The organism is Halococcus sp. PRR34 (genome assembly GCF_028617175.1).
GTDB classification, from domain to species: Archaea; Halobacteriota; Halobacteria; order Halobacteriales; family Halococcaceae; genus Halococcus; species Halococcus salifodinae.
On sequence record NZ_JAQJDA010000002.1, the window covers coordinates 55671 to 111631 of the forward strand.

The window sequence follows — 55961 nt, forward strand, 5'->3', positions numbered from 1 at the left end:
CTGCCTGCGCTCATGATCTCATCGGGTCCTGCGAAGAGTCTACCGCGGCGGGTCCCTCTCTCTCTCTCTCTGAGAGCCAGAACGGACGACGATCAGCGACGCAGCCCCCTCACCCGACGACGATCCGTTCGTCGTCGGGGTCGATGACCGCTCGGCCGCCGATCGGGAGCGCGAGGGTGGGATTGGTGTGGCCGAAATCGAGATCGAACACCACAGGAATATCTGGGTTGTACCGCTCCAGTTGGCCGGCAATCGCCTCGCGCTGGTGGTCGCGGTACGCGGCGCGTTCCTCATCGTTGGGGCGTTCACGATGATTCCTCGTGGCTGGTCGTCCGACGAGCACCGCGCCGAACCGGTCGAGCAAGCCGCGTTCGCCCATGCACATGAGAGTCCACTTCACGCGGTCGGCGCTCGGCATGTCCTCGGCGGTCTCGATCGCGAACACACAGCCATCGAGCGCATCGGGATCGGGCAGGTAGCGATCGGTCATCAGGTGCCACTCGACGATCGCGAGACAGCCGCCCCAGAGCCGTCCTTCGGCGCGCTCCTCGCCGCCCCGCCACGTCCAGCCGGTTGCGTCCTCGTACGCTGGTTCGTGGTCGGCGTACGCGTCGTCGCCCCAGTCGATCACGTCGTCGGTCCACTCGACGGCGGGTTCGAGTTCGCCGAGCGACTCCTCGAAGAACGCCCGGCGAAGGTAGCGCTCGGTAAACTCGTGGAGATGGCCAGGCGTCGCGACCTGGTTCATCAGTTGCCCGCCGTTGTACGAGACGATCCCGAGATTCCAGAGATAGAGCTGGAGATTGGTGTTGTCGCTCATCCCGTAGAATCTGGTGGGATTGTCGCGGAGCACGCCGGCATCGAGGTGAGGGAGCACCCGGAGCTGGTCGTCGCCGCCGATGGTCGCCACGATCCCCCGAACGTCGGGATCACGGAAGGCATCGTGGATGTCACGAGCGCGCTCCTCGGGATGTGTTTCGAGGTACTCGTTCCCCTTCTCGGCGGTCGGATAGACGACGGGTTCGAGATCGAACGTCTCGCGGAGTCGCTCGACACCGAGATCGAGGACGTGCGGTGCGTCCGCCGCGCCCCCACTGGAGGGGGCGACGATCGCGACGCTGTCGCCGGGATCGAGTGCGGGCGGCACCACGAACTCCGAGGGCATGATCGCGTCTCGTCGGTCGAACCGAAAAGCGCTCCGGCCGTTCACCCGGTGTCGTACTTGTACGTCGTGTTCTCGCTGTCGATCCCGAAGTCCTCGGGACTCTCCTCGGCTGCGGGTTCCTCGTCCTCGGCTCCGTCTTCGGCGGCGTGTTTGAACCGCTCGCGTAGCTGGGATGGCATGGTGAACGCCCCGACATCGACCCGCGTCGGGACGGCTTCGGGAACGCTGCCCTCTCGTTTGACGTCGAGGCGTTCGGCGATCTTGTCGGGAAGGTCGTCGGTCGCGACACGCTCGAAGCCGAACTGTTCGAGGTACTGAGCTTCGTCGGTCAGCGAGTAGACGGTCTCGAACCCCTCGTCGCCGGCGCGATCGACGAGCCGCTCGACGACGTGTGCGCCGATTCCCTGCCCTCGCCAGCCGTTGAGAACCCCGATTCCGGTGAGTTCGCAGAACTCGCCGTCGTCGGTTCGGTGGATACGGATCCGGCCGAATCCCGCTTTCTTGTTGCCGGCCTCGTCGACGGCGATGACGTAGTCTCGGGAGCGGAAGGCGGCGTCGTCGAGACTCATCGCCTCGATATGGTCCAGAAGCCAGACTTCCTCACGGTTTCTCGCGTTCCGGACGTACATACGTTCGGTTGGGTCGCCGGCCAGTAAAAGGGTTTCCGGGTATCGAGAACGAACGACGATGGGGAAACTCCTTTCATGTCGTGCGGTGTCCCCTCCGGTATGGAGTCCCTGGGCGAGTTCGACGAGGTGGTTCACGAACCGACCGAGGAGTTCGTCGAATCCACGAACGTCCACGCGTTCATGCAGGAGTACGGGATCGACGACTACGACGAACTGATCGCGCGGACCTGCGGCGACACCGGGATCGACGAGTCGGGGGTCGACTGGTTCTGGGACGAGCTCGTCGACTATCTCGGTATCGAGTTCTACGAGGGCTACGACAGCGTTCGCGACGACAGCGAGGGGCCGCAGTTCACCGACTGGTATCCCGGCGGCACGATCAACATCGCTCACAACACGCTCGATCGGTACGCCGACGGCGACACCGCCGATGACGTGGCGTGCACCTGGGAGGGTGAACCGGGCACGGTTCGGGAGGTCACGTTCGCGGAGCTCCACGAACAGTCGAACCGAGTGGCGAACTGTCTCGAAGCGCGCGGGGTCGAGACGGGCGACACCGTCGGGCTCTACATGCCGATGGTCCCCGAGGTCATCGCCATTCTCTACGGCTGCTTCAAGATCGGTGCGGTCGCGGTCCCGATCTTCTCGGGGTTCGGCGTGGATGCGACCGCCACCAGAATCGAAGACGCCGAACCCACCGTGTTGTTCACCGGCGATGGGTTCTACCGCCGGGGCGGCGAGGTCCGACTGAAGGGGGCCGCCGACGAGGCGATCGCCGAGGCGGGCCACGTCGAACACACTGTCGTCTACGATCGGCTGGGACTGACGCCCGACGAGAACGGTGGAGGGGCCGCGAGCGACGTGCCGTGGGACGACGCGCGCGACGAGCACTGGGACGATGCGGTGGGCGAGCAGTCGAGCGAGTACGAGACGAAAGAACTCGACGCCTCCCAGGAGTCGATGCTGCTGTACTCGTCGGGGACGACCGGCAAGCCGAAGGGGATCGTCCACACCCACGCCGGAATCCTGATGCAGTGTGCGAAGGAGATCCACTTCGGATTCGATCAGCAGCCCGACGACAACTTCTTCTGGGTGTCGGATATCGGCTGGATGATGGGGCCGTGGACGCTGATCGGCAACCACGCCTTCGGGGGCAACGTGGTGATGTACGAGGGCGCACCCGACCACCCCGAGCCCGATCGGTTCTGGGCAATGATCGACCGCCACGACGTCACCCAGTTCGGGATCTCGCCGACCGCGATCCGCGCGCTTCGGAAGCAAGGAGACGAATGGATCGAGGGCCACGATCTGTCGAGCCTCAGGCTCCTCGGGTCGACCGGCGAGCCGTGGGATCCCGAGTCGTGGCTCTGGTTCTACGAGAACGTTGGGGGTGGCGACACGCCGATCATCAACATCTCCGGCGGGACCGAGATCTGTGGGTGTTTCCTGATGCCGATGCCGATCCAGTCGCTGAAACCCTGTACGCTCGGCGGCCCAGGGCTAGGAATGAACATCGACATCGTGGATTCGGCGGGCGAATCGGTGGCTGACGACCACGAGCGCGGCTTTCTGGTGGCGCGTGACTCGTGTCCCTCGATGACGAAGTCGCTCTGGAGCGGCGACGAGCGCTACCTCGAGGAGTACTGGTCGAGCTTCGAGGACCCGCCGCTGTGGGACCACGGCGACTGGGCCCAGAAGGACGAAGACGGATTGTGGTTCCTCCACGGTCGGGCCGACGACGCGCTGAACGTCGCCGGGCGGAAGGTCGGCCCCGCCGAGGTCGAGGGCGCGATCATCGAACACGACGACGCGAACCAGGCCGCCGCGGTCGGCGTCCCCGACGACACCACCGGGACGGCGGTCGTGGCGTACGTCGTCCTCGAGGACCACGCCGAAGTGTCGGACGCGCTCCGCGAGGAGCTCCGCGAGCAGGTGGGCGAGGAGCTCGGCAAGCCGTTCAAACCCCGCGAGGTGCTCTTCGTCGAGCAGTTCCCGAAAACCCAGTCGGGGAAGATCATCCGCCGGGCGATCGCGTCGATATATCAGGGCGAGGAGCTCGGCGACATGGACTCGATCGAGAACCCCGCTTCGCTCGACGCTATCGAGCAAGCACGATAAGCTACTCGCCCCGCTCTTCCCACTCATCTCGGAGCAGGCCGTACTGAAACGTATCGCGGTACGCGCCGTCGATGAACCGGTCCTTCCGGGTGCGGCCCTCCTCCGTGAAGCCGAGTGACTCCAGCAGACCGCGGGAGGCATCGTTGAAATCGTAGGCTCTTGCCCCTACGGCTGGGTGGTCGTACATTCGGAAGACGTAGTCGATGACGAGCGCGACGGACTCCCTGCCGTAGCCCTCGCCGTGGACCTCGGGAACGAGCCAGTAGCCGAGCTCCGGGCGTCGCCAGTCGGCGTCCGCCACGCTCACGACGCCGATCCGCTCCACGTCGTCCCCGTCCGGCTGGCCGGGACCGGCGTCGTCGCCATCGAGACAGACGAGGAACTGGTCGGTGTCATCGTCCTCGGTCGGGAGCTCGATCTGCTCCTGGTTTCTGAGCCGCGTGCCGAGCGGGTAGCGGATGGCCGGATTGGCGGAACCGCGCTGGACGAACGGGAGATCCTCGGATTCGAGGGTCCGAAGCGTGACCCGCTCGCCGCTCGTGATTCGTGGGCCGGGCATGATTCGACAGCGATCGCACAGCGTATAGCGCTTTTCGGTGGCTGCTCATCGATTCGGGTTGGTCGTCGAGATCAGCGGATCGCGGTTGGGTCGACGATGGTTCCCTCGGGCGCACTCTCGGTCGCGATCGCGACATCGCCGACGGTCCCAGCAGCCGGAAACACGACTGTCGCACCCGTAAGCAGCGGTGCGACGATGCCGGCCGCGACGGTTCCCGGGATGGTGAGCGACGCACGCACTACCACATCGTCACCGGCTGTCAGTCCAGTACGTTCGACGACGCGCTCGGCTGTATCGAGGAGTTCGGCGTGGGAAACCGACGATCCGTCGGCGGCGAGCACCGGGTCGTCGGCCGCGACCTCTGCCGGTGCGAGCGTCGGGTTTTCGCTCCAGACGTCGCGCTCGAAGTGTGCCGTTCCGGGGTCGTCGGGTGGATCGTCGTAGGCGACGCGCGTGCCGCCGGGTGGGAGTTCGAAGTCGTCGATCCTCTCGGCAGGGGCGACGACCGCACGAGCGTCGATCGATGTCGGCGGATCGAACCGCACGATGCCGCCGAGCGACGCCGTGCCGAGGACGGTGAGCACCGCTGCGGGCTGCCGTCCGGCGATCCCGACGGTTCGTCCGCGGCGGACCCCGAGGTGGCTGAGGAAGTTGCCCGTCTTCCACGTGTTCGTGAGCAGTCGGTGGTAGTCGTAGCTGTGGTCGGAGCCGTTCGGAGCGCGGAGCGCGGGGTGGTCGCTCCGTCGATCGCGCGCGAGCAGCCCGCGCAGCGTGTCCATGCTCGTGATTCGAGTGCGTGACCCAAAACCCCGCCGGCCCGACGGCGGTGCGGCCGCGGTGCGGCTGCGGTGGCAGTGCGGCCGCGGTTGTGGTGCGGTACTGCGGTCCTCGGTGGATCGAGGGCGAAGCCGTGAGCGAAGCGAACGGCTGAGGGCTCGGGCGGTGCTGTGCGGAGGCGGTCACGGTGGCGGTTGCGGAGAGTGCCAGTGATCTCACCGCGAGCGAACGTCGTGAGCGAGCGGGAGTTTTTAGCGTAGCTTTTTGCAAGGGGTTGAGCGCGCCGAAGGCGCGCGAACCCCCGCAGTAAAAAGGTACAGGTTGCTACTGGTCGATGATCTCGCCGACCGCGAAGTTCGACTTGACTTCCGTGACTTCGACCTTGACGCGCTCGCCGATCTCCGCACCGGGCACGATGATGACGTAGCCCCGCTCGACGCGTGCGATCCCGTCGCCCTGCTTGCCGATGTCTTCGACCTCGACGTAGCGCATCTCGCCGATGTCGACCGGCGGCTGGGGCTCCGAGGACGGCCGGCTTGATCCCGAGTGCGACCCGCTCGACCCCGCACTACTCGATTCGTCGTCAGTGCGCTCGCGCGAGACGAGCGCCACGCGGTAGACGTCGCCCGCCTCGACCGAGCCGGTGTCGATCTCGCGGCGCGGTACCTCGACGGTGTAGGTGTCGTCGTCTTCCGCAGTGACCTCGGCGTTGAACAGACACAAGAGCTTGTCAGAGATTTCCATCGGTAGGCCTCTGTTTGCGCCCGTTGGTGGCGAGCGGTAAAGAACTACCGCACGAACGCTCGTCCGGCACGGCTGTCACCGATCACGGTCGATCACGACCGCCAACTCCTGCCCATCGAATCTCCGAAACCGATTACCTCGCTGTACCACTCTCGCTCACGAGCGCCCCGACCAGGCTGATCGTGGGCGTCCAGTGGAGTCATCACGCGACGAAAACCGGCCGACAGCGGCCGAATTACCCTGGTGTACCAAATCCGCTTTAGGAGGACGTCCCGTTCGTGCATTCATGGCAGCCAGCAGCGCGACGCCCGACCTCAGTCGAAAACAGCACCGGATCCTCGAGTACCTCCGCGAGAACGCCGGCACCCGGACGTACTTCAAATCCCGACTGATCGGCGACGAACTCGACCTCTCGGCGAAGGAGGTCGGCACGAACATGACCGCCATCCAGAACGGTGAGTGTTCGCTCTCGGTCGAGAAGTGGGGGTACTCCTCATCGACGACGTGGAAGGTCACCGCCTGAAAGCCCTCGGAACTGCGAGGGCAAGCCCGCGCATCCGGCCTCGCTGTGCTCGGCCGGACGCCTGACGGCGGCTCCTCGCCCTTTTCATGTCCACCGGGGGAGCAACGCTCTCCCGAGCCTTGCCTCGTGGTCCGAAAGACGCTTCGCGTCTTTCGTCATTGCAGGAAATCACCGATTTCCTGCAAGCAGTCAGATTCCGTCGGAATCTGACGACATCACGAAACGGTTTCTTGGCGCGGCTTCGCCGCGCCAACGGTTCGAGGCGCGTAGCGCCTCGCTATCGCCGTTTCGAACGACTTCGCTCTGCAGGACACCAAGCCCACATTGCGCGATCCGCGCTGTCGCGTCTGCTTACGGGCGATTTGCGCCCGTTCGCACGGGCCGAGGCGTACGCGCCTCGTGGCGGCACGCGCTGAGGCCCTGCCCTTCCCCATGTTCGCGCGCCCGGCGCTGTCGCGCCGGTCCGCGCTCACGGCCACCGCCCCGCATCCGCTTCCCGCTTGCACAGCACTACACCGCCCCGCCACCGCCCTCGCTACCGCACCGCCCCACCTCCGCCACCGCACAGCACCGCTCCCCGTGTGCCCGTCGCCACCTTATGATCGCACGACTGGAGACGGACGAGCGCGCAAGATTGATACCCTCGGCCGGAATCGGATCGTAGTATGCCCGGTCCCACATTCCTTGAAGGCGATCGCATCACGCTTCGAACGGTCGAAGAGGAGGACCTCGATTTCCTCCAGCGTGATGTCAACGATCCCGACGTCTGGCGATCGCTCGGTGCGGTATCGCCGGTGAACGCCGAACAGGAGCGCGAGTGGTTCGAGGAGCGGAGCGAGGGCGACGGCATCTCGCTACTCATCTGCGACGACGAGGAACCAGTCGGGTCGATCGGACTCTCCGGGATCAACGAGACGTGGGGCCACGCCGAGGTGGGATACTGGGTGACGCCAGACGCGTGGGGTGAGGGCTACGCGACCGCGGCTACCGAGCTCCTCGTCGGCTACGCGTTCGACCAGCGCCGACTCAACAAGCTCGTCGCCAACGCCTTCGACTTCAACGCGGGTTCGCGGCGCGTCCTCGAAAAGGCCGGATTCGCAGAAGAGGGCGTCCGCCGGGAGGAAGCGTTTATCGACGGCGAATTCGTCGATATTCACCGATACGGACTGCTGGCTCGCGAGTGGCGAGCGGACGACTGACGATCTGCTATGAATCGGAATCGTACCGTTCTGGTGGGGCTGTACCGTCCGATTTCACTGGCCAGCCCAATCGTGTCGCTACCTCGTGAAAGGATTCACCACCGACCGGTCGATCGAACGTTGGCGTGGGTAGCCGATGGCGCTGCTGAGGACGTGTTCGCTGCGATCGTAAAACGACCGGAATCGGTTCAGACGACCGCGTTCCAGACCGGAGCGACCACGAAGAAGACGCTGAGAAAGGCCGCGTACAGGAGTACGAGCACCGAGGCGGCGATGGCTCCGTTCGGTCGACTGAGGCTGCGGTCGTTGCGTGCCTCGACACGGAGTGCTTCGAGTTCGAAGAAGTCCGTGATGAACATCCCGACCACGAGGACCGAGAGGACGATGCCCGAGTGAACCTCGACCGTCGTGAGGTAAAACGACGCGAGGATCAGCAGGATCGTCGAGGCGACGTGGGCCGGGTGCTGACCGATGGCGTCCGCACCCTGCTCGCGCGCATCACTGACGTTCGATCGGTGAGCGATCGCGCGCGTGACGATGTTGACGATCACGAGGATCAAGAGAACGTACAGGATGAGCGGGTTGTCACCGCTCCCGAGGACCGCGTCGATCGGCCCGAACAGCGAGAGGGGTTGCATGATCGGCTTTCCGACGGGATCGCATTAGAGCCTTTCCCATTTCTCGCCGCTCACACACGGTGCGGGGACGCGAGCCGGAGCGTTCCGTCGAGCGTGATCCGGACCGGGCTCCCCGACCTGACACGCCCGAGCGAACACCCGTCGACGAACAGCTCCACATCGGCGTCGTCGCGCTCGACGGTGAGCGACACGCCCGCCAACGGGACCACCCAGTGATCGGGATCGGTCGCGAACGGCGAGATCGGTACCACCGCACCCACGTCGGTGCCGTCGACGACCACCGGTCCGCCTGCAGCGCGCGCGTAGCCGTGGCTCCCGACGGGCGTCGCCACCACCACGCCGTCGGCACGGAACCTCGTGAACGGTGTCCTATTTCCGTCATTCTCCGCATCGTGGCCGCGCACCTCGGTACCGGCGGCGACCGCGAACTCCGAGATGCTCGCGGGCGCGGCAGTCACCAGGGCGACATCACGTAACGCTCGCCCGTTCGTGGTCGGCGTGTCGACTGCCACCACCGGTCGTTCGCGGATCGGATACTCTCCGGCGAGGAACCGTTCGATCCCATCCGGATCGTCGCCGCTGGCGAGCGATGGGACCCTATCGACGTCGATCGGGAGGACGGGAACGCCGATGTCGGTGGCGACACACTCGCGGAGACCCCCATCGCCGACCGCAACGATCGCGTCAGGGTCGATGTCAGCGGTTTCGGTGCTGACGGTCTCGGTGGCGTCGTGGACGCCGCCGCCGGCCGTATCGACCGCGTCGACGATTGCGGTTGCGTCGGTCTCGGGGGCGACGACACCGACGCTGGTCGACTCACGACGCCTCGCCGGCTCGCCATCGCTCATCGGTTCCCGTTGCGCACGGTGGGCCAAAAGACTGCGGGGTCGACGCGATCGGCCGAACCACGGTCGGCACACCGGCGTCGACATCACACCGTTCGCCCGCGCCGATTGGCCGCTTCCCGAACACTCAAGCGAGGGACGGAACGATCGGTAGCGCATGACTAACTGGATCGGCGACGTGTTCACCAGCGATGTCGGCTGGAATCATCTCGAAACCCTCGTCGACATCGGCGATCGGATGGCCGGAAGCGACGGCGAACGCCGCGCTGCGGAAGCGACTCGCGACGCGCTGGCGAACGTCGGCGCGCGGAACGCCCGTTTAGAGGAGTTCGACATCCAGGGATGGACCCGTGGCTCCGCGGCGATCGGTGCCGGCGACAGCAGCCGCGAGACCATCGCGCTTCCGCGGAGTCCGGCGGGCGAGGTCGCGGGTGAGTTCGTGGATCTCGGCTACGGCCTCCCGAGCGACTTCGAAGAGACTGACATCGAAGGAAAGGTCGTGATGGTCGCGTCGAACGTTCCCGGCCACTACGATCGGTTCATCCACCGCCGGGAGAAGTACTACTACGCCGTCGATGGGGGTGCGGCCGCGTTCGTCTTCCGGAACCACGTCGAGGGCTGCCTCCCACCGACCGGGAGCGTCGGCACCGAGGACTCGCCGATCGGCGAGATTCCGGCGATCGGGGTGAGCAAGGAGGTCGGGTCGCGGCTCTCGCGGCGTCGGGAGGGCGAGACGATCGAGGTGTCGGTCGACGCCGACGCTCACGACGCGACCAGTCAGAACGTCCACGCCGATCTCGGTCCCGACACCGACGAGGCGGTGTTGCTGACGAGCCACGTCGATGCCCACGACATCGCCGAAGGGGCGATGGACAACGGGGCCGGCACCGCCGTGGTCGTGGAGGTGGCGAAGGCGCTCGCCGAACGCGAGGCGGAACTCGATACCCGCGTCCACCTCGTCGTCTACGGTGCCGAAGAGGTCGGTCTGGTGGGATCGGCCCACGACGCCAACGAGCGCGACCACGGTTCGATCAAAGCCATCGTCAACAACGACGGCGTCGTCCGTGGACGGACGCTCAGCGCCCACACTCACGGGTTCGACGCACTCGGCGAACTCGTTACTGGGGTGGCCAACGACTTCGATCACCCGGTCACGACGATCCCCGAACAGGGACCACACAGCGATCACTGGCCGTACGTCCAGTGGGGTGTTCCCGGCTATCACCTGATGAGCGAGACGGGCGACGAAGGGCGCGGGTGGGGACACACGTTCGCGGACACGCTCGACAAACTCGAAATCAGGAACCTCCGCGAACAGTCGATCCTTCTCACTGAACTGTGCGTTCGTCTCGCGGACGACGAGTTCGCCGTCGAGCACAAGGGGTCCGAGACGATCGCGGCGGCGCTCGAAGCCGAAGATCAGGCGGCAGGGATGAAGATCATCGGCGATTGGCCCTACGACGAGTGAGCCGATCGGCCCCCGCTCCGGCAGAGAACGAGACTTTTTAGCCCGCCGCCACCGGTCACAACCGTATGCGCGACGTGCTCGCGGCGTGGCGGCCGGTCATCGACAGGGAGATCGAGCAGTTGCTCCCCCGCGAGATCGACGCCGAGTACGTCGCCCGCGCCTTCGGCGAGCCGAGCTACGAGTACGACCCGGTCGCCATCCAGCGCGCGCTCCCCGGCCCGATCTGGGACCTGCTCGATCGGGGCGGGAAACGCTGGCGCGCGGTGGTCTGCTGTCTCCTGATCGACGGGTTCGGCGCGGACCCCCACGAGTATCTCCCCTACGCTTGCATCCCCGAAATCCTCCACAACGGGACGATCATCGTCGACGACGTCGAGGACGGCGCGACGATGCGCCGCGGCGAGTCCGCGCTCCACCGCGAGGCCGGGACCGACGTCGCGCTCAACGCGGGCAACGCGATGTACTTCCTTCCTCTGAACATCGTCGCGCACAACCCCGGCGATCTCGACGCCGAAACCCGACTCGCGATCTACGAGATGCTGATGTACGAGCTCAACCGGACGCATCTCGGCCAGGGGATGGACATCCACTGGCACAACGAGCAGGCCATCCGGATGACCGAGGCCCAGTATCTCGAGATGTGTGCGTGCAAAACTGGTTGTCTCGGCCGGATCGTCGCACGCCTCGCCGCACTCATCACGGGCCAGTCCGACGAAACCGAACGCTGCGCCGCACGCTACGCCGAACGGATGTCGATCGCGTTCCAGATCGGTGACGACATCCTCGACATCGAGAACGCCGACGAGGACGGCGGTGCGTTCGGCAAAGCCGTCGGCAACGACATCCGCGAGGGAAAGAAGACCCTGATGGCGATCCACGCCGCGAGCGAGGCCGCTCCCGAGCAGGCCGCGCGGCTCGAAGAACTCCTCTGGGCCGACGACAACTCCGACGACGAGATCCGCGAGGCGATCGACATCCTCCGCGAGACCGACAGCGTGGCGTACGCCCGCGAGCGCGCACTCGAACTCGCTGCCGAGGCGCGCGACGCCCTCCGCGAGCTCGATATCGACGACGAGATCGCCGACGATCTCGCCGAATTCACGCGGTTCGTCATCGAACGCGACGTCTGAGCGACCGGGACGAGGGCTTGGGCGGGGCGGTTGGCGGAGGCGGGGCGGTCCTGGCGGATGAAGGGCGAGGGTGCGCGAGCGAAGTGAGCGCACCCGAGGGCTTCGGCGGTGCTGTGTGGTTGTGGAGCGGTAGTCATACCGACTGTCCCGCGAGCGATCGTAGTGAGCGAGCGGGCCGAGGAACCCCTGAAAGGGGTGACGTTGGCTTTTTCCCCACGTTTTTGCAGGCGAAGGAGCGACCACAGGGAGCGACTGAGCGTAGCAAAAAGTGGATGCGTGGGACCGGATTTGAACCGGAGCCGGACGATCCGGCTCGCTGCGCTCGCCGGCTGCGACCGGCAGGGTTCAAATCACTCTGTTCGATTCCTGCTGCTCGCGGATTTGCTCGCAGCAGGAATGCGTGGGACCGGATTTGAACCGGCGGACCTCTACAGGACAGCGCCCTCAACGCTGCGCCGTTGGCCTGGCTTGGCTACCCACGCGCGGTTCGTTGATATCCCTTGATCGGGTAAAAACGCTTCCATTCGACGACCGTCTGGCCGCGACTCACACGCAATGGCTACCAGCCCCGTCTCGCTGTTCGATGCTGTTGCTCGTCGCTTGTCGGTCACGGGACCGTCGAGAGTGAGATTCTTCACTAGTGGATAGTCTCGATCGAATCGCCGTGGTTGTCGCCACGCGATCGTATCTCTGCTATATGAGTACGTTCGAATATTTCCGGGGAGTGAGAATCATACGAGAATTGCACTACTAGATAACCTATTCTAGGAAACAGGCTTTATTATGATGATGTACTAATTTTCAGAATTATCTTTAGACACAAATCTAAGTGGGGTGGCAACGACACCATGTCTCGTATGGAATCGAAGGGCGCAGCAAAAACGGTCGGAGTAGCACTTGTCGTCTGTTTGTTCGTCGTACTCGGAGCGACGGGGGCCGCACTCGCGGTCGGGCACGATACTACCGGGCCGGACAGCACGACACTACAGGATGGAGAGGGGCAACAATCACCCCATCTGAGTAGTCAGTACAGCCTGGCAGCGAACTGTAGCGATACATGCTGTACGGGCGAAAAGGACAGCGATGTCGTCGATATCGACGGCGATCGTAATCAGGTACGGGTCAACGCCGACGCGGCGGGTGTCGGTGGAGCTACCGGCGACTGTACGACGAACGCTGACAACGATATCGTCGATATCGAAGGCGATGGCAACGCCGTTCGCGTCGATATCGATTCGCCAGATACCAACGACGCGGATGAAGCGAGTGACGGGGCGAGCGATACGACTGGCAGCGACGGTAGCGGTACTGACGGTAGCGCCGATAACGGGGCCGATACCGCTGGCGGAGCGGATGGTGCAGACGGAACCGACGGTGCGGACGGAACTGATGGAGCGGATGGTGCGGACGGAGCAGATGGAACGAATGGCGCGGATGGTGCTGACGGAGCAGATGGTGCGGATGGAGCTGACGGAACGGATGGTTCCGATGGAGCAGATGGTGCGGATGGAGCTGACGGAACGGATGGTTCCGACGGAGCAGATGGCGCGGACGGGGCGGATGGTGCTGACGGAGCAGATGGAACGGATGATGCAGACGGAACGGATGGTTCCGACGGAGCAGATGGTGCGGATGGAGCTGACGGAACGGATGGGAGCGACGGTGCGGATGGGGCGGACGGGAGTGATGGGGGCGACGGTGGGGATGGGGCGGACGGAACGGATGGCGATGACAGTGGAGACGGAACGGACGGTGCGGATGGGGACGACGGGTCGGACGGTGACGACGGTGAACGAACCATTGTCGTTGAGGGCAGCGAAATCACCGTCGACAACGACATCAGCGACGAACGAGTGCAGGAGATCATCACTCAGATCCAAAACAACGTCGATACCGACACGACGGTCACCACCGAGACGATCAATCGGATCATCAACGAGAACAACATCAACAACACCGATATCAACAACATCGATCTCAGTGATCTGATCGATATCATCAACGATCCCGACGACGAGACACCCGACGATGGGAACGAAACACCGGGCGACGGGAACGAAACACCGGGCGACGGCAACGAGACGCCTGGCGACGGGAACGAAACACCGGGCGACGGCAACGAAACGCCCGACACCGCCGATATCAGCGTCACGAAAAGCGCGAGCATGGACGAAGTCGAGCTGAGTCTTCTGGAGGGTGGCGGGATCCTTCAGGCGAACGAGCCCGTGACGTTCACGGTGACCGTGACCAACGAAGGGCCCGCCACGGCGACGGACGTGATCGTCGACGACGAGGACGTCATCGCGGACATCGACGAACTCACCGACACGACGGCGTTCCTCGTCACCGGTTCGAGCGCGAGTCAGGGTGACTTCAACGCCGTCACCGGTGAGTACGACGTGGGATCGCTCGATCCGAACGAGTCCGCGACGCTCACCTTCGACGCGCTCGCGGTGTCAACCGACGCCACGCTCCTCGCCGATCCGCTCGCGGAGCTCAACGCGACCAACGTGGCCGAACTGGCTACGGTCTCCCCTGACGATCCGAACGCCGACAACGACGTCGGCAGCACGGAGGTCACGCTGGTGAGCGTCCTCGACGGCGGGCCTGGCGGCCCCGGTGACGGCAACGAAACCGGAGCAATCAACGTCAGCGATTGCCGTGACGCGCTCGTGACGGGCAACCTCACCGACGCAACCGTCGAGTTGGATCTCCTCAACGTGGGCACGGGCAACGACGAAACCGTCACGATCGGCCCGATCAACGGAAGCGAGAACGTCTCCGTCAGTGGTCTCGACGAGGTAGCGAGCATCGACCTCAGCACGGCAGTCATCGAGGAAGCACGACTGCTCGATGCCGACGGTACCGTGGTCGACACCGACACGACCGCCGATCTCGGCGTGTGTGTCGACGTGCTCGGGATCGAACTCGTCGATCTCGACACGGGACTGCTCCTCGATGCCGACGTGCTCGATGATCTCGACGACCCCAACGCGGCGACGCTCGCCGATCTCGTCGCCGAACTCGACGACACCGAGATCGAACTGCTGAACGAGGCGGTCGACACCGGCGAGATCACGAACCGAGAGATCATCGACCTCGCACGGGCGTTCGAGAACGACGAAATCACGCCGACGGAGCTCAACGACCTTCTCAACAACACCGTCGACCAGCTCGGGGATGCTCTCGATTCGCTGCTCGGCGGCATCCTCCCGCTGGACGCGAAACAAACAGCGTCGACGAACGCAACCACCACGACCGGCGGCGAGAACGCATCAGCGACGAACACCACGGCCAGCGAGGTCGGAGCCACGACGAACGCCAGCACGACGACCACCGGTGGCAACGGATCGAGTAGCCTCGGTGACGCCGTCGGGGCGTTCGGTATCGCTGCAGTCGGCCTGACCGCCAGCGGGATGCTGCTACGGAAGCAGCGACGGGAGTAACGGTCGAGTCGACTCGACCCTCTCGTTTCGCGGTTTCACTCGTCCGAGGAGTCGTTTTTCAGCCAATTGCGAGAGACCGAGTGGTACGTGTGAGTGTGGCTGAGTATGTGGCCACTTCGAGACTTCAGAACTCCCGACGTCTCGTCGTCCGAACTCAGAAACGAACAGCAGTCGATCAGTCGTCGGCGCTCGCGCGGTTGCCGTCGATCGTGGGGCGAGAAACCTCACGATCGGTCGCCTCGCCCGCGATGTCGTAGGGGTACTCGCCGGTGACACAGCCCATACAGAGGTCCTCTCTGGGGGTGTCGAGCGCGTCGGCGATCGCCTCGTGGGAGATGTAGGCGAGGCTGTCGGCACCGATCGTCTCGCGAACCTCCTCCGTCGATCGGTCGGCGGCCAGCAGCTCCTCGCGGCTCGCCATATCGATCCCCATGTAACAGGGTGCGACGATCGCCGGCGAACCGATCCGGAGGTGGACCTCCGCCGCGCCGGTATCGCGGAGCAGTTCGACGAGCTGTGTCGAGGTCGTCCCCCGAACGATCGAGTCGTCGATCAGGGTCACGGTTTTGCCCTCGACGGTGCTCTTGATCGGGTTGAGCTTCAGCCGGACCGCGCGCTCGCGCTCGTCCTGGGTCGGCATGATGAACGTCCGGCCCACGTATCGATTCTTCATCAGCCCCTCCGCGAACTCCACGCTGCCGTCGCCCTCGTTCGCGGCCTCCGCGTAGCCCGAGGCGAACGCGCGCCCGGAGTCGGGCACCGGCATCACGACGTCGGTGTCGATGCCGCTCTCGGCCCACAGCTGTCGGCCGAGTTCGCGCCGGGCCTCGTAGACCAGCTCGCCGTCGATCGTCGAATCCGGCCGCGCGAAGTAGACGTGTTCGAAGAAACACCGCGCGGTGTGATCGGGCTCGACGAGTCGATGGCTCTCGTAGCCCGCGCCGTCGGGTTCGAGTACCACGAGTTCGCCAGGTTTGACGTCCCTGATGAGTTCCCCGTCGAGCGCGTCGATCGCCGCGCTCTCGCTCGCGAGCACGTAGCCGTCCTCCAGCTCGCCGAGACACAGTGGCCGATTGCCTTGTGGATCGCGGAGCCCGAGCACCCGGTCGTCGTGCATCACGGCGAGCGAGTACGACCCATGTATTTTGCCCATCGTGCGCTCGACCGCCGCGACGAGATCGTCGTCGAGGAGGTTCCGCGCGAGATCGTGGGCGATCACCTCGGTATCGCCGTCGGAGGTGAACGCGTGGCCCAGTCCGGCGAGTTCATCCCGCAGTGCGCTCGCATTGACGAGGTTACCGTTGTGGCTCAACCCCAACGACCCGCTCTTGAACGAGACCGAAAAGGGTTGCGCGCACGACGAGTCGACGCTGCCCGCGGTCGGGTAGCGGACGTGACCGATCCCGTTCGGCCCGTTGAGCTCCGCGATGTCGTCCTCGGAGAACGCATCGCCCACCAACCCCATCTCGACGTGGGAATGCTGTTGGAACCCGTCGTGGGTGACGATCCCGGCCGACTCCTGGCCGCGGTGCTGGAGGGCGTAGAGTGCGTAGTAAATCGGCTGCGCGGCGGCGCGGTCGTCGAGCGAGACGCCGACGACCCCGCACTTCTCGTCCATTTACTCGCCGGCCTTCTCCTGCCAGGCGTAGTCGCGTCGCTTCGCGGATTTCCCGAACCCACACGACGCACAGACTTTCTTCGTCTTGTGGTAGGAGGCTTCACCACAGCGGCGGCATTTGACGTGAACGGTCTTGTTCTTCTTCCCCTGGCTCGGCGTTCCGGATCCGGTCATGGTGTTATCGTGACGACGTTGTCGCCGCGGATAATCGTTGTGCTCTCGACCGTCTCGACGCCGACTTCACCGGGAGTCGGCGGTTCAGCGTCGTTGCTGGCGGGTTCGAGCACCACGTTCATGTGCTGGTCGTAGCCCGCGAGCGAACCCGTGTAGATCTCGCCGTCTTTCAGCCGCACGGCCACGCTCTCGCCGAGCGTCGCTTCGAGTACGTCGAGCGGACGTCCTTCGGTCATACTGCGTCCTCGTTCGGTTCGACCCTTAAGCGTACCGTCACGCGGTCGCGCCGAGCGAACGCTCCGCCGACGAACTCGGACCTCGACCGCGAACACACACCGCAACCGCGGGTCAGATCTCGACGGCGAACGAGTCGTCGACATCGATACGCTCGGCGAACGTCCCCAGCAACGCCGCGAGCCCATCGAGATCGTCCGTATCGATCATCTCGACGGGCGTGTGCATGTATCGGTTCGGGAGCCCGAGGTTCAGCGACGGGATGCCGCCGCGCTGGGTGAAGATAGCGTCGGCGTCGGTCCCTGTTCGCGAGCCGGTCGCCTGAAGCTGGATCGGCGTCTCGTCGGCGTCGGCTGCCTCGCGCATCGCGTCGACCAGAACGGGATGGCTCGCGCCGCCGCGGGTCACGACCGGCCCCTCGCCGAGTTCGATCCCGTTGCTGCGCGTGCCCGGCGTCGCGGGCTCGTCGGTGGCGTGGGTCACGTCGACGACGATTGCGGCGTCGGGCGCGAGGTCGAATCCGACCATCTGAGCGCCCTGGAGACCGACTTCCTCCTGGACGGTGCTGACGGCGTACACCGTGGCGTCGACGTCTGCCTCGCTTGCTCGACGAAGTCCCTCCGCGGCGGCCCACGTCCCGATCCGGTTGTCCATCCCGCGGGCCGCGAGCCGTGTTCCGTGGAGTTCCTCGACTGTGGTCGCGATCGTGATCGGGTCGCCGACTTCGACGAGTTCGCACGCCTCGTCGCCGTCCGCGGCTCCGATGTCGACGTGCTGCTCGGCGATATCGGCGATCTCGTGGTCGTCGCGCAGGTGGATCGCGGCCTGACCGATGACGCCGGACACCGGCCCGTCGTCGGTGTGGATCGAGACGTGCTGGCCGCGCGAGACGGTCTTGTCCGCGCCGCCGATCGAGCCGAGGCGAACGAACCCCTCGTCGTCGATGTCGCGGACCACGAACCCGATCTCGTCGGCGTGGCCGGTGAGTGCGATGCTCGGCGCTTCGGGATCGCCCTCGTGAACCGCGATCGCGTTGCCGTAGTCGTCGGTCCGGACGTCGTCGGCGAACTCCGCGACGTACTCGGTCCAGACGCGCTGACCGCGCGTTTCGTACCCGGACGGGCTCGGCGTTTCGAGCAGGTCGTCGAGGAACGTACGCTGGTTCTCGTTCACAGCCACCGTATCGACGCCCCGGGTATGAACCGTTCGGAACCGGGGATGGAGTCCGAAACGAGCGCACGAGGACCCGGCACTGAAAGCCCAAACGAATAAGCCACCGGACCCCGAACGATCGCGGCATGGCAGACAAGCTAACCCTGCTCGAACTCCACCTGCACAGCGAGGACAACGAGTTCACGAGCGACGTCCAGCTCAGCTCCGACGTCGGCGAGCTGCTGCGTGATCGCCTCGGCTTCGGGGCCGGGAACTCGGAATCGGACACCGAGTTCTCGACCGACACCGACGACACCTCGTTCGGCACCGAAACCGACGACGACACAGAGACGTCGTTCGAGAGCGAGCCTGACGCCGGCGTCGACCCGCTCGGTGCGGACGGCGGCAGCGATGGTGCGGTTCAGGCGACCGACGACGAGGAAACGGGCGACACGGTCGTCGAGATCGACGAGGACGTGGCCGACGAGGACGAGGAGGAATCGTCGGGCAGCGCGCTGCGAAAACTGTTCGTCCTCGGGCTGCTCGTCGGGCTCGCGCTCGTCGCGAAGTGGTATCTCGGCGGCGACGATCTCGAAGACGAGTTCGCGATGGACGACGACGAGTTCGGCGTCGACGACTCCGAGAACGAGTTCGAGGAGCTGTAGAGGCGAAACCCTTTGCCCGGTCGGCGACATTCTTCGGTATGAACCTCCTGCGCAGCGTCAGAGCGGTGACCGAGGCCTCCGGCGATGGACTGATCGACTGGGCCGCCGTCACCGAGGCCGCACGGGCCGCCACCAACCCGGGCGATCTCACGCTCACCGCCGACGAGCGCGCGGGCTATGCGGCCGACGTTCGCGACGCCCGAACCCGGGTCCGGGAGGTCGGCGGCGTCTCCTTCGACCTTCCCGACACCATCGAGGTCCAGCACCGCCACCACTGGATCGACGCGAACATCGCGACGTTCGAGCGCATCATGGGGGCCCTCGACATCGAGGGACGGACGCTCGCCCCCGGGATCGCGCGGGTGGCGAACACCGGTTCGATGACCGTTGCGCTCGCGTTCCTCGCCAACAACGTGCTCGGTCAGTACGACCCACTCCTCCTCGCCGAGGGCGACGATCGGGACGGGGCGGGCGAGGGCGCGGCAAGCGGGGCCGACGACCACGCGCTCTACTTCGTCCATCCGAACATCCAGCGGGTCGCCGAGGAGCTCGACGTCTCACACGCACGGTTCCGACGGTGGATCGCCTTTCACGAAGTGACCCACGCCGCGGAGTTCGGCGCGGCTCCGTGGCTCTCCGACCACCTCGAAGCCCGGATGGAGCGGGCGGTCGACGCGCTCGGCGAGGGGGGCCTCGACCGCGAGGCGTTCCGCGAACTCGACGCCGCGATGACCGCGGTCGAGGGGTACGCCGAACTCCTGATGGATCGTGCGTTCGACGACGAGTACGCCGATCTTCGCGAGAAAGTCGAGGCACGACGACGGGGCCGTGGTCCGGTCTCCCAGCTCGTTCGGCGACTCCTCGGGCTGGGAATGAAGCGACGCCAGTACGAGCGCGGGAAAGCCTTCTTTGAGACCGTCGCCGACGCCCGCGGCGTGGAGGGGGCGAGCGTCGTCTGGGAGCAACCGGAAAACCTGCCGACGAACGCTGAGCTCGACACGCCTGAGCAGTGGCTCGACCGCGTGGCTTGAGCGGTGGGCGCGGTCGGCGTCGCCGTCGAAGCCGGCTTCGTCAGCTCCGAAAGCCGAGGCCACGGGGGAAGGCGAGCCAGACCACGACAGTCCCGACGACGAGTCCGGCGCACACCGCGAGCGCGAAGGTGAGAATCGAGGGCTCGCCCTGGAGCGTGATGAGGCCCGCCGAGAGCCCAACGAGAACGATGAATCCGATCTTGATGCGGCGCGACGCAGTGAGTCGTTCCTCCTGCGATACCGGACCGACCATCACCGCTCACCGGTCCCGTTGGTGGCGGTCGAGTCGTCCGTCGTGTCGGCGTCGGCGGTGCTCACGTGCATTCCGACGAACGCCCACTCGTCGTCACGGCGTTCGAGGGTGCCGCTCCACCGCGTCTCGTGTTCGCGGTATGCGCCGTCCTCGGTGTGTCGCCACGCCATCACCACGCTGTCGCTGAACCACGCACACGAGTCGCGTTCGGTCACTCGGAGCTGCTGGCTCTCGACGGTCCAGTCGTCGGTCATGTCGGTCTGTTCGTGGAGGCCCGCCTCGATCGCCTCGTAGCCCGCGAGTCGCTCGGTGATGCCGAACTTGACGATCGATTCCGACTCGGCGAAGAAGGGAGATAGCGGGTTGCCCGCACGGAGAGCGTCGTAGTACGCCTCGATTGTGGCTTCGGCGGTCATACTGGCTCGATGCGACGGTGGGATTTACGCCTACTGGAACCCGTGGTTGGTTTCGTTCTCGTCGACCAGGTCCTCGAGTTCGGCGTCGAGCAGGTCTTCGGCCTCCTCGAACTCGTTGGCGAAGTCGTCCAGCCCATCGGGGCGGTCGTACTGGTCGTACTCCATCGGGCCGTAGGCGGGGCTGTCGAGCGCGCCCATCACGTCCTCGAACAGTGCGTCGGGGGTCGTCGGCGCGTCGGCGTGGGTTTCGAGCACGCTTTCGAGTTCCGTTGCTGCCTGCTTGGCCTCGTCCTCGTCGGCCATCGGGGACTGGACGCCGAAGCGGCCCGCATCGCCTTCGGGAAAGAGGGGGTCGAGATCGTCGTCGATCCGCCGGGCGAGTTGGGTGCCGACGCCCTGGACCTCGAAGGGGTTCTTCGCGTAGGTCTTGAGCTGAAAAACGCCTGCCGAGGGGTGGCCGAGATACATGTCCTCGCCGATCCCCTGGTCACGATCGCCTGCGACCGCCCGCCAGCCGCCGGGGTCGGCCCCGGAATCGACCACGTCCTCCAAGATGTCCTGCCAGTCGCGAACGCGCATATCACTCCTACCGGCGTGGTGCGTATCAACCCACCGCTCGCGTTTCGGTACCGGAGTCTCGGCCACCGCGGCGGTGCGGTGACGGCGGCGGTGCGGTGACGGCGGCGGTGCTGTGGCGGTGCGGGCCTCGGTGGATCGAGGGCGAAGCCGTGAGCGCAGCGAACGGCTGAGGGCTCGGGCGGTACTGTGCGGTTGCGGGAAGCGCCAGCAGTTGTACCGGGAGCGAACGAAGTGAGCGAGCGGGTGTTTTTGACCCAGGTTTTTGCAAGGGGGGTCGCGTGAGCGAAGCGAGCGCGATCCCCCCGCAGTAAAAAAGTGGGTTCTAGTAACTGCGGACCTTCGGCTCGTACTCCTTGTCCTCGCCTTCGAGGATGACCGGTTTGTAGTAGAGGTCTGTCGCACCGCCGTCCCACGCGAGCATCGAGTGTTTGATCCACTCCTCGTCGTTGCGGTCCTGATACCCCTCGCGCCAGTGTGCGCCCCGGAACTCGGTGCGGGCGAGCGCCGAGAGGGTGATGGCCTCGGCGAGGTCGATCAGGTTTCTGGTCTCGATGGTGTGCTGGAGATCGGTGTTGAACGTGCGCGAGGGGTCGTCGACGTAGACGTCGTCGTAGGCCTCCCGCGCCGCGCGGATGTCTCGGAGGGCCTGTTTCAGGCCTTCTTCGTTCCGGAAGACGTTGACGTTCTCGGTCATCGCCTCCTGGAGATCGGCACGGATCGCGGCGTGCTGGCGACCCTCGTCTTTCTCCATCAGGTGCTCGATGCGTGCTTGCTCGGCTTCCAGCGCACGCTCGACGGTCTCGTCGATCCCGACCAGCGCCGCGCCGCCGTCGGTCGCGGTCGACTCTCCGCCGTCCGACGCTCGACCGCCGTCGGCAGCGACGTCGTCGGGTGAATCGAGCGCACCGGGCGACACCGGGCTGTCGTACTCGGCGCGCTCGATGCTCGCGGAGGGGCCGGTCTCGATCTCGGCGGGCTCCATCTCCTTGCCCGCGGCGTGGCGACCCGCGCGTGCGCCGAAGATGATGAGTTCGGGGAGTGCGTTCCCGCCCAGCCGGTTCGAGCCGTGGACCGAGACGCACGCGCACTCGCCGGCGGCGTAGAGACCCGTGATGCAGGTTTCGCCGTTCTCCGAGACCTCGATCCCACCCATCTCGTAGTGCTGGCCGGGTTTGACCGGCATCGGGTCGTCGAGAGGGTTGACGCCCTCGAAATCCTCCGCGAGGTGGATGATGTTTTCGAGCCGGTCGGTGATGCGCTCCTCGCCGAGGTGGCGCATGTCGAGCATCACGTGATCGTCGTCGAACCCGCGGCCCTCGTTGATCTCGGTGAGTTCGGCGCGGGCCACGACGTCCCGCGAGGCGAGCTCCCCGTCGTTGTTCGCGTACCCACTCTCGAACATGAACCGCTCGCCTTCCTCGTTGTAGAGGATGCCACCCTCGCCACGGACGCCCTCGGTGATCAGGACCCCGGTGGAGGGCAGCGTGGTGGGGTGGAACTGGACGAACTCCATGTCTTCGAGGGGGACGCCCGCTCGGTAGGCCATCGCCTGGCCGTCGCCGGTGTTCGCGACCGCGTTGGTGGTGTGGTCGTAGACCTGGCCCGGCCCGCCGGTCGCGAGGATCACGCCGTTCCGAGCTTTGAACCCCTCGACTTCCCCAGTTTGAACGTCGTAGGCGATCGCGCCGTGGCAGTTTCGGTCCTCGGGGTCGTCGTGGTCGGTGACGGCGAGCTGGGTGACGTACCACTCGTCGTAGACCTGAATACCTCGTTTGACGACCTGCTCGTACATCGTGTGGAGCAGGTGATGGCCCGTCTCCGCGCCGGCGTAGGTCGTCCGGGGGAACGAAAGCCCGCCGAACGGACGCTGGCTCATCCGGCCGTCGTCCTCGCGCGAAAAGGCCATCCCCCAGTGTTCGAGCTGGATGACCTCGCTCGGGCTCTGCTGGCAGAGGGTCTCGATCGCCGGGGCGTCCCCGAGGTAGTCCGAGCCCTTCATCGTGTCGTAGGCGTGGTCCTCCCACGAGTCGCCGTCCCGAAGCGCAGCATTGATCCCGCCTTCGGCGGCCCCGGTGTGGCTCCGCACGGGGTGGAGTTTCGAGACGAGCGCGACGTCCGCGCCCTCCTCGTGTGCCGCGATCGCCGCGCGAAGGCCGGCACCGCCCGCGCCGACCACGATGACATCGTGTTCGTGCATCTCTTGGTCGCGGTTCGACCTACCGAGACTTGAGGCTGTTCATGCCCGGCGTAGGGTTCCGGGTTTTCGACGGACGCCTTCAGGCCGAATACGGATTTGTGTTGGTGTTCAGCCGTTGCACGCCATCGATGCTATCGAATCCATCGTCAAACGAGTAGATGTACGAAATGTCGGTTTCACGTGCGTACGCGACGAGTATCGCATCCACGAGTGAGAGATGAGCGTACCCTTCATACACGCCGAGACCTGTGGTCCAGACCTCGTTGGTCGATCGTCGGATCTCGAATCCGGTGCTCTCACGAACCATCGAGAGGGCCTCGGTCGTCTCCTCGTGAGCGAGTTCCTGCGTGAGCGAGTTCCTGCGTGAGCGCGTTCCTGCGTGAGCGAGTTCCTGCGTGAGCGCGTTCCTGCGTGAGCGCGTTCATCGTCTCCGCGAGCACGAAATCGAGCACGACGCAAACCGGGAGATCGCGAGCGTCCGCTGCTGTCACGATCGAGAGGCCCTCGTCGTGGAACTGGTCGCGTTGCTGAAACGCGCCATAGAGCACGTTGGTATCCACGAGCGCGTGCTGGGCCACGCTACGACTCGTCGCCGGCGTCGTACTCGCCAGCGGGATCGAGGCCTGTGCGGTCGTGATCGAGCGTTTCGCTTTCGCCGTCGAACCCCTCGAACTCCGCGAACACGCCCGCCCGCTGCCGGACGACTTCGACCGAAAGTTCGCCGTCGCGCCACCGCCAGCGGACCCTGTCGCCGTCCTCGATGTCGGCCCGCTCGCGGATCGTCGCCGGGATCGACGCCTGATTGCCCGAGATCGCCCCTTCCTCGATCAACTCTGTCGCCTCGCTGGATTCGCTCATACTCGAACTATCGTCTCTGACTTCATAAAACCACACTACGAGCGACACTACACAACTGTGCCCCACGCCGATGGATCGCATTCGTACTCGACGACTCGCATCGGGTGCGCGACCTGCGCGAGCTGATCGACGACTACTTCGAGTTGGTGCTGGCGAAGCACGACGAATTGAGCGGTAGTGCGGTAGGTGAGTGACAGCAGTTGTACCGCGAGCGACCGTAGGGAGCGAGCGGGTGTTTTTGGTGCAGATTTTTACGAGTAGAGAGGTTCCAAAGGAACCTCTTACAGCCGGCGCTTCGCGCCGGCGATAGCGAGGGACGCGGAGCGTCCCTCGTACCGTGCGAACGGGCGGCGAAGCCGCCCGTGAGTAGAGAGCGGTGCGCGAGCGAAGCGAGCGCACCCGACGACGTAAAAAGGTGCTACCAGAACTTCAGGTTGTCCTTCACGGCCTCGCGCTTCATCTCTTGGATGTGCTCGGTCAGCGGGATGTCCTTCGGACAGACGTCGGTGCACGAGAACTGGGTCTGACACCGCCAGACGCCGTGCTCCTGTTCGAGGATGTCCATCCGGTGTTGTTTCATCTCCTCTTCCTCGCGCTCGTCCATCGCGAAGCGGTAGGCCTTGTTGATCGCCGCCGGGCCGAGATACTGGTTGTCGCCCGCCGCGATGTTACACGAAGACTGACACGCGCCACACCAGATACACCGCGTGCTCATCTTGATCTTCTCGCGGTTCTCCCGACTCTGGCGCTGTTCCTCGCCATCCGGGGTGTCGCCCTGGAAGTACGGCTCGACTGCCTCCATCTGGTCGTAGAAGTGCTCCATGTCGACCACGAGGTCCTTTTCGACCTCTTGGTGGGGCAATGGCTCGACCCGCACCGGAGTGTCGAGGTCCCCGACCTGGGTCTGACATCCCAGTCGCTGTGAGCCGTTGATGAACAGGGCGTCCGAACCACAGACTGCCTGGCGACACGAGTGCCGGAAGGTGAGCGAGGAGTCGTAGTGATCGCGCGCGTACATCAGCGCGTCGAGCACCGTCATCCCCTGCTCGAAGGGGATCTGGAAGTCGTCGAACCGGGGCTCTCGTTTGGCCTCGACCTCCGGATCGTACCGGAACACCTTGAGGGTTATTCGATCCTCGTCTTCGCCCGCGGCCGCCTCGGCACGCTCCTGACGCTCGGCCTCGTCGGCGCGTTTGCGTTCGAGCCGCCGATCCTGGGCGGTCTCCTCGGTGGGTTCGGTTTCGGGCTCGGTCTCGCTCTCGGTCTCTTGTTGCGGGATTTGCGTGCTCATTGTGGGTTAGAAACTCACGTCCATGCCGGTCATCGCCAGCGCGACACGGATGCCTTGGACGACGAGGAGGACACTCGCGGTGACGAGCACCGCCGCCACGGCCTTTTTCTGGGTGCCGCCGAGGCCCTGGTTCACGAGGGCGTTGTAGACGCCGTTGACGCCGTGGAACGTTGCGGTCACGAGGAAGAGCACCATCGTGGCGAAGTAGCCGACCTGGCTCATCCGCGCGGTCGTCCCGGCGAGGGTGATCTCGTAGGCGTGGTTCACGAAGTGCAGCAGCATGAAGTGGAAGGCGAGCACCACGATCAGGAACGCCGCGGTCACGCGCTGGGCGAACCACCGCCAGCCGCGCCGGTCGAACGAGGAGTAGCGTTCGGCCATCTAAAAGGCCCCCGTGAGGAACGTCGGAACGCTTGCGATGGCGATCGCGCCAGTGATGACGAGCGATGCGTAGAAGCTCTTGTCCTGGGATTCGAGGCCCACACCGAGATCGACGAACAGCAGCCGGATCCCGTTGAGGATGTGAAAGACCGCGACCGCGAGCAGACCGACTTCGAGAATGCGAACGAGCAGGAGTGCTTCGAGTCCCCCGAGCGTCTGGTTGTACACCGATGCGCCCGAAATCGCCGTGCTCAGGACTGCGATGTGGGTGAACAGGTAGCCGATCAGCACCCAGCCGGTGAACTTGTGAAAGATCCACGCCCACATCCCGGCCGAGAACTCCCGCCACCGACCGAAGTCCTCGACGAGACCCCGCTCGTACGACTGACTCATGTATCGGAGCGTAGGACCGATCCGGTATAGTCGTTACGTACCCGGACGCACGTGCCGTCGTCGGATCGACGCTTCTCTCTGCTGGGTGGACTGTTCGGGCCGTCAGCCGGCGCGGTTCTCCTGACTCGACTGCTCGCGTTCGAGCGCGCGCCGAGTCGAAGCGTCGAGTTCGACGAGATGACACACCGGGTTGCCTGGATACACGAGCGGGTTCTCGAGCACGCCGACCAGCAGTCCCGTGAACGGCGCTGTCACGGTTTCGCTTGCGGTCTTGAACGGATCGGTGATCGTACAGACCGATTCGCCCTCCCGGACGAGGTCGCCGCCGTCGTAGTGCATATCGACGAGCCCCCCGACGTCGGCCCGGAGCCACGTCTTTTCGGACGCGCCGTCGATGACGGTGCGCCAACCGGGCCACCGGACCGCGTCCGTCCGCCGCAGCCCGAACTCCGCGAACACACTCTCGACGCCCGCGAGCGCGCGGTCGATCAGCTCGCGCTGGAACCGGTGGGCCTCACCCATCTCGATCGTGACCGTGGACGTCCCCCGCTCGGACGCCTCGCGTCGCAGGGTCCCTTCCGGACCAGCCCCATCGATCACGACGTTCGAACCGAACGATTTCGCCACCCGCTCGACGCCTTCCGTTTCGGTGTCGGCCCGGACGTGGAGCATGTTGGTCCGGCCCCGGGTCGAGGTGTGGAAATCCAGCCCGAAATCGCCCGGTTCGATGAAGTTCCCGAAGATCCGATTCGCCATCCGGCGGGCGCTGGTCCCGGTCTCGTTTCCGGGAAAGGATCGATTGAGATCGCGGTCGTAGATCGGGAGATACCGCTGCTGGGCGAGGAAGCCAGGGACGTTCAACACCGGGAGACAGATCAACGTCCCGTGGAGATCGGTGTGATCCCACTCGTGGGCCACGGTTCTGACGACCTCGATGCCGTTGAGCTCGTCGCCGTGGGCCGCCGCAGTGAGGACCGCGGTCGGTCCCGGCTCCGCCCCGTTGACCACGGTGACCGGAATCCGGACCGGATCGCCCATGTAGGTCTCGCTGATACCGTATCTGATGTTCTGGGTTTCGCCAGGCGCGACCTTCCCGCCGTCGTACGTGAAGGCCCCCTCGTGACTCATCACCCCCGTTCGGCAAGCCGAGAATAAAACCCTCGCGTCCCCGCCGGGGATTCGCGAGTCGTTCGTCATATACAAGCGCCACAGCTTTGTCCCGAGCCATCGACCGAACGCCATGACGAACGCCGACGACCCAGTCCGGGTGGGAGTGTTGAGCCTCCACAACAGCAAGGAGACGAAGGCCATCCTGAACGCGGTCGAGGACCTCGGACACACGCCGGTGTGGCTCCGGCGGGAGAACACCGCGGTTTCGATCCGCGACAGTGAGGTCGGCGTCGAGCCCGAAGTCGACGTGGTCGCGAACCGACTCCTGCTCTCGAACACCGAGGAGCCCGCCGAGGGCTTAGGATTGGCGGCGACGTTCGAACGCATCCGCCCGATGCTCAACCGTCCGGGACCGACCCTCACCGCGATCCACAAGTTCGCGACCGCCGCACGACTCGCCGACTGGAACGTGAGAGTGCCGGACGCGCTGCTCGCGCTCTCGAACGATCGGCTAAATCGTGGCCGCGAGCAGTTCGGCGACGTCGGGGTGTACAAGACCGCGATCGGCACCCACGGCGGCGGGACGTGGAAAGTCGATCTCGACGAGCCCGTGAACCCCAAAGTCGGTAATCGTCAGGCGTTCCTTCAGGAACTCATCGAGCGCGACGCGACCGAACACCGCGACCTCCGGGTGTACGTCGTCAACGACCGGATGATCGGCGCGATGCACCGGTACGCACCCGAGGGCGACTGGCGGACCAACGTCGCGCTCGGCGGGGCGGTCGAGAACGTCACCGACGAAATTCCCGACGAGGCCAGAGAGACCGCGCTCTACGCCGCCGACGTGATGGATCTCGACTACGTGGGCGTCGACCTCATCGAGGGAACGGATGGCTGGCACGTCCTCGAAATGAACCCGACGGCGGGATTCAAGGGGCTCTACGAGGCCACGGGGAAGAGTCCCGCACCCTACATCGCGAAGCTCGCTATCGAGCGGGTCGGCGGAGAGGTCGACGACGACCGTGTGGCGGAGATCTCGACGACGCTCGACGACTCCACACCGTCCAGTATGCCCCGTCCCGAGCGGCCCGCACCCGGCCAGACCCCGCTGATCGGCTACATCGAGGACGTGGTGGTGAGCGGCACCAGCGGCTCGCGGTCGACGCTCGCCAAATCCGACACCGGTGCGACCCGGACCAGTATCGATACCTCGCTCGCGGCCGAGATCGGTGCTGGCCCGATCAAGAGCATGACCCGCGTCAGGTCGGGAAGTTCGAAATCCGGGAAGGCACGGCCGGTCGTCGACCTCGTGGTGGGGATCGGCGGCACCCAGCACACCGTGACCGCAAGCGTCGAGGATCGGAGCCACATGAGCTACCCGCTCCTGCTGGGTCGGGACATCCTCCAACACTACCAGGTCGACGTCAGGCGGCGCGCCGACAGCGACGACGACCCAAGAGAGGAGGCGGAGCGTCTCGAAGAGTAGTGCCACCGCTCCTTCCGATGAAGCTGACGTCAGCAACTGGCGAGACTGTGTCGAAGCAATGGGATCGTCGAGGGTCGCTGTACCGCAGAAAGCGACGCAAACGCAGGAGGGGACGGACAGACGATCATCGCACCTCCCACGTCCCGACTGGGTGGTGGCGGGTCAGCCGGGATGTGTTCGTTTGATTGTCGGAGTAAAAAACCTATCGGCCGATCAGGATTCGTAGTGTGCCCAGAGGTAGCGAGTGGCGATCGATCGGTACGGTCGCCACCGTTCGGCGAGTTCGTGCATCTCCTCGCGGGTCATCTCACCGTACAGGGATTCGATTCCGCGGCGCACCGCGAGATCGCCGATCGGGAACACGTCCTCTCGGCCGAGGACGAAGATCAGATACATCCGGCCGGTCCACGCCCCGATACCACGGATTTCGGTGAGGTGGTCGATCACCGCCTCGTCGCTCTCGTCCGCGAGGCCCGCTCGGGTGAGATCGCGTTCCTGAAACGCCCGCGCCGCGTTTCTGACGTACTCGGTCTTCGCCTCGCCGAGACCGGCGTCTCGGAGGGCTTCTTCGTCGGCTCCCAGCACCGTTTCGGGGGTGACCTCCTCCAGCAGATCGAACACGCGCTCGCGTACGGCGGCCGCCGAGGCCGTCGAGATCGATTGGTTGATGATGGTGACCACGAGTCGCCGGAACTCGTTGTCGGCGGGTTCGAGTTCGAGCGATCCGTGCTCGTCGATCAACTCGGCCATCACCGGATCCTCCCTGAGTTCGTCCATACCGATCCCTCGTCCGCGGTGCGTTTGACGATGGCGTTGTTCGTCGATCTGGGTCTGTCCCGAGCGGCGTCGGCCAACGAAACAGCGCCGGGCGCACTCGTGTGCGCCTCGCTCACCGTCGCAGTTTTCCGTTCGTCACCTCACAGCAGTCCGGCAACGACGAGCAGCGCGAGCGAGACGACGCTCGCGACGAGAAACCACGGCCGCGCCGCCGTCGCCGCGGTCGCGGTCGACGACCCGGAGGACGGATTGAGCCGACGAAATCCGACGACCAGTACGATCGCGAGGACGAGCCACAGCCCCACCATCGACAGGACGAGATGGCCACGCCCTGTCGACGTGAGCGACTCGGCGGTGTACAGCGTGCCGGCGAGGTGCCCACCCGAGAACAGCAAGAGGAGCACCGAGGCGATCGTGAGATACCCGAATCGCCGGGTGATGAGCGAGACTGCCTTCTCGCCGAGCAGCTCCCGGCGCGCTGCGGGGACCACCATCCCGGCGATCACGAGCGTACCACCGGTCCAGAGGGCAGCAAAGACGGTGTGGACGGTCATGACTGCATCGAGCACCGTCGTCATCGGCGACCGCCCGTCTCGGACTGTACTTCCGTCACATCACCGCCGATCGCCCGACGTGACGTCGTGGCATCGGTTCCGACGGCGGTCGCGGCCCGTTCTCGTGGTTCGTCCCGAGCACCTCCGTGTCTCATCGCCGGTGGGTTGGAGGCTGGCACGTAAACACCGATCGAGTAGCGACGAGTACACCCGCGACGAGGGACGGTGGGGTTAGAACCCTTTGCCGAGGAGTTCGCGCGCGATCACGTTCTTCTGGATCTCGCTCGTACCCTCGTAGATCTGGGTGATCTTGGCGTCCCGGTAGAACCGTTCGACATCGAAGTCGTCGACGTAGCCCGACCCACCGTGAATCTGGACGGCCTCGTCGGCGACGTCGACCGCGACCTTCGAGGCGAACTCCTTCGCCATCGAGGCGAGCGTGGTGAGCTGCTCGTCGGTGTTTTCGACGCTCCACGCCGACTTGTAGGTGAGCTGGCGGGCGGCCTCGGTCGTGGTGTGCATGTCGGCGAGCTTGTGCTGAATCGCCTGGAAATCGCCGATCGGCCGGCCGAACTGCTCGCGCTCCTGGGCATAATCGAGTGCCCGCTCCAGTGCGCCCTTGGCGATGCCGACGCCCTGGGCGGCCACCCCGGTCCGGGTCTCGTCGAAGAACTGCATCTGCTGGAGGAAGCCCGCGCCGCGAGTACCCAGAAGGTTCTCTTCGGGGACGCGAACCCCGTCGAGGAGGAGTTCGGCGGTGTCCGATGCCCGAATCCCGAGCTTGCCGGTGATCTTCTCGGCGGTGAACCCCTCTCTATCAGCCTCGACGATGATCTGGCTGAAACCATTATAACGGCCCTCGGCGTCGGGATCGGTCTTACAGAGCACGACGAAGAAATCGCCGACCGAGCCGTTGGTGATCCACATCTTGTTGCCGTCGATCACCCACTCGTCGCCCTCCTTCTCCGCGCGGGTCGAGACCGAGGAGACGTCCGAGCCGGTGTCGGGTTCGGAGATCGCCGCGCCCATGATCGCCTCGCCGTTCGCGAGCGGCCGCAGGTACTCCTCTTTCTGCTCGTCGGTGCCGAACTCCCGGATCGCCTCGCTGCCGAACCCGGTGCTCGACACACAGAGGCCGATCCCTGGATCGACCGCGAACAGCTCCTCGATGACGAGAGCGGTTTCGAGGGTGGAGTAGCCCGCGCCGCCGTACTCGACCGGGATGCTCGCGCCGAGCATCCCCATCTCGGCGGCGGTCTCGATCAGGTCGTGGGGATACTTCTCCTCGCGGTCGTACTCACCCGCGATCGGCGCGATCTCGTTTTCGGCGAACCGTCGGACCTCGTCGCGGATCTGTCGTTGCTCCTCGGAAAGCGCATAGTCCATGATCGGTCATTACAGACCCCGGTGACAAGTAGCTTCGTACCCAGAAATAAACTCACGAGGAGTTTCTAAACTCATCGATCGGGGCGGCGATCGACGGTGTCGTTCCACGGCGAAGCTACGGGAGGGAAACGTTGAAACCACGCGGGCGAGACCGACTAGTGAGTCATGAACGCCGAGGACATCGAAACCATCGCGGTGCTGGGCGCGGGGAACATGGGACACGGCATCGCCGAGGTCGCGGCGCTCGCGGGCTACGAAGTCAGGCTGCGTGACATCAACGAGGAGTTGGTTGAAAGCGGCTACGACGACATCGAGTGGAGCCTCGGCAAGCTCGAAGAGCGCGACCAGCTGAGCGAGGAGGAGGCCGACGCCGCGCTCGATCGCGTGACGCCGGTGGTCGAGCTCGGAGATGCGGTCTCCGAGGTGGACTTCGTGATCGAGGTCGTGCCCGAGAAGATGGACATCAAACAGGACGTCTATCGGGAAGTCGAGGAGCACGCCCCCGACGAGGCGCTGTTCGTCACGAACACTTCCTCGCTCTCGATCACCGACCTCGCGGAGGTCACCGACCGACCCGAGCGGTTCTGCGGGATGCACTTCTTCAATCCTCCTGTGAGAATGCAGCTCGTCGAGGTGATCGCCGGGGCCGAAACCGCCGACGAGACCCTCGACACCGTCGAGGCGCTCGCTGAGGGGTTCGGCAAGACACCCGTGCGCGTCCGGAAGGACAGTCCGGGGTTCATCGTCAACAGAGTTCTCGTGCCGCTGATGAACGAGGCCGCGTGGCTGGTCGAGGAGGACGTCGCCACGATCGCCGAAGTCGACAGCGCGACCAAGTTCGATATGGGCCTCCCGATGGGGAGCTTCGAACTCGCTGACCAAGTCGGGATCGACGTCGGCTACCACGTTCTCGAGTACATGCACGAGACGCTGGGCGGGGCCTACGAGCCGAGTCCGTTGCTCGCCGAGAAGGTCGAGAACGACGAACTCGGCAAGAAAACCGGAACCGGATTCTACGACTACGAAGACGGTGAAGGGGCCGATATTCCGACCGATGCCGGCAGCGAGACGATCGAATCCCGACTCCTGGCGGTGATGGCGAACGAGGTCGCGAAGCTCATCGGTGGCGACGTCGCGCCGGCAAGTGACATCGACGAGGCCGTAATGCTCGGCGCGGGTTTCCCGAGCGGGCCGGCGAAGCTCGCGGACGAACGCGGGCTCGAGGATCTCCACGCCACGCTCGACGACCTCCACGGCGAGACCGGCGCAGCGCGGTACGAACCCGCCGACTACCTCGCCGAGGCCGCCGAATCGGGCGGGTTCTACGACCGCAACGGTGACGGCGACACGGGGGAGGTCGCCTTCGAGAACATCGAGGTCAGCTACCCCGGCGAGCAGGTCGGGAGGATCGCGCTCGATCGGACTCACCGGATGAACACGATCAACCTCGACCTGCTCGACGAGCTCGGGACCGCGATCGATCAGTTAGAAGCCGACGACGACGTGCGCGCACTCCTGATCGTCGGCGCGGGCGATCAGGCCTTTTCGGCGGGCGCGGACGTCCAGTCGATGGCCGCGAGCGCTGCCCCGCTCGACGCGATCGAACTCTCACGAAAGGGCCAGCAGACGTTCGGCAAGCTCCAAGAGTGCGACATGCCGGTCGTGGCGGGGATCGACGGCTACTGTCTCGGCGGCGGGATGGAGCTCGCGACGTGTGCCGACCTCCGGATCGCGACCGAGCGCACGGAGTTCGGTCAGCCCGAACTCGACCTCGGGCTCCTCCCGGGCTGGGGCGGTACGCAGCGCCTCCAGCAGATCGTGGGGATGGGCCGCGCGAAGGAGATCATTCTGACCGCCGAGCGCTACGAGGCGAGCGAGATGGCGGAGTTCGGGTTCGTAAACGAGGTCGTCGACGGGGACCTCGAATCCGCGGCGTTCGAGCAGGCCGCGGACCTCGCTGCCGGTCCGCCGATCGCCCAGAAGTTCACGAAACGCGCCATGCTTCGTGGCTGGGAGGACACCGACGCAGGCCTCGAAATCGAGTCGCAGGCGTTCGGCCACCTCGTCAACACCGACGACCTCATGGAAGGCGTCACGGCGTTCATGGGTGACGGCGAGCCCGAGTTCGAAGGGAAGTAGATCCGGAACGGAACGCTTAAACTCGGGTATCGGAAACGAAAGACCGTAGCTAGCTCCGTTGGTGTAGTCCGGCCAATCATGCGGGCCTTTCGAGCCCACGACCTGGGTTCAAATCCCAGACGGAGCGTTCTTCGGCCGAATTTTGCCGGAGACTGTTCTATAACTGGTCCGGAAAGCGGTCGCTACTGTCGACTAGCCGACGGTCAACGCACGAGGCTCTTCGATAGAGAATGAGTCTGGAGGTCCATGATATCGCCCCTCGCGGAACGCTTATTACCGAACGGGGGTTGTGTCTATTTGCAATGGCAACAGGTACGGTCGACTTCTTCAACGACACTGGCGGCTACGGTTTCATCGACTCTGAGGACTCCGAGGAGGACGTCTTCTTCCACATGGAAGATATCGGCGGCCCGGATCTCGAAGAGGACACCGAAGTCGAATTCGACATCGAACAGGCAGACAAAGGACCCCGAGCGACCAACCTCACCCGACAGTAAGTCGGCCGGCGGTCGCACGAACGACGAAACGACTTACATCCGTTTTCACGAAGCTCACCACGGTAGTCACGACCATCTCGAACGACTGTCCGTGGCCACGAGCGTAACGATCAGAACGTCCGATTCTCGCGAACCGACATGTTCCGAAACCCTTACTTGACTGACTGGCCAGTTAGCAGCAACGAACAATGACCGACGAACTCATTCGTGCGACCTACGCCGCGCTCTGCAAACATGGCTATGCGGATCTCACGATGCAGGACATCGCGGACGAGTCGAGCAAAAGCAAGGCCGCGCTTCACTACCACTACGACACCAAGCAGGACCTCCTGCTCGCCTTTCTCGCCGCACTCTACGAGGACTTCACCGACCGACTCCGGGCTCCGGATGACGACGATCCCGCGGCGCGGCTCGTGGCGTTCATCGATAGAGCGCTGACGCCGCCGGAGCGCGACGACCAGCGCGCGTTCCAGACCGCGATCCTCGCGATCAAGGCCCAGGTCCCCTACGACGACGCGTTCGGCGAGCGGATCGCGGAGTTCGACGCGTTCGTCCACGACCAGTGCCGGGCAATCGTGACCGAGGGGATCGAGCAGGGCGTCTTCCGCGACGTCGATCCTGACCGGGTCGCGACCTTCCTCGTGACGCTGTTCAATGGCGCGCACGTCCGCTGGGTGACCGAGGGACAGTCGGCCGACGTCACCCAGGAGCTGTTCGTCGAGTACGTCCGGAGTCAGTTACTCGCTAACGGCTGGGAGGTCGCCGCCGAATGAGGATTCGGGAACGGCTCGCCAGCGTGTTCAAGTCGCGCGAGGAGTTCGATCTCACGTCCGGCGGCATCGCGAAACCCCTCTTTTACCTCTCGCTGCCGCTCGTGATCACGAACCTGCTCCAGACCGCCTACAACCTCGCTGATACGTTCTGGCTCGGCCAGTACAGCACGGACGCGCTCGCGGCGATCAGCTTCGCGTTCCCGATGGTCTTCTTTCTCATCTCGCTCGCGCTCGGGCTCTCGGTCGCCGGCAGCGTTCTCGTTGCCCAGCATACCGGCGCTGGCAACGAGGAGCGCGCCGCCTACGCCGCCTCCCAGACGGTCTCGATCGCGATCATCGGCTCGATCGTGCTGGGGCTGCTCAGCTACCCGTTCGTCGACGAGTTCGTCCGGCTGCTCGGTGCGTCGCCCGCCGTCGCGGTGCTCGTGACCGAGTACATGCGGGTCTACGCGTTGGGGCTCGTGTTCGTGTTCGGCTTCTTCATGTTCGTCTCGCTGATGAGAGGCTACGGCGACACGATCACGCCGATGCTCGTGATGGCCGGGACGGTCGTGCTCAACGTCGCGATCGATCCGATCTTGATCCTCGGCTGGGGGCCGGTCCCCGAGCTCGGCGTCGAGGGCGCGGCGATCGCGACGGTGTTCTCACGCGCGATCGCGTTCGTCGTCGGGTTCGCGATCATGGTCCGTGGCTCGCGCGGCGTGACGATCAATCTCCGCGATATGGTTCCCGATCCGGAGTTCGCCAAGACGCTCTTCCGGATCGGTATCCCGGCGTCGATCGAGGGGACCGGCCGGGCGATCTCGATCAACCTGATGCTGGTGATCATCGCGACGTTCTCGACGTCGGTGGTCGCCGCGTACGGCATCGGGACACGGGTGTTCTCGGTCGTGTTCCTGCCCGCGATCGCGCTCTCGCAGGGCGTCGAGACGATGACGGGCCAGAACGTGGGTGCTGGCAAGCCGGACCGCGCTGCACAGACCAACCGCCTCGCAGCGAAAGCGATGTTCGTCGGTCTCACCGTTCTCGGGATCGTCTCGTGGATCGCGGCCGACCCGATCGTGGCGGTGTTCACGTCCGACGCGGCAGTGATCGACATCGGCGCGCGATTCCTCCGCTACGTCGCGCCGACGTTCGGGTTCATCGGGATCATGTACGCCTACACCGGAGGCTTCCGCGGCACCGGTCAGACTACCGTCGCCGCCGCGATCTCGATCCTGATGCTCGGGGTGATCCGAGTCCCGTTCGCGTGGCTCGTCGCCGACCCGCTCGGCACGCCGGGCATCTGGCTCTCGTTTGCGATCTCGAACGTCGCCGGCGCGGCGATCGCGTACCTGTGGTTCCGGCGCGGCGGGTGGCGCTCGACCGACCTCACCGGACAGCACGGGCGGACGGGCACGCCGGACGCTCCGGACGCGGACGCCGCAGTCGACGACTGACGGGCCGCCAGCCGCGCTCGCAAAACGGAATCAGCCGTCCAGCCGGTCGTACACCGCTTCAACGCTGATCATCGGCTCCGGGTAGTCCTCGCCGAGCTGGACGCCGTACATTTCTTGTTGGACCGACGAAAGTTTCCAGGGTTCGTGACAGGCGTCGGCAGGGAGCGCGTCGAGTTCGGGCAACCAGTGTCTGATGTACGCCGCATTCGAGTCGTAGCGCTCGCCCTGGCCGAGCACGTCGAAGTAGCCGTCGCGCGAGTCGTTGCCGACGCCCGCCTGGTACGCCCAGTTCCCCCAGTTCGAGCACACGTCGTAGTCGACGAGTCGCGACTCGAAGTACGCCGCCCCTTTTCGCCAGTCGATCCCGAGCGCGTCGGCGAGGAAGCTCGCGACGTTCTGGCGGCCACGGTTCGACATGAACCCTGTCTCGTTGAGTTCGCGCATGTTGGCGTCGACGAACGGAACCCCTGTGTCGCCGGCTGCCCACCGCTCGAAGGCCGTCTCGTCGTGTCGCCACTCCTTCGTGACGTCCCGAATCCCCGTCGGCGTGAAGAAATCGGCACCGTGCTTTTCGAACTGGAACGTCATGAAATCGCGCCAGAGGAGTTCGAAAACGAGCCAGTACGTCGAGTCGTTGGCAACTCGTTCGCGCTCGTACCGCTCGACGTGCTCGTGGATCAGCCTGGGCGAGAGACAGCCGACCGCGAGCCACGCCGAGAACTTCGAGGAGTAGTCAGCACCCAGGAGTCCGTTCCGGGTCTCTTTGTACTCGCGCAGGTGATCGCCCTCCCAGACGTACTCCGTCAGCCGCCGGAGCCCAGCCGACTCGCCGCCGACGAACTCGATCGCCGCCCGATCGTCCGGTTCGCGTTCCTCGATCCCAAGGTCACCTGGCGTCGGGATCGTGCCCGGTTCGTCGCCAGCGCTCTTTGGAAGGACGATCGACGTGGGGGCATCGAGGGGATCGCGCACCGTCGCACCGTCCTCGACGGTCTGTCGCCACGGCGTGAACGTGTCGTCGATCCGTTCGACGCGAGTCGGGAGGTCCTCGACGTGATACAGCGTCTTGCCCCAGAAGTCACGACTATCGATTCCGTGCTCGTCGAGCCCGTCGGTCACACCGTTCTCGATGGCGCGCTCCTCGGTCGCTGGCGTCGTGTGGTAGTGGACGATGTCGGCCCCGTGTTCGGCAGCGAGTTGCGGAACGACGTTCTCGGTCTTTCTCTGTCGAACGAGGAGGTCGCCGCCCGCCTGGCGCAGCGATCCTCGGAGGTCACGGACGCTATCGACGAGGAATCGCGCTCGGTAGGGACCGGTCTTCGGGAGATCGAACATCGTCTCGTCGAACTCGCGCGGGTCGAAGCAGTACACCGGGAGCACAGTATCATACTCGTCGACGGCGCGGACGAGTGCCTCGTTGTCGTGGGTCCGGAGATCGGTCCGGAACCAGACAACGGCGGTGTCGGTCATCGCCTTCTGGTACGCGATGGAGCCACAAGACCCTCCGTCTTCAGGCGAGCCATTCGTCGGGTTTCGTGTCGTAGTCGACGTCCGTCGCCGCGATCTCCTCGACCGCCTCCCACGCCAGGTCCTCGGTGGTGAAGCTCTCGCCGTCGTAGCGGATGAGCTTCCCGCGCTCCTCGGGGTCGGGTTCGCGCTCGCGGCGCTTCGCCACTTCGAGGTCGTGTTCGTCGATCTCCTTCACGACGGTCTTCAGGTTCACGGGCCGTCCCCAGAGGTCGTAGACGCGTTCGAGGGTCTGTTTCGCCTGTTCGACGTCGAGCATCACGCCGTTGTAGTGGTGGGCGAGGAGGAGTTCGTTGCGGTTGTTGTAGTTGCCGTCGTGAACGGTGATCGTGGGTTTGCCGAAGTTGGTGAACTGGAGCAGGAGCTTCTTCTTGACGTCCTCGTAGTCGGTCGAGGTCGCCCGGAAGTCCCGGGTCGCCTGGGTGTACTCGTAGGTGAAGTAGTCGTTGTCGTCGACGAACTCCTGGGTGAGGAACTCGTCGATGAAGGTGACGTCGTTGTGGCTCTCGCGGATCTCGAACATTCGGTTCCATCCCGCCGACCGATCGATCTCGGCGAGCGCGTCGTCGACGCTCTCGTAGCGCTCCCCGTCGAACAGGTAGCGCGAGACGCGTTCGAGCTCCTCGCGACTCGTCCGCCGGACGAATCCGCGATTCCGGGGTTTCGCGAGCGAGTAGTGGCGCTCGGCCATCCCCGCCTCGGTCAACACCTTCCAGGGATAGCTCTCAACGTCGATCTCGCCTGCCCGTGCGCGTTCGAGGGATTCGCCGTCGATCCGCGGATCGTCGGGATCGAGCGCATCGAGTCGCTCCCGCGAAATCACGTCGACGGTCGGATCGGGCGCGAGCTGTTCTTGAACGGTCTCGAAGTCGATCACGTCGTGGAAGTTCCGCCATGTGATCCCCTCGACCCGGAGTAGACGTTCGATGACCTCGCGGCGATTCACGGAGTTCTCGATGTACTCCCAGAGTTCCTTGCCGAGCTTGTAGGGGTTGAGTCCGGGCGAGCCGAGCACGCGTGCCTGATGGTCGGCGTAGTTCAGGAACTCGTCGGCCCCCGCGAACGTCTCCTCGCCCATCATCATCGACTCCCAGTACGCCGCCCACCCCTCGTTCATCACCTTCGTCATCCGCTGGGCCGCGAAGTAGTACGCCTCGCGTCGAAGGATTTCGAGGACGTCGCGCTGCCATTCGGTCATCTCGACCGCCTTGCCCGCCTCCTCGTCGTACGCCATCCCGTGTCGCCAGAAGAAGGCGAGCAGGTCCTGTTCGGGCTCTTTCGGGATCGTGGCGGTCTCCTCGTCGTCGCGCTGGGATTCGAGCCACTCCTCGTCGAACACCTCGTCGACCACGTCCGCCCCGAGATCGAGGTCGTCGAGCTGGTCGGCGATGTCGTCGAGTTCGACGGTTTCACCCTCCTCTTCGGTCGCGCTCGAAAACGCCTGGTGGCGATCGATGTTGGTGTCGAGACACTGGATCGTGTCGATCCACTTCTCGACGTCCTCGCGGTCGATCTCGGGATCGCTCATGTACTCGTCGATCGTGTCGGCGTGGCGCGCGAGCATCGTCGCGGCGTTCGGGGTCTCGCCCCCCGTGAACAGCCCGAACCACTGGTTGTGTGCGAAGAAGTCGGCGTGGGCCTCGACGTGGGTGATGACCGCCTTCTGGTCGGCCAACGAGTTCGATTCCTGGAGGAAGGCGTGAGCGGGATCGTCGTTGTTGACGATCTCGAAGGCCTTCCCGCCGAGGAACTGGGTCTGTTTCTGCTGGCGGTCGTACTTCATCCCCCACCGCCAGTGGGGGTACCGCGTCTGGAACCCATCGTAGGCGATCAGCTGGTTCATCTCGTCGTGATCGACGATCCAGTAGTTCACCGGGTAGGGATCGAGCCCCAGTTTCCGGGCGAGGTTCGCGGCCTCCGTGACCGGTGCTTCGAGTTCGCGCGCGATCCGTTGGGCGGTGATGCGGTCACTCATCGTTGTCCTCCGTGTTGAGCACGCGGTAGATCGCGTCGACCACATCGTCGGGCGAGGTGACGTACGCCACCACGACGTCGCCCGCGTCGGCGAAGCTCCGCTCTATCTCCTCGGCGTGGGTCGCGTTGATCGCGTTGCCCGAGGGCTGGGTCTCGACGTACGCGTGGAGGTTCGCCGGAATCTCCTCCATCAGCGGGACGACGCGCTCTTCAGTGTCGTTGCTCGAATTTTCGGAGTCGCCCGCCGCGAACACGTACCGGTTCCAGTCGCTCCACGGGTACTCTTCCTCCAAGACCTCCTTCGCGAGTTCGTACGCCGAGGAGATTTTCGTCCCGCCGCCGGAACGGATGCCGAAGAAGTCGTCGCGGTCGACCCGCCACGCGTCGGCGTCGTGGGCGATGTAGACGAACTCCGCGTGGTCGTACTTCCCGGTGAGATACCAATCGAGCGGCGTAAAGGTTCGCTCGACCAGTTCGCGTTTACCCTCGCGCATCGACCCCGAGACGTCCCGGATATTCACGACGACGACGTTTTTCTCGTACTCCTCGATGATCTCGGGGTAGCGGTAGCGTTCGTCCTCTCGGCGGAACGGGACGTGATCGATCCCCTCTCGGCGAATCCGGGTCGCGGTGTCGGTCTGTTCGACGTTCGCCTCCATCGCCTCGATGCTTTCCCACCTCGTGCGCTCGGCCGCCGGGAGGCTCGCGTAGGCGTCGTCGATCCACGCTCGGGAGACCGGGAGGTGGTTCGCGCGCGCCCACTCGAAGACTGCCTGTGGCCCCATCCCGTCCACCCGGAGCGCCTCGCGAACGTACTCCTCGTCGAAGTCCATCGCGAGCTTCCGTTTCAGCCCCGTCTTGAACAGCCGCTCGAAGTCGAGCGTGGAGTCCGGACCTGTATTGGTGATGTCGGTGTAATCGCCCTCGACCTCCTCGGCGACCTGCTTGCCTTTGGGTTCGAGGTCAAGCCCGAGGCGCTCGTCGAGTTCTTGAGCGAACTCCTCGGGATCCATCTCGTAGTACTCGTGCTCGCCACCCTCCTCGCCCGGCTCGCCGTCCTCGTCGCCGTCGTCCGGCTGTGGCTCCCCCACCGGCTGGCCCGGCTCGGGCGTGTCGCCGTCGCCCTGGCCCACCCCGCCCTGATCGCGCTGGTCGTACTCGAACCCCGGGAGATCGACGATCTTGATCGGGATGCGGACCGAGTCCGGACGGCTCCCGCCGAGGTCGCCGTACTGAATGAACTCTGCGAGGTCCTCGCGGCGCTCCTCGCCGACTTCCCGGTAGCGTTCGAGGTCGTCCTGGAGTCCCATCTCAGCCCCTCCGCGACCACTGGTAGCTCATCTGGCTCATGACGTGCCGACTCGTCAGCTCCGCCGACGCCGCGGTGTAGCCGAACAGGTCGATCATGTTGTCGATCGTCTCCTCCTTGCAGCGGGCGGTCTCGGTCCCGCTCGGCGGGTCGTCCCACTGGCGGGGGTCGAAGTCCTCGAACGTGCGGCGCACGTCGTCCCAGTCGTAGCTTCCGAGCACCGAGTCGATCACGGGGATCTCGGTGAGCGCGACGTCGCTCGCTCGGAACTCCTCGTCGCGGTTGTGCCACGCGTGGCGATTCAGCGCGGTGATGATGTTCTCCGTGCGGAACTCTCTGACTGCCGGCGAGGGCTCGTTGCCGTCGTAGCTCTCGGGGTCGAACCGGCCGAGATGCTCGGTCTCGAACACTTTCATCTTCAGCGGGTCGGGATCGACGCGCTCGCCACGGTCGTTTGCGACGTGCTCGTCGGTCGCCCACGCGTAGACGTGCTCGACGTACTCCGCGACGGTGTCCTCGTCGACGCGCTTGTCTCGCATCATCGATTCGAGCACGTCGTCCTCCTGGCGGTCGAACACCTCGTTTTTCACCGTCACGACCCGGCTCTCGAACTCGCCGCGCTCGTCAGCCGAGAACACTGGTGCGTCCGCGAGCCCTTCGGCCATCGCGTCGAGCACGTCCTGGGGCAGAACGACGTTCTCCACGGCGAGATCGGGATGGTGGCGGTCGCGTTCGGCGTAGAACAGGTCCGCGAGTATGTCGCGGGTGTACGTGACCGGGATCCCGGACTCGCCGTCCGCGCCGTCCTCGAACTCGAACTCGTCGCCGTCGACGCGCTCGTCGCCGCGCTGGAGGTAGCCCTGATCGAAGAGTAGCGCCTTGTCGACGAGATCGAGTCCTGCGGGAAGGTCGTCGTCGAGCCGCGTCACGACGCTGTACAGCGCCGCCGCCGCGACCGTGTGCGGCGCGAGCTCCACCGTTTTGACCCGGTGTTCGTCGCGCACGTCGACGGTGAGCGGCTCGCGGATCTTCGTCGCCAGCTCGCTGTACGACTCGGCCTGCCAGATTTCGGTTTCGTTCGTGAGTTCGCGCCGGATCAGCTCGGCTTCGAGCGAGAGGTTGGTGAGATACCGGAACTCCCGACGGTCGAGCCGGCGCTTGAGCGCCTTCAGCGGGTCCTGATCGTTGCGTTCGGCGTGCTGGTTCAGCTGGGCTTCGAGGTCGGGGTTCGAGATGATCATCAGCTGGGTGTCAACGTCCATCCCGATCCCCTTGTCCAGCTTCACGCTCCTCTCGTCGGGCACGTTCAGTAGTTTTCGGAGGAGGTCTGCGTGCTGGGCCGCGTCCTCCACGATCGTGAGGAGGCCGTTGCCCTGGGAAAGCACGCCGTCGTAGCTGAACGCTTGGGGGTTCTTCCGTCCCCTTGATTCGAGTTCGCGCACCATCCCTGCCATCCACGACCCCACGAGGCGTTCCTTGGGACTTCCCGAATCCTCCGAGTGGAGTACACCGATCCCCCGACCGACATCGACGACGTAGTTCTTGACCCGGAGATGGCTCGGGTTCGTGATCGCCGAGAACCGATCCTCGACACCCTCGCGGCGGTACCGGTCTTCGAGATACTCGTACGCCTCCCGGCAGAAGGGATCGAGCCGGCTCTCGGCCACGATCGGGATCTCGTCGTCGCGGCGGTCGTTGATCGCGGCCACGATCTCCGCACGCACCTCGGGCGGGAACACCGAGAGCGGATGGGATTGGACCGGGCTCGCGTACCAGTCGTCCTCGTCGTCCTGATATTCGTCGCCGTAGGTCAGCCCCGGTCCGTCGCCCGCCCCCGCGACGTTCCACTCGACGGTGTACCGCCGGCCAGCGTCGGTCTTCGAGTATTCGCGCAGGCCGTTGATCAGACACCGCTTGAGCTCCGATTTCCCGGTCGCGGTCGGCCCCGCGAACCAGATGATCTTCTCCTCTTTTCCGCGGCGGGCCGCGATCGACCGGAGGTCGTCGACGAACCCGTTCAGGAGTTCGGTGTTGCCGAGGATCGCGTGCTCGCCGTCGTTGTGCGGGTCGTCGAAAAACCGGTAGCGCTCCTTCTCTTCGCCCTCCTCGATCACCGTTCGAGTACTCATCGACTCGATCGCGCTCACGAGGTACTTCGCGGCGTGGGCGGCGATCGCGGGTTCTTCGAGCGCTCTGTCCACGTACTCGGCGAGGCTCATCGGCTCCTCGTAGGTCGCCCGGAGCGCGCGGTCGGCGGCCGTGACGTAGTCCTTGCCCGCCGCTCCGTCCATCACGGTGGGTTCCTCGTCGGTCGGCACGGACTCGTCGTGAGTCCGGTCGTGGTCGGTCATCACTCCTCCATCTCGGCTTTGGCGACCTCCGCGCCGGCGAACTCGAGCACCTCCTTGGCTCCCCCGCGGGAGTAGCCCTGCTCGCGCAGCGCGTCGATCCACGCGCTCCGCTCGTCGTCGTCCATCTCGCCGGACGAAACCAGCGCCGAGAAGTTGATGTTGTGTTTCTTGTCCTCCCAAAGCTTCCGTTCGAGGGCGCGTCGGAGTCGGTCGTTGTCCTGGGGGCTGAACGTGTCGCCCTCGCGCGCTCGCCGCGAGACCCAGTTCGAGACCTCCTGGCGGAAGTCGTCCTTCCGGTCTTCGGGCACGTCGAGTTTTTCCTCCACGGAGCGAAGGAACGTCTCGTCGGGGCCCTGTTCGCGCCCGGTGAGCTCGTCCTCCACGGTGTCGTCGTCGATGTACGCCATCACGTGGTCCATGTACTTCTCGCCCTGGCGCTGGATCTCGTCCAAGTCATAGGCCAGCGCGTGCCGGACGTCCTCGATCGCGCGCTCTCTGTACTCCTCGCGAACGAGTTCGAGGTAGCGATAGTAGGTGTCGAAGAGGTCCTCGGCGATCGAACCGTGGTTCTCGAGGTTCGATTCGAGGTGGTTGAACGTGGTCAGCGGCGAGAGGAAGCTTCGCTCTCGGTGCATCGAATCCATGATCGCCTCCGCGATCTCGTCGCCGATGAACCGTGGCGAGACGCCTTCCATCCCCTCGCCGATCTCGGCGGTCTCGGTCGCCTCCTCTCGCAGTTTCTTCACGTCGACGTCCTCGGCCTCGTCGATTTCTCCATTATATGCTTTCGCCTTCTGGAGGAGGTCCACGGTGCCCGAGTCGGGTTCCTCGATTCGGGTGAGCACGCCGAAGAGGCCCGCCATCTCCAAGGTATGGGGTTCGACGTTGACGTCGGGCACGTCGGCGTTCTTCAACATTTTCTGGTAGATGTTGGCCTCCTCGCCGTACTGGAGGACGTAGGGGAAATCGATTCTCTTGGTGCGGTCGTTGAACGCCTCCATCTTCTCGTCGCCCTTTTTTTCCTTGTACTCGGGCATGTTCGTCCGGCCGACGATCACCTGATCGATGTCCATCCGGGGGTTGTTCTTCGGCTTGATCGTCATCTCCTGGGTCGCATGCAGGAAGTCATAGAGGAACTCCCGCTGAAGCTTGAGGAGTTCCTCGCCCGAGAAGATACCCCGATTCGCGTTACAGAACGCCCCCGAATAGTCGAACGCGCGGGGATCGCTTTCCCCATAGACCGCGATCTTCGAGTAGTTGACGTCCCCCGTCAGCTCGGTCTCGTCCTGGTTTTTCTTGTCCTTCGGCTCGAACGTCTCGATCCCGCGGCGCTTGTTCTCGTCGATCACCAGTCGGACGACCTCGACGTGGTTTTCGAGCACCTGCTGGAGGTCGTCGTCGTAGTAATCGAGCAGCCGATCCATGTAGAACTCCGAGGCGGGATCGAGCGCCTGTTCGTTCCGGATGGAGTACGGTGCGTCGAGGCGGTCGTTCAACGTTTCGACCACGCGGGTCCGCTGATCGAGCGGCAAGAGGACGAGCGGGTCCTGGTTCATCGGCGACCGGACGACGTCGTCTGCGGGGTCCTGATCGGCGATCACGTCACACAGGTTGGTCCACCGAAAGGTGTACAGTCGCCCGTCCTCGCGCGTGGTGTAGTCCTCGAAGTACCGACGGACCTGGCGATCGAAATCGGATTTGCCCGATCCGACGGGACCGAGGAGCAGTTTGATCCGGCGCTCGGGACCGAGCCCGCGCGCACCGGATTTGACCTTGTTGACGAACTCGTGGATCGCCTCGTGGATCTCCCGGCCGTAGAAGGTGTTCTCACCGTCGAAAAGGGGATCCTCGCTCGCGAGGTGGTACTCGACGACGCCGTCCTCCTCGTCGTACTCGGTACCGTAGAAATCGAACATGTCCGCGACGCGCTGGTGGGCGTTGCGGGCGATCCGTGGCTCGTCGTGGACCTCGTCGAGATACCACTGGAACGGCCGGGTCGTGCGGAGGTCCGTCGGAATCGATGCCCGGTACTCCTCGCTGAGGCTTTCGAGTGTTTCGGTATCGCCTGACATTGTGTCACCTCGTCGCCCCGCTCACACGGGGACTGGCTACCGACCGCGCGTTCGCACCGGTGGGGGCCGGCGCGCGCCGTTGTCGTGCCATGTGTTCACGGGTAGCGCTCTCGTCGGGAAACGACGCGATCGACGATCGGTGTCGGGACAGCTGATCCGCGGAGCGCATCGGGGCGGTATAGCATGGTAGGGCTTCCCACCAATACTATAATATAGGAGGGGTCGGATGCGTAAAACCGTTGTCCCTACTCTCGCCAGAGATTCCATCTCGACGGACTGTCGTCCGACCACGAACGCTTTGAGGGACGGCCGCGGATGATGGTTTGTGAGCGATTTCGACGCGCTTCCGGCCGGCTGGAACGTCTGGAACGAGTCGGCCGAGCGGTGCGTGTTGGTCTACCGGCCGGACGTGTTCGACAGTCACGAGTTCCCGGCTCCGTGTCTCCCGACGATCTACCTCACCCACGGCCGGCGGTCGCGCCGTCCGGGGGCCGACCGCTCTACCACCGGCGACTCGTGGTACGTCACGCTGTATCTCGAACCCGACGTCGACCGCGACGCCGATCGGTTCGAGGACCACGAAGCGGCCGTCGCAGGAGCGATCGATCTCGCGGAGCGCTTCGCCGCCGGTGAGGTCGACTACCGAGGGCTCTATCAGGTCCCTCGCGAGGAATACTTCGAACAACTCGACGAGCTGACCGGACACGAATAGCGGTCGGTCGCGGCGATCCTCCCGAGATTCCAGCCGGAACCCAGCGTGGACGCCACTCGGCGTCGGCACCGCTCGAACGGCCGGCTCGGACGCTCTCGGCTGCGGCCGTGAGGACGTCTCACTGCGGACGGCGTCTCACTCCGTCGTCACTCGGCGCGGGAGCACCTGTCCCCAGACGTGTTTGTCGAGGAGGCCGACCGTCAGCGGTTCTTCGACCTCGATACAGCACGAGAGCCGTGGATACCCGAACCGGACGGCTGCGGCGTCGTGCCAGTGGGTCGGCTCTGGGGCGGGATCGATTTCTACTGTGCACGTCGCACACAGCCCCCGACCGCCGCAGTTGGCGTACTGCGAGAGCGTGCCGTAGACCGGAAAGCCGTGTTCGAGCAGTGCATCCCGCAGGGTGTCACCCCGTTCGACGTCGATGGTCGTCTCCTCGTCCACGACGATCGTCACGGGGATTCGATCGCTCATGCGGCTCCGTACGGGGCCGTCCCACGTGATCCCATCGGTGGATCGGCGAATCGCACCTCGTGCGTGGAATCATACTGGCCTCACCATCGAAGCCGTGTTCTTATTCGGGTTCGTGGCGTAGTTCGAGGCATGTCACAGATCACACTTGTCGGGACGCGGCTCGCGGAGGTCGGCACCGAGTTCGTCTACCAGGGCGAGGCGAGCGCGTGTGAGGGCTGTCCCTATCGCGATCAGTGTCTCAACCTGCGCGAGGGGGTGAAGTACCGCATTACCGGGGTTCGGGAGAACACTCAGACGCTCGAATGTGGTGTCCACGATACCGGTGTTCGGGCGGTCGACATCGAACCCGCACCCATGATGGCGAACGTCTCCCCCAAGAGCGCGTACGCCGGCAGCAAAGCGAGGTTGGAAGGCCCGTGCCCGCACACCGAGTGTCCGAGCCACGAGCACTGCGAACCCGCCGGAGCCGACTTCGACGCCGAGTACCGAATCCAGGAGGTGATCGGTGATCCACCACACGACTACTGTCATCTCGACCGGGAACTGACGCTCGTCGAGTTCGCCCCGCCCGATACCTGAACCACCCCGCGAGCGGCGGCGCCGCGCGTCGGTGCGAATCCGATGCTACCCACCCACACGGGAAGCGAAAGCGTGTCCGGGTTCGAGGATCGTCCGGAGTGGTAGATAGCGTACGTGGGTAGCAGTCGTTTCACTCGGAGAACTGGTGTGAACGACCCGCTTCGAGCGAGGAACTTTGCACGGATTCGGCGGACCTGTGTGGGAAACCAGGATCGATGTTCTCGGTTCGCACGATCCCGTCCAATCCACCAGCGGCGCCGATAGCTTTTTTGTCTGATGGGAACAAGTGACATGAGAATGTCACTCACAAAGACGAATGCCGGAGCGGTCACGTTCGGTTGGTGTGCCGATGTGTAGCCGCTTGGTCTATCTCGGGTCCGAGGGCCGTGTACTGACCGCTCGATCGATGGATTGGGTGCGAGAAATCGGCTCCAATATCTGGGTGCTGCCTCGTGGCGTCGAGCGCAACAGCGAGACCGATTTCCCCTACGAGAGTTGGACGGCCGAGTACGGCAGTGTGGTCACTACCGCCTACGACGTCTGTACTACCGATGGCATGAACGAGTCGGGGCTGATGGCTAACCTGCTGTGGCTGCCCGAGTCGGAGTACCCCGACTGGGACGGCGAAGCGTCCGCTCTGCCGATCTCGATGTGGGCACAGTACATGCTCGACAGTTTCGCTACCGTGGCCGAAGCCGTCGAGGCGATCCGGAATGAGGATTTCGTCATAGTAACCCAACAGGTGCCGGACGAGGATCGCTTTGCGGCGTTACATCTGTCGTTGTCGGATCCCACCGGGGACAGCGCCATCATGGAGTTCATCGATGGCGAGCTCGTCGTTCACCACGACCGCGACTACCAGGTCATGACCAACTCGCCGACGTTCGACAAGCAGCTCGCGTTGGCCGAGTACTGGGATCAGATCGGCGGCACCGTCATGCTCCCCGGAACGAACCGGCCAGCAGACCGGTTCGTGCGTGCTCGCTTTTATATCAACGCCATCCCGCAGGTCGAGGATCGCCGCACCGCGACCGCGAGCGTGTTCAGCGTGCTCCGCAACGTGTCCGTCCCCTACGGTATCGGCACACCCGACGAGCCACACATCTCATCAACGCGATGGCGAACGGTCGCGGATCACAAAGACCGGATCTACTACTTCGAATCGGCGTTCACGCCGAACGTGTTCTGGCTGGAACTCGACGGTATCGACTTCTCGTCCAATGCCGATGCCAAGACCCTACAGCTGGGGTCACAACAGTCCAACACGTTCTCCGGCGAAGCATCCGATGACCTGGTCACCGCCGATCCGTTCACGTTCTTGCGGCCACACGATGGGGAGCCCGCCACCTCGCCGTGAACCGTCCCAACGCGTTCGTCGCGGTTCGGCGTCGGCTGACCGTCGTCTACCGGATTCCACGACCAACTACCGCTATCGTAGCTCGTCGGCGGATTCGGTCTCGGCAGTCGTTTCCTCGCCCGTGAAAACGCGGAGCGTGGCGACGCCGAGCCCGGCGGCGAACGCGAGGACGGCGGTGACGGCGATCCAGACGAAGTTTGGATGGTCGAGGCCGAGGTGAAGGAGTGCGTTCATCTCGTTCGATCCGATGGACGATCCCATCATAAGGGGTGCGATAGGCGCTCATCCGCCGTCTCGATGCAGGGACGGATGGTCACACCCGTCTCTCTGCCGGCCTCACACCCGATGAACGATCAAGCGGGTCACGACTCGGTTGCGCCCGATGGTCGCTGTTCGGGATCGGGTTGCGTCGGCTCACCGCCGAATTTGCCGGCGAGTTCGGCGGCGTAGCCGAACTCGTCTTCGTAGCCATACGGCGACATCAGCACGGGATAGAAGGGTTTCTCGGCGACGAGCGTCTCGTCGCCGGCGGCCGCGTAGGCCTCCCCGGCCGCGACGCGCTCGAAGTTGGTGACGAAGACCTCGTAGCCCGACGCCGGCCCCTTCGGGATGAGGTGTTGCAGCCGGTAGAGTGGGACGTCGCTGGCGCGTGGCTCGCCGCCGGGGAGCGCGCCGACCGCGGCGAGGAACTCCCGACAGATGGCGACGGCGTTCGTCGCGGCCTCTTCGGAGCCCTGGTAGCCACACTCGACTTCGACCACGTCGGCGTACCCCACGAGCCGTCCCTCGGTGAACGCGCCCGCGTCGATCACCGCGTCGAGTGTGAGATACGGACAGACCGACTCCGCGACGGCGAGTCCGTCGCCGCCGACGACGGCGAACGCGTCCGCATACGACTGTGTCGAGTGCATCGAGAGGACCCGACAGCCTCGGAGCTCCGCGAGGAGTCGGCTGGCGAGGCGTCGCTCGTGCGACGCGCTGTCGGGATCGCCGGGGAACACTCGGTTGAGATCGTCGTCGACGTACCGTGTTTCCCGATCCAGCGCCTCCTCGTTCGCTACGATACACTTCACCGGGCGTTCGACGTCCGGCTGGGTGTCGATGAGGTGTTCGACCGCACGCACGCCGCACGGCTCGTCGCCATGAATCCCGCCGACGACAGCGATTTCGGGCTCGCCGTCGCCCAGCTGCTCGATTCGCATCTACGATCCCTAACGACCCCGCCTTTTTGAGTGGTCCGGTACTGGCACGGAACGTACCGTGATCACGAACCGTTCTTCTTGGAAACTGCCGCATGACTGACTGCGACGGCCGATACGCCGTGAACGCCGAGGCCGCGATCTACCGCGACGGCGAGTACCTACTCGTCGAGCGCGCGGCCGCCGAGGACCACGCCGCCGGTGCGCTCGCGCTCGTCGGCGGGACGGTCGAGGCGAGCGAGACCGGGGACGTCCTCGAAGACACGCTCCGGCGCGAGGTCCGCGAGGAGGTCGCCATCGCGATAACGGACCCGCAGTACGTCCAGAGCAACGCGTTCACGGCCGACGACGGCACGCCCTGCGTGAACGTCGTGTTTCTGTGTCGGCACGACGACGGCGAGGCACGGATCGCCGCCCCGGACGAAGTCGCCGCCGTGGAGTGGCTGTCGATCGACGCGGCGCTGGATCGGCCGGCGCTGTCGCCGTGGACCGCCGAGTTCATCGCAATGGCCGACGAGCGCCGGGCGGCACTCGGCTGGTAGCTCAGTCGAGCGTTGCAGCGTACTCGACGTCCTCTGGGCGCGCTTCGGGCGACTCGTCATCGAGTCGGATCGTCCAGCCGTGCAGCGCCGTCGGATCGTCGAGCGCGTTCGTCAGGGTGGTCCGAACGTTGAGCAGATCCACGCCGTAGAAATCCCGAGGGACGCCACGGAAGTAGTCGAGTGCGGTTCGAAAGAGCGAGCGCATCCCCGTGTCGTCCTCGAAATCGTGGTGTTTGTACGCGCCCGCCGCGACCTGGACCATTCCGTGGCAGAACTTCGATTCCGTGTTCCCGCGGCCGTAGTTGTACCATTCGTCCTCGAAGCAGTCGTGTGAGGCGTGATACTCCCCGGCGTTGTAGAGCCTGACGCCGTGGACGACCGCCCGGCGGAGGGTCGCGTGCTCCCACTGACTGTCCGCCCGCCAGCCCGTCGGGTTCCCGCGAGGCGGTCCCACCGACGGATCGCGGGTGTGGTCGTCCATATTCTGAGTACCGACTCCAGTCGCTTGAAGCCGACGCCCGAAGACCCAGCCATGACCGGCGTCCGCAACGCTTTAGCGCTCGGCCGGGCGAGAGGCGAGCGCGTGCGAGGGTAGCCAAGTCTGGAAACGGCGGCGGATTCAAGCTCCGCTCCTGTAGAGGTCCACGGGTTCAAATCCTGTCCCTCGCACTGCGTGTCGCCTTGTGCGGCACGAAAGTGCGGGCAAGATGGAGCGTCTTGCCCTCGCAACACTACTGCCGAACTCATCCTGCCAAGCTGTGCGTCCGCGACGCGCGCAACCGGAACCGTGAAACCGCCGGCGGAACCGCCTCAGGTATGGCAGCGATAGCGGACCGTGTCGATCCCGTCCGGGGGTGGCTCACGGCGGCGGTCGCGGCGGTGATCGTCGTCGCGGGGAGCGCGGTCGCGTTCCCACGGCAGGTGTATTCGGAGTTCCTCTGGCAGTACTTCTGGGGACCGATCGATGCCGACGCGCACAACGCCGTCTGTTCGGCTCGTGTCGACGGTGTCGTCAGCCGGTTCGGCGAGGCGGACGCCTGTCAGGCCGCCGCGGCGCAGGGAGCCGTCGTCGCCGAGCCGGGGTACACGATCATCTCCGAGATCGGGTACGCGCTCACGCTCCTGTTCATGCTGATCGGCGTGCTCCTGCTCATCAAACGCCTCGGCGTCGGGACCGACCGCCGGCTGCTGTACGCCCTGTTGCCGTTCACCCTGTTCGGTGGTGCGCTCCGCGTGGTCGAGGACGCGAACGACGCCGTCCCGGCGGACGCGACTGCCGCGATCGCCTACCCCGCGAACACCCTGATCATCAGTCCGATCATCTACCTGACGGTGTTTCTCGTCACGCTCGTCGCGCTGCTTGCGGCGCTCCAGCTCTCACGTCGGGAGATCGTCGAGGAGTATTACGGTGCGCTCGCGGCCTTCGGGACGCTCGCACTCGTGGCCACCCTCGGCTATCTGACGTTCCTCGCCATCAGTACCGAGTTCGTTGGGTTCTACCCACAGATGCTCGTCCTCACGCTCGGCCTTGCAGCCCTGATCGCTGGTGGCGTCTATCTCGTCATCGAACGGGTCGAACCCGCGATCAACGCCGGGACCGGGTTCGTCGGTCTCGCCGTGCTCTGGGCTCAGGCGGTCGACGGCGTGGCGAACGTCCTCGCCTCCGACTGGTGGGACGCCATCGGGCTGCCCTTCCGGTATACCGCCAAACACCCGGTCAACGCGATCATCGTCGGCTTCACCGAGACGGTGTTTCCCGCATCGTTCATCGATGCGGTCGGCGACTCGTGGCCGTTCCTCGTCGTGAAGGTCGCGCTCGCGGTCGGCATTCTCTGGCTGTTCGACGATCAGATCATCGAGGAGAGCCCGCGCTACTCGCTGCTCCTCCTGCTCGCGGTCATCGTCGTCGGGCTCGGCCCCGGAACGCGTGACATGCTCCGGGCGACCTTTGGGATCTAGAGCCCACTTTTTACACGAAAGTGGTTCGAGACGGCTTCGGTCTCGTCATCACGAAAGGTGCTTCGCGCCTTTCGAAAACCTGGACTAAAAACACCCGCTCGTTCGCGTGGCCCGAAAATCGTTCCGTGATTTTCGGCATCACGAAACGGCGAAGCCGTTTCGGACGACTTCGCGCTCACCCGCGGTAGAGTCGCTGGCACTCTCCGCAACCGCACCGCAGACCCCGCACCGCCGAAGCCCTCGGACGCTCGCTTGGCGGCCCTCGCTGCACTCGCGCCGCCCACCGCTCGCGCCCTCGCCCTTCATCCGCCAGGCCCGCAGCCGCCACCGCTCCGCGACCGCCACTCGGCTCAAAAATACGGGCAAAACTCGTGTCCCGTCCACACGCTCGCCCGTTCGCGTCGCTTCAGGGATACGGATGGAACTCGCGGTCGAGTCGTGGCTCGAACCCCGATTCCTGCGGCACCCGCTCCGCACGCTCGCCGAAGTACGGTTCGTCGGTGAACAGCGGCTGGGCCTCGGGGACGAGCACGCGAACCGCCTCGAAGCCGAGTTGTTCGACGTCCGGCGGAGTGAGCCGTGCAGCGTAGGGATCGAGGCCAGCGTCAGTGACGCGCTCCGTGAGCGCTTCGAGTTCGTCGACCCCGGTGGGGATCGGATCGGGGCCGACGCTCGCGGCCGGAACGCCGGCGTCGCTCCCGAAGAAGGCGGCTGCATCGCCTGGCGTCTCGGCGTACTCCCCGATCGCGCCCTCGGCGGCCGCTGCGGCATCAGGCCCCATCGCACGCAGCTCCATCCAGTTCTGGAGCGCCTCAGCGAGTGCCGACCGGGCGGCCGCGGCGGGATCGAGGTCCGCGGCGGAGCCGACCGCAAAGTGCGGCCATTCACCGCGCTCGACCGCGACCGCGATCACTGGCACGTCGACGTCCTGAGTCAGCAGAACCGGCTGCACGTTCAGCCCCTCCGAGCGCGCCCGCGCGGCGAGCGTCGTGAACTCCTCGTCGTCGACCGCGAGACCGAGCGGATCGAACGTCGAGTACCACGACACCATCGCGGCATCGCGCTCGATCACCTCGTACAGCCCCGAGCACAGCGCCGCGGCTCCCGAGCTTCCGAGTCCCAGCCCGGTGGTGATCGGCGGTCCGTGACGGCGTTCGGGCGGCGGGAACTGGACGAACTCCGCCGGCAGGTGGACCGACGCGCCGCTTTGCACTTCCTCGCCCTGAACCCACGGGATCGTCGGCTCCTCGCTTTCGTCGTCGGGGGCCGCCTCGGCGCTTTCGGGCAAAACGAACGCGCTTGGTGAAACCGCGCTGTCGAGGTCGTTCGCGGCCGCGTGCGTGAACATCTCGTCGCGGTAGATCCCGGCGCTGTAGCGTTCGAGCGCCTCGCCGAGCGCTTTCATGAATGCTCGATCCCAGTCGCCCGCGACGCCAGCGGCCTCGCTCGCAGCACTCGCGTCGCTGAATCCTGCGGTGTCGCCGGTCCGTGCGAGGTAGTACGGTGCAGGATACGACGCAGCTTCGCCGACCTCGTGGACGATTCCCACTCGATCGTCGAGCGCCAGTTCGGCCCGGCCGAGCGCGTCGTCGAGGGCGCGATCCTCGAAATCGCGTGCGAGCGCACGGTCTTGATCCTTCCCGGCGCTCGCACACCCGCAGTTCGGTACCGGGAGCACGCGGCGCTCGGTGTGGGGAAGTTCGATCACGCCGCCGAGCACCCGCGAGGGCTCGCCCGCGCACAGCCGGCGCACCTCGGTGCCCGCGAGCGCGCCCGCGAGCCACGCCGTCGTGGCGTCGAGCCCGGACTCGTTCGCCTCGCTTTCGCCGAGATCGTCTTCGGACGGTTCGTCGTCTGCGTTCGCCGCGACACGCCGACGGAGACACTCGTAGCACGCCGTTTCGGGGCCGAACCCGGCGACGGACGCCTCGCAGACGGCCCGGCCGCCAACGCCGCCGCGCTCGATCGCGAGCCACGGAGTTTCGCTCTCGCGGGCGTGATCGTTCGCGCGCTCGAAAACAGCGGCTCCCACCTCGTCGATCACGACCCCGAGGTCGGTCGTGCCGATCGCAGCGGGCTCGATCGCTTCGACCGTGGCGTCAGCGTCGGCGAGCGCCGCTCGAACCGCGTCCGCAGCGGGCCCGTTCCCGACGATACCGACGTTCATGCCCGGTCCAGCGGCCCCTGGCGCAAAAGACTCCCTATTCTCTGGGTCGGACGCGCGCCTCCGGATGCTGATCTGCGTCCTCGACGAGATCGCCAGCCTTCCGGCCGCTCTCCACTCGCGCTTTCGCGGTCTCGCGGTCGGTCCGGCCGACCACGCTCACGACGTCGAGCAGTTCGTCCTCGGGGATGCCTCGACCCGCCCCGCCCGATTCGAGGTCGTCGAGGTAGCCATCGGTCTCCTCAAGCAGAAAGACGACGAACTCGCGGACGTCCGTCGAGCCACCGAGCGCGTCGTGCCATCTCGCGGGGTACCGACTCACCCGGTCGTCTTCGGGTGCGTAGAGCGCGTCGGTTCCCTGCCACGTCTCGGTGTCGGCGAGGCGGGCGTCGACCTCGTCGAGGAACGCGTCGCGGTCGAAATCGAACGACGTCCCGTCGTCGTCGGGACCTCCGTCCCGACTGCTCGATGAGCTTCGCTCATCGGTGTCGAGACCGTCGGCATACCGGGTCACGATGTCGCGCTCGATGCCCGGACGGTCGTGGGGATGGTGGCGTTCGATCAGCGCGACGAGCTCCTCGGTCAGCAGAGTTCGTCCCCGCTGTCGTGCCGCTGCGAAGACGTCCTCGTTCAGTTCGGCCATCGAGAGACGTACGATCGCAGCCCGAATAAGTCGCTGGATAGCGGCGACGTGGCGGGGTTCGTCCGTCTCGGCGTGACCCCGAATCGTCGATAAAACCGCGAAGGGTACCGAATCATTTTCGAGTGCGGGACGGTCGGAAGCAGCTGAATCTTGTTCTCTTCGACAGTATATTGACCCTGGGGGTGAGAGTGCGGTCATGGACTACGACCGTGTTCGGGAGGTCGATCCGTCGGTCGCCGACGCGCTCGACGGCGAACTCGACCGCCAGCGCGAGACGCTGATGATGATCGCGAGCGAGAACCACGTCAGCCAGGCAGTGATGGAGGCCCAGAGCAGCGAACTCACCAACAAGTACGCCGAGGGGTATCCCGACGAGCGCTACTACGGCGGCTGTGAGTACGCCGACGACGTCGAGCAGCTCGCCATCGACCGCGCGAAGGAGCTCTGGGGGGCCG

General features: G+C 65.2%; 56 protein-coding genes and 3 tRNA genes (1 of these 59 only partly in view). 21 read left to right on the forward strand and 38 right to left on the reverse strand.

Features of this window, described 5'->3' with window-relative positions:
• Window positions 1-109: 109 nt before the first annotated feature.
• Both PHA81_RS03595 and PHA81_RS03600 read right to left on the reverse strand, forming a co-directional pair.
• Complete coding sequence (locus tag PHA81_RS03595) at window positions 110-1165, reverse strand: S66 peptidase family protein (RefSeq protein WP_273835269.1); 1056 nt, start codon at window positions 1163-1165, stop codon at window positions 110-112.
• Between the two features lie 41 nt (window positions 1166-1206).
• Window positions 1207-1794: a GNAT family N-acetyltransferase gene (locus tag PHA81_RS03600; protein ID WP_005044401.1), complete on the reverse strand. Its 588-nt coding sequence runs from the start codon at window positions 1792-1794 to the stop codon at window positions 1207-1209.
• Window positions 1795-1893: 99 nt separating this feature from the next.
• Between PHA81_RS03600 and PHA81_RS03605 the strand changes: the two genes are divergently transcribed.
• Window positions 1894-3912: an AMP-binding protein gene (locus PHA81_RS03605; protein WP_273835271.1), complete on the forward strand. Its 2019-nt coding sequence runs from the start codon at window positions 1894-1896 to the stop codon at window positions 3910-3912.
• A 1-nt stretch (window position 3913) separates the two neighbouring features.
• Here PHA81_RS03605 and PHA81_RS03610 read toward each other — a convergent pair whose 3' ends face one another.
• The 3 genes from PHA81_RS03610 to PHA81_RS03620 form a co-directional block, all read right to left on the reverse strand.
• Entirely contained in the window at window positions 3914-4471 is a 558-nt protein-coding gene (locus PHA81_RS03610; protein ID WP_273835273.1) for a GNAT family protein, read from the reverse strand.
• Window positions 4472-4542: 71 nt separating this feature from the next.
• Window positions 4543-5250: a hypothetical protein gene (locus PHA81_RS03615; RefSeq protein WP_273835274.1), complete on the reverse strand. Its 708-nt coding sequence runs from the start codon at window positions 5248-5250 to the stop codon at window positions 4543-4545.
• 322 nt (window positions 5251-5572) lie between these two features.
• Complete coding sequence (locus PHA81_RS03620; protein ID WP_005044408.1) at window positions 5573-5992, reverse strand: TRAM domain-containing protein; 420 nt, start codon at window positions 5990-5992, stop codon at window positions 5573-5575.
• Window positions 5993-6278: 286 nt separating this feature from the next.
• Between PHA81_RS03620 and PHA81_RS03625 the strand changes: the two genes are divergently transcribed.
• Complete coding sequence (locus PHA81_RS03625) at window positions 6279-6515, forward strand: hypothetical protein (RefSeq protein ID WP_005044409.1); 237 nt, start codon at window positions 6279-6281, stop codon at window positions 6513-6515.
• A gap of 665 nt (window positions 6516-7180) precedes the next feature.
• A complete protein-coding gene (locus PHA81_RS03630; RefSeq protein ID WP_005044411.1) occupies window positions 7181-7714 on the forward strand; it encodes a GNAT family protein in 534 nt (177 codons plus the stop codon).
• Window positions 7715-7902: 188 nt separating this feature from the next.
• Here the strand turns inward: PHA81_RS03630 and PHA81_RS03635 are convergent, their stop codons facing one another.
• A complete protein-coding gene (locus tag PHA81_RS03635) occupies window positions 7903-8352 on the reverse strand; it encodes a hypothetical protein (RefSeq protein WP_273835278.1) in 450 nt (149 codons plus the stop codon).
• A gap of 50 nt (window positions 8353-8402) precedes the next feature.
• Window positions 8403-9200 (reverse strand): hypothetical protein, encoded by a 798-nt coding sequence (locus PHA81_RS03640; protein WP_273835280.1) that lies wholly within the window; start codon window positions 9198-9200, stop codon window positions 8403-8405.
• Window positions 9201-9354: 154 nt separating this feature from the next.
• On the opposite strand from PHA81_RS03640, the gene PHA81_RS03645 reads away from it, so the two are divergent.
• Entirely contained in the window at window positions 9355-10665 is a 1311-nt protein-coding gene (locus PHA81_RS03645) for a M28 family peptidase (protein ID WP_273835282.1), read from the forward strand.
• Window positions 10666-10730: 65 nt separating this feature from the next.
• Window positions 10731-11795 carry a polyprenyl synthetase family protein gene (locus PHA81_RS03650; RefSeq protein WP_005044419.1) on the forward strand — a complete coding sequence of 355 codons (1065 nt, stop codon included), beginning with the start codon at window positions 10731-10733 and terminating at the stop codon, window positions 11793-11795.
• A 397-nt stretch (window positions 11796-12192) separates the two neighbouring features.
• On the opposite strand, the gene PHA81_RS03655 is transcribed toward PHA81_RS03650, so the two are convergent.
• Window positions 12193-12277: transfer RNA gene (locus tag PHA81_RS03655), tRNA-Leu, on the reverse strand.
• 375 nt (window positions 12278-12652) lie between these two features.
• Between PHA81_RS03655 and PHA81_RS03660 the strand changes: the two genes are divergently transcribed.
• Window positions 12653-15241 carry a DUF11 domain-containing protein gene (locus PHA81_RS03660; protein WP_273835285.1) on the forward strand — a complete coding sequence of 863 codons (2589 nt, stop codon included), beginning with the start codon at window positions 12653-12655 and terminating at the stop codon, window positions 15239-15241.
• A gap of 175 nt (window positions 15242-15416) precedes the next feature.
• Here the strand turns inward: PHA81_RS03660 and purF are convergent, their stop codons facing one another.
• From purF to PHA81_RS03680, 4 genes are all read right to left on the reverse strand, one after another.
• Window positions 15417-16859 carry an amidophosphoribosyltransferase gene (gene purF, locus PHA81_RS03665; protein WP_273835287.1) on the reverse strand — a complete coding sequence of 481 codons (1443 nt, stop codon included), beginning with the start codon at window positions 16857-16859 and terminating at the stop codon, window positions 15417-15419.
• Complete coding sequence (locus PHA81_RS03670) at window positions 16860-17033, reverse strand: 50S ribosomal protein L37e (protein ID WP_005044428.1); 174 nt, start codon at window positions 17031-17033, stop codon at window positions 16860-16862.
• Window positions 17030-17269 carry an LSM domain-containing protein gene (locus PHA81_RS03675; RefSeq protein ID WP_005044431.1) on the reverse strand — a complete coding sequence of 80 codons (240 nt, stop codon included), beginning with the start codon at window positions 17267-17269 and terminating at the stop codon, window positions 17030-17032. Before PHA81_RS03675 ends, PHA81_RS03670 begins: the two co-directional genes overlap by 4 nt.
• 112 nt (window positions 17270-17381) lie before the next feature.
• On the reverse strand, window positions 17382-18440 hold the full coding sequence (locus PHA81_RS03680) for a M20/M25/M40 family metallo-hydrolase (protein WP_273835294.1): 1059 nt from the start codon (window positions 18438-18440) through the stop codon (window positions 17382-17384).
• A 125-nt stretch (window positions 18441-18565) separates the two neighbouring features.
• Here PHA81_RS03680 and PHA81_RS03685 point away from each other — a divergent pair, with 125 nt between their 5' ends.
• Both PHA81_RS03685 and PHA81_RS03690 read left to right on the forward strand, forming a co-directional pair.
• Window positions 18566-19084: a hypothetical protein gene (locus PHA81_RS03685; protein WP_005044435.1), complete on the forward strand. Its 519-nt coding sequence runs from the start codon at window positions 18566-18568 to the stop codon at window positions 19082-19084.
• Window positions 19085-19122: 38 nt separating this feature from the next.
• A complete protein-coding gene (locus PHA81_RS03690) occupies window positions 19123-20115 on the forward strand; it encodes a zinc-dependent metalloprotease (protein ID WP_273835297.1) in 993 nt (330 codons plus the stop codon).
• A 40-nt stretch (window positions 20116-20155) separates the two neighbouring features.
• On the opposite strand, the gene PHA81_RS03695 is transcribed toward PHA81_RS03690, so the two are convergent.
• The 11 genes from PHA81_RS03695 to PHA81_RS03745 form a co-directional block, all read right to left on the reverse strand.
• On the reverse strand, window positions 20156-20368 hold the full coding sequence (locus PHA81_RS03695; RefSeq protein WP_273835299.1) for a hypothetical protein: 213 nt from the start codon (window positions 20366-20368) through the stop codon (window positions 20156-20158).
• A complete protein-coding gene (locus PHA81_RS03700; protein ID WP_273835301.1) occupies window positions 20368-20784 on the reverse strand; it encodes a nuclear transport factor 2 family protein in 417 nt (138 codons plus the stop codon). The genes PHA81_RS03695 and PHA81_RS03700 overlap by 1 nt, the downstream gene beginning before the upstream one ends.
• A 30-nt stretch (window positions 20785-20814) precedes the next feature.
• On the reverse strand, window positions 20815-21363 hold the full coding sequence (locus tag PHA81_RS03705) for a hypothetical protein (protein ID WP_273835303.1): 549 nt from the start codon (window positions 21361-21363) through the stop codon (window positions 20815-20817).
• Between the two features lie 322 nt (window positions 21364-21685).
• Entirely contained in the window at window positions 21686-23560 is a 1875-nt protein-coding gene (locus PHA81_RS03710; protein ID WP_273835305.1) for an FAD-binding protein, read from the reverse strand.
• 79 nt (window positions 23561-23639) lie between these two features.
• The gene (locus tag PHA81_RS03715) at window positions 23640-23867 is read right to left on the reverse strand and encodes a PIN domain-containing protein (RefSeq protein ID WP_273835307.1); all 228 of its coding nucleotides are present in this window, start codon (window positions 23865-23867) and stop codon (window positions 23640-23642) included.
• Window positions 23857-24138, reverse strand: a complete 282-nt coding sequence (locus tag PHA81_RS03720) for a hypothetical protein (RefSeq protein ID WP_273835309.1) — start codon at window positions 24136-24138, stop codon at window positions 23857-23859. The genes PHA81_RS03715 and PHA81_RS03720 overlap by 11 nt, the downstream gene beginning before the upstream one ends.
• A gap of 1 nt (window position 24139) precedes the next feature.
• Entirely contained in the window at window positions 24140-24418 is a 279-nt protein-coding gene (locus PHA81_RS03725) for an AbrB/MazE/SpoVT family DNA-binding domain-containing protein (protein WP_273835310.1), read from the reverse strand.
• Between the two features lie 418 nt (window positions 24419-24836).
• The gene (locus tag PHA81_RS03730) at window positions 24837-25709 is read right to left on the reverse strand and encodes a succinate dehydrogenase/fumarate reductase iron-sulfur subunit (protein ID WP_005044452.1); all 873 of its coding nucleotides are present in this window, start codon (window positions 25707-25709) and stop codon (window positions 24837-24839) included.
• Between the two features lie 6 nt (window positions 25710-25715).
• On the reverse strand, window positions 25716-26090 hold the full coding sequence (locus PHA81_RS03735) for a succinate dehydrogenase hydrophobic membrane anchor subunit (protein WP_005044453.1): 375 nt from the start codon (window positions 26088-26090) through the stop codon (window positions 25716-25718).
• A complete protein-coding gene (sdhC, locus tag PHA81_RS03740) occupies window positions 26091-26483 on the reverse strand; it encodes a succinate dehydrogenase, cytochrome b556 subunit (RefSeq protein WP_005044455.1) in 393 nt (130 codons plus the stop codon).
• Between the two features lie 102 nt (window positions 26484-26585).
• Window positions 26586-27611 carry a succinylglutamate desuccinylase/aspartoacylase family protein gene (locus tag PHA81_RS03745; protein ID WP_273835318.1) on the reverse strand — a complete coding sequence of 342 codons (1026 nt, stop codon included), beginning with the start codon at window positions 27609-27611 and terminating at the stop codon, window positions 26586-26588.
• 112 nt (window positions 27612-27723) lie between these two features.
• Between PHA81_RS03745 and PHA81_RS03750 the strand changes: the two genes are divergently transcribed.
• Window positions 27724-29079, forward strand: a complete 1356-nt coding sequence (locus PHA81_RS03750; protein ID WP_273835320.1) for a RimK/LysX family protein — start codon at window positions 27724-27726, stop codon at window positions 29077-29079.
• Between the two features lie 213 nt (window positions 29080-29292).
• Here the strand turns inward: PHA81_RS03750 and PHA81_RS03755 are convergent, their stop codons facing one another.
• From PHA81_RS03755 to PHA81_RS03765, 3 genes are all read right to left on the reverse strand, one after another.
• Window positions 29293-29856, reverse strand: a complete 564-nt coding sequence (locus PHA81_RS03755) for a DNA-3-methyladenine glycosylase 2 family protein (protein WP_273835321.1) — start codon at window positions 29854-29856, stop codon at window positions 29293-29295.
• Between the two features lie 140 nt (window positions 29857-29996).
• Window positions 29997-30434, reverse strand: a complete 438-nt coding sequence (locus PHA81_RS03760; protein WP_273835323.1) for a CopD family protein — start codon at window positions 30432-30434, stop codon at window positions 29997-29999.
• A gap of 207 nt (window positions 30435-30641) precedes the next feature.
• Complete coding sequence (locus PHA81_RS03765; RefSeq protein WP_273835325.1) at window positions 30642-31796, reverse strand: acyl-CoA dehydrogenase family protein; 1155 nt, start codon at window positions 31794-31796, stop codon at window positions 30642-30644.
• A gap of 165 nt (window positions 31797-31961) precedes the next feature.
• Between PHA81_RS03765 and PHA81_RS03770 the strand changes: the two genes are divergently transcribed.
• From PHA81_RS03770 to PHA81_RS03790, 5 genes are all read left to right on the forward strand, one after another.
• The gene (locus PHA81_RS03770; protein ID WP_273835328.1) at window positions 31962-33935 is read left to right on the forward strand and encodes a 3-hydroxyacyl-CoA dehydrogenase/enoyl-CoA hydratase family protein; all 1974 of its coding nucleotides are present in this window, start codon (window positions 31962-31964) and stop codon (window positions 33933-33935) included.
• Between the two features lie 52 nt (window positions 33936-33987).
• Window positions 33988-34062: transfer RNA gene (locus PHA81_RS03775), tRNA-Glu, on the forward strand.
• 175 nt (window positions 34063-34237) lie between these two features.
• Window positions 34238-34432 (forward strand): cold shock domain-containing protein, encoded by a 195-nt coding sequence (locus tag PHA81_RS03780; RefSeq protein WP_005044468.1) that lies wholly within the window; start codon window positions 34238-34240, stop codon window positions 34430-34432.
• A gap of 188 nt (window positions 34433-34620) precedes the next feature.
• Window positions 34621-35205: a TetR/AcrR family transcriptional regulator gene (locus tag PHA81_RS03785; protein WP_005044469.1), complete on the forward strand. Its 585-nt coding sequence runs from the start codon at window positions 34621-34623 to the stop codon at window positions 35203-35205.
• Entirely contained in the window at window positions 35202-36644 is a 1443-nt protein-coding gene (locus tag PHA81_RS03790; RefSeq protein WP_005044470.1) for an MATE family efflux transporter, read from the forward strand. The genes PHA81_RS03785 and PHA81_RS03790 overlap by 4 nt, the downstream gene beginning before the upstream one ends.
• Before the next feature lie 30 nt (window positions 36645-36674).
• On the opposite strand, the gene PHA81_RS03795 is transcribed toward PHA81_RS03790, so the two are convergent.
• The 5 genes from PHA81_RS03795 to PHA81_RS03815 are packed head-to-tail and all read right to left on the reverse strand — an operon-like array spanning window position 36675 to window position 45877.
• Complete coding sequence (locus PHA81_RS03795) at window positions 36675-38114, reverse strand: DASH family cryptochrome (protein ID WP_273835330.1); 1440 nt, start codon at window positions 38112-38114, stop codon at window positions 36675-36677.
• Window positions 38115-38154: 40 nt separating this feature from the next.
• On the reverse strand, window positions 38155-40146 hold the full coding sequence (locus PHA81_RS03800) for a SpoVR family protein (protein ID WP_273835332.1): 1992 nt from the start codon (window positions 40144-40146) through the stop codon (window positions 38155-38157).
• A complete protein-coding gene (locus PHA81_RS03805; protein WP_005044474.1) occupies window positions 40139-41455 on the reverse strand; it encodes a YeaH/YhbH family protein in 1317 nt (438 codons plus the stop codon). The genes PHA81_RS03800 and PHA81_RS03805 overlap by 8 nt, the downstream gene beginning before the upstream one ends.
• A gap of 1 nt (window position 41456) precedes the next feature.
• On the reverse strand, window positions 41457-43745 hold the full coding sequence (locus tag PHA81_RS03810) for a kinase anchor protein (protein ID WP_273835547.1): 2289 nt from the start codon (window positions 43743-43745) through the stop codon (window positions 41457-41459).
• Between the two features lie 59 nt (window positions 43746-43804).
• The gene (locus tag PHA81_RS03815; protein WP_273835334.1) at window positions 43805-45877 is read right to left on the reverse strand and encodes a serine protein kinase PrkA; all 2073 of its coding nucleotides are present in this window, start codon (window positions 45875-45877) and stop codon (window positions 43805-43807) included.
• Window positions 45878-46202: 325 nt separating this feature from the next.
• Between PHA81_RS03815 and PHA81_RS03820 the strand changes: the two genes are divergently transcribed.
• A complete protein-coding gene (locus tag PHA81_RS03820; RefSeq protein ID WP_005044476.1) occupies window positions 46203-46589 on the forward strand; it encodes a DUF5820 family protein in 387 nt (128 codons plus the stop codon).
• Window positions 46590-46724: 135 nt separating this feature from the next.
• Here the strand turns inward: PHA81_RS03820 and PHA81_RS03825 are convergent, their stop codons facing one another.
• Complete coding sequence (locus tag PHA81_RS03825; RefSeq protein WP_273835336.1) at window positions 46725-47063, reverse strand: 2Fe-2S iron-sulfur cluster-binding protein; 339 nt, start codon at window positions 47061-47063, stop codon at window positions 46725-46727.
• A gap of 129 nt (window positions 47064-47192) precedes the next feature.
• Here PHA81_RS03825 and PHA81_RS03830 point away from each other — a divergent pair, with 129 nt between their 5' ends.
• Both PHA81_RS03830 and PHA81_RS03835 read left to right on the forward strand, forming a co-directional pair.
• Window positions 47193-47642 carry a UPF0179 family protein gene (locus PHA81_RS03830; RefSeq protein ID WP_273835337.1) on the forward strand — a complete coding sequence of 150 codons (450 nt, stop codon included), beginning with the start codon at window positions 47193-47195 and terminating at the stop codon, window positions 47640-47642.
• Window positions 47643-47991: 349 nt separating this feature from the next.
• Window positions 47992-48999 carry a linear amide C-N hydrolase gene (locus PHA81_RS03835; protein WP_273835550.1) on the forward strand — a complete coding sequence of 336 codons (1008 nt, stop codon included), beginning with the start codon at window positions 47992-47994 and terminating at the stop codon, window positions 48997-48999.
• Between the two features lie 72 nt (window positions 49000-49071).
• Here PHA81_RS03835 and PHA81_RS03840 read toward each other — a convergent pair whose 3' ends face one another.
• Window positions 49072-49233: a hypothetical protein gene (locus PHA81_RS03840; protein ID WP_273835338.1), complete on the reverse strand. Its 162-nt coding sequence runs from the start codon at window positions 49231-49233 to the stop codon at window positions 49072-49074.
• A gap of 128 nt (window positions 49234-49361) precedes the next feature.
• A complete protein-coding gene (locus PHA81_RS03845) occupies window positions 49362-50201 on the reverse strand; it encodes a succinylglutamate desuccinylase/aspartoacylase family protein (protein ID WP_273835340.1) in 840 nt (279 codons plus the stop codon).
• 92 nt (window positions 50202-50293) lie between these two features.
• On the opposite strand from PHA81_RS03845, the gene PHA81_RS03850 reads away from it, so the two are divergent.
• Window positions 50294-50740 carry an NUDIX hydrolase gene (locus PHA81_RS03850; RefSeq protein WP_005044481.1) on the forward strand — a complete coding sequence of 149 codons (447 nt, stop codon included), beginning with the start codon at window positions 50294-50296 and terminating at the stop codon, window positions 50738-50740.
• Window position 50741: 1 nt separating this feature from the next.
• Here PHA81_RS03850 and PHA81_RS03855 read toward each other — a convergent pair whose 3' ends face one another.
• Window positions 50742-51221, reverse strand: a complete 480-nt coding sequence (locus PHA81_RS03855) for a DUF309 domain-containing protein (RefSeq protein WP_273835343.1) — start codon at window positions 51219-51221, stop codon at window positions 50742-50744.
• Between the two features lie 104 nt (window positions 51222-51325).
• Here PHA81_RS03855 and PHA81_RS03860 point away from each other — a divergent pair.
• Window positions 51326-51409 (forward strand) — tRNA-Leu (locus PHA81_RS03860).
• A gap of 147 nt (window positions 51410-51556) precedes the next feature.
• On the forward strand, window positions 51557-52699 hold the full coding sequence (locus tag PHA81_RS03865; protein WP_005044483.1) for a DUF63 family protein: 1143 nt from the start codon (window positions 51557-51559) through the stop codon (window positions 52697-52699).
• A 138-nt stretch (window positions 52700-52837) separates the two neighbouring features.
• Here the strand turns inward: PHA81_RS03865 and PHA81_RS03870 are convergent, their stop codons facing one another.
• From PHA81_RS03870 to PHA81_RS03880, 3 genes are read right to left on the reverse strand one after another with little or no spacing between them, the layout of a single operon-like run.
• Window positions 52838-53053 (reverse strand): hypothetical protein, encoded by a 216-nt coding sequence (locus tag PHA81_RS03870; RefSeq protein WP_273835348.1) that lies wholly within the window; start codon window positions 53051-53053, stop codon window positions 52838-52840.
• Between the two features lie 52 nt (window positions 53054-53105).
• The gene (locus tag PHA81_RS03875) at window positions 53106-54866 is read right to left on the reverse strand and encodes a YcaO-like family protein (protein WP_273835349.1); all 1761 of its coding nucleotides are present in this window, start codon (window positions 54864-54866) and stop codon (window positions 53106-53108) included.
• 34 nt (window positions 54867-54900) lie between these two features.
• Window positions 54901-55506 (reverse strand): hypothetical protein, encoded by a 606-nt coding sequence (locus PHA81_RS03880; RefSeq protein ID WP_273835351.1) that lies wholly within the window; start codon window positions 55504-55506, stop codon window positions 54901-54903.
• A gap of 196 nt (window positions 55507-55702) precedes the next feature.
• Here PHA81_RS03880 and glyA point away from each other — a divergent pair, with 196 nt between their 5' ends.
• Window positions 55703-55961, forward strand: partial view of a serine hydroxymethyltransferase gene (gene glyA / locus PHA81_RS03885; protein ID WP_005044487.1) — the 5' end (the start) only. Its footprint extends 989 nt past the window's final position; 259 of the gene's 1248 nt are visible here — the first part of the coding sequence; its start codon is at window positions 55703-55705; its stop codon lies off the right edge, out of view.

Bases quoted from the DNA above. Each gene is read 5' to 3' on its own strand.
- PHA81_RS03690 (WP_273835297.1), top strand. From the start codon at position 19,123: ATGAACCTCCTGCGCAGCGTCAGAGCGGTGACCGAGGCCTCCGGCGAT.
- PHA81_RS03880 (WP_273835351.1), bottom strand. From the start codon at position 55,506: ATGGCCGAACTGAACGAGGACGTCTTCGCAGCGGCACGACAGCGGGGA.
- PHA81_RS03845 (WP_273835340.1), bottom strand. From the start codon at position 50,201: ATGCGAATCGAGCAGCTGGGCGACGGCGAGCCCGAAATCGCTGTCGTC.
- purF (WP_273835287.1), bottom strand. From the start codon at position 16,859: ATGGACGAGAAGTGCGGGGTCGTCGGCGTCTCGCTCGACGACCGCGCC.
- PHA81_RS03850 (WP_005044481.1), top strand. From the start codon at position 50,294: ATGACTGACTGCGACGGCCGATACGCCGTGAACGCCGAGGCCGCGATC.
- PHA81_RS03620 (WP_005044408.1), bottom strand. From the start codon at position 5,992: ATGGAAATCTCTGACAAGCTCTTGTGTCTGTTCAACGCCGAGGTCACT.
- PHA81_RS03630 (WP_005044411.1), top strand. From the start codon at position 7,181: ATGCCCGGTCCCACATTCCTTGAAGGCGATCGCATCACGCTTCGAACG.
- PHA81_RS03730 (WP_005044452.1), bottom strand. From the start codon at position 25,709: ATGAGCACGCAAATCCCGCAACAAGAGACCGAGAGCGAGACCGAGCCC.
- PHA81_RS03840 (WP_273835338.1), bottom strand. From the start codon at position 49,233: ATGAACGCACTCCTTCACCTCGGCCTCGACCATCCAAACTTCGTCTGG.
- PHA81_RS03635 (WP_273835278.1), bottom strand. From the start codon at position 8,352: ATGCAACCCCTCTCGCTGTTCGGGCCGATCGACGCGGTCCTCGGGAGC.
- PHA81_RS03810 (WP_273835547.1), bottom strand. From the start codon at position 43,745: ATGGACGGAGCGGCGGGCAAGGACTACGTCACGGCCGCCGACCGCGCG.
- PHA81_RS03875 (WP_273835349.1), bottom strand. From the start codon at position 54,866: ATGAACGTCGGTATCGTCGGGAACGGGCCCGCTGCGGACGCGGTTCGA.
- PHA81_RS03610 (WP_273835273.1), bottom strand. From the start codon at position 4,471: ATGCCCGGCCCACGAATCACGAGCGGCGAGCGGGTCACGCTTCGGACC.
- PHA81_RS03645 (WP_273835282.1), top strand. From the start codon at position 9,355: ATGACTAACTGGATCGGCGACGTGTTCACCAGCGATGTCGGCTGGAAT.
- PHA81_RS03770 (WP_273835328.1), top strand. From the start codon at position 31,962: ATGAACGCCGAGGACATCGAAACCATCGCGGTGCTGGGCGCGGGGAAC.
- PHA81_RS03650 (WP_005044419.1), top strand. From the start codon at position 10,731: ATGCGCGACGTGCTCGCGGCGTGGCGGCCGGTCATCGACAGGGAGATC.
- PHA81_RS03615 (WP_273835274.1), bottom strand. From the start codon at position 5,250: ATGGACACGCTGCGCGGGCTGCTCGCGCGCGATCGACGGAGCGACCAC.
- PHA81_RS03685 (WP_005044435.1), top strand. From the start codon at position 18,566: ATGGCAGACAAGCTAACCCTGCTCGAACTCCACCTGCACAGCGAGGAC.
- PHA81_RS03785 (WP_005044469.1), top strand. From the start codon at position 34,621: ATGACCGACGAACTCATTCGTGCGACCTACGCCGCGCTCTGCAAACAT.
- sdhC (WP_005044455.1), bottom strand. From the start codon at position 26,483: ATGAGTCAGTCGTACGAGCGGGGTCTCGTCGAGGACTTCGGTCGGTGG.
- PHA81_RS03835 (WP_273835550.1), top strand. From the start codon at position 47,992: ATGTGTAGCCGCTTGGTCTATCTCGGGTCCGAGGGCCGTGTACTGACC.
- PHA81_RS03780 (WP_005044468.1), top strand. From the start codon at position 34,238: ATGGCAACAGGTACGGTCGACTTCTTCAACGACACTGGCGGCTACGGT.
- PHA81_RS03670 (WP_005044428.1), bottom strand. From the start codon at position 17,033: ATGACCGGATCCGGAACGCCGAGCCAGGGGAAGAAGAACAAGACCGTT.
- PHA81_RS03715 (WP_273835307.1), bottom strand. From the start codon at position 23,867: ATGGTTCGTGAGAGCACCGGATTCGAGATCCGACGATCGACCAACGAG.
- PHA81_RS03790 (WP_005044470.1), top strand. From the start codon at position 35,202: ATGAGGATTCGGGAACGGCTCGCCAGCGTGTTCAAGTCGCGCGAGGAG.
- PHA81_RS03795 (WP_273835330.1), bottom strand. From the start codon at position 38,114: ATGACCGACACCGCCGTTGTCTGGTTCCGGACCGATCTCCGGACCCAC.
- PHA81_RS03800 (WP_273835332.1), bottom strand. From the start codon at position 40,146: ATGAGTGACCGCATCACCGCCCAACGGATCGCGCGCGAACTCGAAGCA.
- PHA81_RS03705 (WP_273835303.1), bottom strand. From the start codon at position 21,363: ATGCGCGTTCGCGACTGGCAGGACATCTTGGAGGACGTGGTCGATTCC.
- PHA81_RS03675 (WP_005044431.1), bottom strand. From the start codon at position 17,269: ATGACCGAAGGACGTCCGCTCGACGTACTCGAAGCGACGCTCGGCGAG.
- PHA81_RS03805 (WP_005044474.1), bottom strand. From the start codon at position 41,455: ATGGGACTCCAGGACGACCTCGAACGCTACCGGGAAGTCGGCGAGGAG.
- PHA81_RS03605 (WP_273835271.1), top strand. From the start codon at position 1,894: ATGGAGTCCCTGGGCGAGTTCGACGAGGTGGTTCACGAACCGACCGAG.
- PHA81_RS03865 (WP_005044483.1), top strand. From the start codon at position 51,557: ATGGCAGCGATAGCGGACCGTGTCGATCCCGTCCGGGGGTGGCTCACG.
- PHA81_RS03815 (WP_273835334.1), bottom strand. From the start codon at position 45,877: ATGTCAGGCGATACCGAAACACTCGAAAGCCTCAGCGAGGAGTACCGG.
- PHA81_RS03750 (WP_273835320.1), top strand. From the start codon at position 27,724: ATGACGAACGCCGACGACCCAGTCCGGGTGGGAGTGTTGAGCCTCCAC.
- PHA81_RS03695 (WP_273835299.1), bottom strand. From the start codon at position 20,368: ATGGTCGGTCCGGTATCGCAGGAGGAACGACTCACTGCGTCGCGCCGC.
- PHA81_RS03725 (WP_273835310.1), bottom strand. From the start codon at position 24,418: ATGAGCGAATCCAGCGAGGCGACAGAGTTGATCGAGGAAGGGGCGATC.
- PHA81_RS03760 (WP_273835323.1), bottom strand. From the start codon at position 30,434: ATGACGACGGTGCTCGATGCAGTCATGACCGTCCACACCGTCTTTGCT.
- PHA81_RS03625 (WP_005044409.1), top strand. From the start codon at position 6,279: ATGGCAGCCAGCAGCGCGACGCCCGACCTCAGTCGAAAACAGCACCGG.
- PHA81_RS03855 (WP_273835343.1), bottom strand. From the start codon at position 51,221: ATGGACGACCACACCCGCGATCCGTCGGTGGGACCGCCTCGCGGGAAC.
- PHA81_RS03600 (WP_005044401.1), bottom strand. From the start codon at position 1,794: ATGTACGTCCGGAACGCGAGAAACCGTGAGGAAGTCTGGCTTCTGGAC.
- PHA81_RS03640 (WP_273835280.1), bottom strand. From the start codon at position 9,200: ATGAGCGATGGCGAGCCGGCGAGGCGTCGTGAGTCGACCAGCGTCGGT.
- PHA81_RS03830 (WP_273835337.1), top strand. From the start codon at position 47,193: ATGTCACAGATCACACTTGTCGGGACGCGGCTCGCGGAGGTCGGCACC.
- PHA81_RS03735 (WP_005044453.1), bottom strand. From the start codon at position 26,090: ATGGCCGAACGCTACTCCTCGTTCGACCGGCGCGGCTGGCGGTGGTTC.
- PHA81_RS03765 (WP_273835325.1), bottom strand. From the start codon at position 31,796: ATGGACTATGCGCTTTCCGAGGAGCAACGACAGATCCGCGACGAGGTC.
- PHA81_RS03660 (WP_273835285.1), top strand. From the start codon at position 12,653: ATGGAATCGAAGGGCGCAGCAAAAACGGTCGGAGTAGCACTTGTCGTC.
- PHA81_RS03745 (WP_273835318.1), bottom strand. From the start codon at position 27,611: ATGAGTCACGAGGGGGCCTTCACGTACGACGGCGGGAAGGTCGCGCCT.
- PHA81_RS03700 (WP_273835301.1), bottom strand. From the start codon at position 20,784: ATGACCGCCGAAGCCACAATCGAGGCGTACTACGACGCTCTCCGTGCG.
- PHA81_RS03710 (WP_273835305.1), bottom strand. From the start codon at position 23,560: ATGCACGAACACGATGTCATCGTGGTCGGCGCGGGCGGTGCCGGCCTT.
- PHA81_RS03595 (WP_273835269.1), bottom strand. From the start codon at position 1,165: ATGCCCTCGGAGTTCGTGGTGCCGCCCGCACTCGATCCCGGCGACAGC.
- PHA81_RS03825 (WP_273835336.1), bottom strand. From the start codon at position 47,063: ATGAGCGATCGAATCCCCGTGACGATCGTCGTGGACGAGGAGACGACC.
- PHA81_RS03755 (WP_273835321.1), bottom strand. From the start codon at position 29,856: ATGGACGAACTCAGGGAGGATCCGGTGATGGCCGAGTTGATCGACGAG.